Origin of the sequence: Nocardia sp. NPDC059154 (genome assembly GCF_042755705.1) — a bacterium.
In the GTDB taxonomy this organism is placed as follows: Bacteria; Actinomycetota; Actinomycetes; order Mycobacteriales; family Mycobacteriaceae; genus Nocardia.
Window position 1 is genome coordinate 81,281 of sequence record NZ_JBHZCS010000021.1, and the last position, 55,494, is coordinate 136,774.

Genomic DNA, 55,494 nt, shown 5'->3' on the forward strand with positions numbered 1-55,494 from the left:
CCTTTCGATGCGACCGCACCGCGAAAGCGTCCAGTTCGGGCCGGGTGATGCCGTACTCGGCCGCCGTGAGATCGGCCGACACCCCGATGGTGACGAACCCGGTCCGCTCCCCCAGATCGGCGTCCCCGGCGATGGCCGGCCGATCCGCCAGCATCGGCACCCGCGACATCGACTCCACCCCGCCCGCGACGATCACATCCGCGAACCCGGCCGCCACCCGCGCCGCCGCGCCCTCCACCGCGTCCAGACCGGAACAGCAGAGTCGCGAAACCACCGCCCCCGGCACGGAATCCGGCCATCCCGCCCACAACACCGCGGCCCGGGCCACGTTCGCGCCCTGCTCCCCCACCGCGGTACTCACCCCGACCAGCACGTCGTCGACCGCGGCCGGCGGACAGCCCCGTTCCTCCAACGCCGCCAGCAACTGCCCGAACAATTCGTACGGCGGAACCTCTGCCAAGGTGCCCCCACCCTTGCGCACCCGCCCCCGCGGCAACCGCACCGCGTCATAGACGAACGCCTCACTCATCGATATGCCTCCGCTGTTCTGCCGACTCCGGGTCGGACTCTTCTCCGCCAGTCTCCGGCACTCCGGGGCCCGATCCCGTAACGATCCCGGTGAGCGCGTCGAGGGTCCGATATCCGGCCGGGTCGTCGGCCGTCGTCACCGGCACGATGACCACCTCGTCGGCCCCCGCGGCGCCGTACTCGCCCAGGCGCGCCGCCACTGTTCGGGTATCGCCGAACATGCCTACGGCTGCGGGCAATTCGTCTGGAATGGCCGCCAGCACCTCACGCGGATGGGCTCCGCCGTGCGCCAGCCGGACCACGTCTCCGAATCCGGCCTCGGTGAACATGGCGTCATACCCGGGAGCGCGCAGGTATCCGACGACACCCTGCCGGACGGTCGTGTACATGTCGGGGTCGGGATCCGCGGCCGCGATCACCCACACGGAGACCGGCGGCGCCGCGCGCCCGGCCCGCGCGGCGAATTCGCCTATCGCGGTGACACATCGGGCAACCTGGGCCGGGGTCACCAAGTTCAGCACCACCCGATCGGCGCAGCGCGCGGCGACCTCCAGCGCCCGCTCGCCGAAGGCCGCGACAATGATCTCGGCGGACCCATCCGGTCCGTACACGCTGTGGGCCAGGGTCGGGCGCAGGGCGGGCAGGCGGAGGCGGAATCCTCGTATGCGTTCGATCAGGCCGTCGTATTCGACCTTCTCCCCGGCGAGCAGGGCCCGCGCGATGTGGGTCGTTTCCTCCAGATGCCGTGCGGTGCGGTGCCTTCGGCGGCCGTGCCAGTCGCGGACCACCACTGTGCTGGAGGTGCCCAGGGCGATGTCGACCGGGCGGCCGGTGAGGGCGGCGACCGTGGCCGTCCCCATGGCGATGGTCGCGGGGCTGCGGACGCCGACGGCGAGCGGGCCGAGACACAGCGGGATCCGGCCCGGGGCCCGGCCGATGGCGGTGGCCAGGGCGAAAGCGTCGAAGGTCGCCATCTCGCCGACCCAGAGGCGGTGGAAGCCGAGCTTGTCGGCGGCCTCGGCCACCAGCAGGGCGTCCAGGGGTTCGCGGTTCTGCCAGTACGGGAGGCTGACACTCAGATGCGGAAGGGGCACGCGGACAACCTTTTTCAGGAGAGCGGGCGGGCGGCGGCGCGCATGCGGTCCCCGCTGACCCAGGTGGCGTGGAAGCCGAGCGGGACCCGGACCGGCAGGCCGAGGCGGCACACGGGGCCCGCGGTGAGGTCGGCGGCGTCGTAGATCCACACCTCGCCGAGGCCGGTGTGGTTGTTGTGGGCGAACATGGTGAGCCAGGCGTCGTCCTCGGCGGTGCCGCCGGCGCGCGGGACCACGGTGAGCTCGCTGCCGAAGATGCCGTCGCCGAAGGGCGCGGTCTGCTTTGCGCCCGTGCGGATGTCGTACTTGATGACGGCGTCGAAGATCATGGTGCGGTCGACCGACAGCCGCATCTGGTACGAGTAGCGCCCGGCGCGGCCGGCGCGGCCCTGATCGATGGCGGGGAACTCGGTGTTGACGTCGTCCATGACCTCCTCGCTGGTGGCGCCCGTGCGGAGGTTGAAGCGATACCTGTGCAGCTTGGCTTCCGGTCGCAGATAGGCCAGCAGCTGGGCCAGGGGGTGAGCGCGGTCGGACACCGGGCTGGGTTCGGAGACCCGGCAGACCACCAGGACGATCTCCTCGCCCTCCTCCCAGGAATTGACGGTGTGGTAGATGTAGCCGGACTCGGCCTCGAACCACTTCGCCTGCGCCCCTTCGCCATACCGCGGCAGCACCGCGAACCGGCTGGGCAGCGTGCGGTCGAAGAAGATCTTGAAGCGGCCGGCCGCGGCCGCGCGCGGATCGTTGTAGAGCGGCAGATCCATGAGGATCGAATGGTTCTCGGTGATCGCCATGTCGTGCGGCAGGCGCGGGCCGGGTAGTTCCAGCCCGGTGAAATGCGTGACGGTGCCGCCCGGGTCGGCCACCCCGTAGCGCAGATACGGCGAATGGATGCCGTAATCGAAGAACAGCAGTTCCTCGGTGCGCTCGTCCACCTTGGCGTGTGCCGACACCTCGCCGCGCAGGGTGCCCTGGAAGGTGTCGACGCCGCGGGTCTCGAGGCTGACCGGGTCGAGCGCGTAGGGCTTGCCCGCCCGGTACCACAGGGCCAGCAGATTGCCGTGGTGGTAGACGACATCGGTGTTGGCCGCATTGCGTTCGCGGCGATCACCGGGCGGATTGTGGTCCCAGGGTTCGATCACGCCGCGCCACAACGTGGTTCCCGCCGCGTGCTCGGCATCGAACTCGCCCGTGCGGATGAAGCGGTTGCGGTAGGTGGCCCGGCCGTTCTCGAAGTGGACCGCGTGCAGCATGCCGTCGCCGTCGAACCAGTGGTAGCGGCCGATCGGGGCGAACTGCGGATTGGGGCCGTTGCGGACGTAGACGCCGTCGAGGTCGGCCGGCAGTTCCCCGTGCAGCACAGTCGGATTCGTGGCCGTGGTCTCCTGCGCGCAGGGCGCGTACGGACCTTCCAGATACGGGTTGGTGAGCGCCTCGGCGGCGGGAGCGATGAGTTCTTCGTTGAGCGGCATGCGAGGCCTCCAGCGACCGGGAGTCGACGCCCGGCGAGATTCACTACAGTTAATGAAGTGATACGCGTCTCACTGAGGGCTGTCAAGAGCCGGGCGCGCGGCCGGCGGCTCGAAGCGCACGTCCCGCCGGCCGAGCACGGCCGCGCAGCCCCGGCAGCGCAGCGCGGGGACCAGCACCGCGCCGCATTCCTTGTGCCGGAGGCTCAGACCGGGTTCCGGGGTCTCCGGATGTGCACGCTGGGACCAGGCCAGCAGGAAGGCGAAGACCCCGAACAGCGCCCGCCCGCGCGGGGTCAGCCGATAGTCGCGCCCGTCCGGCTCGGGCCGCTGCAGGATGCCCGCGTCCACCAGGCGCGCCAGCCGTTCGGTGAGCGTGGTCGGCGAGATACCCAGTGCCGCACGGAAATCCGAGAACCGCCGCGCCCCGGCCAGGGCCAGCCCGGTGACGGCCGCGCTCCACCGGTCGCCGATGGCCTCCATGATCTCGTCGAAACGCGCGTCGCCGCGGGCGAGCGTGGCCGCCCGCACCGAGCGCCGGCGGCCGGAGGTGAGGCGCCACAGCGCATCCCGATCCAGTTCCACCTCGGTGTCGTGGGCGGTGACATCGCGGCCGCAGCCCCGGCACATGACGACCGGCGGGCCGCGATGCCCGCACAGGGTGTGCGTGAACTCCGGCAGCAGCGCCCACTCGGCCGTCCACTCCCGCTGCCAGGACCAGACGCAGACCAGGATCTCCCAGGTCGCCAAACCCAGGTCGGTGAGCCGGTATTCGTAGCGATCGGCCGAACCCGGCCGGGGCGTGCGCACCAGTACCCCGGCATCGACGAGCGCCGCCAGCCGGGCGGTGAGCACGGCGGGCGGCGCTGCGGTGCGATCGGCCCACTGGGTGAACCGGCGCGCGTGGTCGACGAAGGCGTGCCGCAGGATCGTCAGCGTCAGGCGATCACCGAGCAGATCGAACGTCGCGGCTACCGGATTCGTCACTTCAATAACTGTACTTCATGGGCGGGAACCTGCACGGTTTCCGCCTACTCGGTCATGGTCGCCAGCTCACGCTCCACGGCCACGTCGTGCTCGGCCGCCTCCTCGGCCGCCTTCTTCGGGCTCCAGTGTCCGGCCATGATGAACACGAACGGGATGAAGCAGATCTGCGCGACCAGGCAGATCCACCACCAGCGCTTCCACTGCTTGGGCGAGTCGATCTGGGCCTGCTTCACGTCCTGGCCGTGCGCGGACAGGTAGGCGAGATCGTCGGCGGGTATGGCGCTCACGGCCTTGAGCTTGGCGCTCGCCGCCGTCAGGGCCGGTCCGGTCTGGGACGCGACCGCGAGCTGATCGACCGGAACCTTCTGCGCGGCGGTGATCCGGGCGATGGCCTGATCCGGCGGGATGTTGAACTTCTTCGCGACCTGGCCGACCGCGGTCGCCGCGCTCGCCTGATCGTTCGGGTTCGTCATCAGCTTCACCAGGACCTGCGTGTCGATCGCCTGGAGCGTGGCCAGCTCGTCCGGGTACTTGGCATTGAGTTCGACGGTGGTCTTCACATCCGAGGCGGAGTCGCCGGTCAGCTTCACCAGTGCGGCGACCTGTGCCGCTTCGTCATTCGGATTCTTACCCAGGGCCGTGAGCGTATCCGCGCCGACGGTCTGGATGGTGGCGATCTCCTCGTGGTACTTGGCATTGATGGTCTGCAGCCGCGGACCGTAGTTCACCAGCGTGCCCGCGGCGGTGACCACGAACAGCAGACCCAGCAGCACGAATGTCACCACGGTCCGCAGCACGCCGCCCCACACCGCGAGCCCGACCGCCGTCGCCGCCGGATTCCGCTTCTCCACCGTCTCGGTGAAACTGGCCATCCAGGTGGAGTAGGCGATGCCGGTGCCGACAGCGGTGAAGCTCATGACTGCCGCGAAGGTGTAGTAGTCGGTGCCCGGTTTGTCGGTGTAGCTGAGGAACAGGTAGCACCCGATGATGCTGATGATCGCGCCGAAGACCATGAACGGTTTGCGCACCTTCATCGCGTCGGACACGATGCCGGTCAGCACCAGTGAGATGGCGGAGGCGATCCAGTACCAGTTGCCCAGCGAATTGGCCTGTGCGGCGGTGAAGCCGAAGTTGGTCGCCATGTAGACCGGCAGGAACGAGACGATGGTGTAGAAGAACGCCAGGAAGATCGAGATGGCCAGCGCCGAGCCGACGATGTCGAGATGCATCATCTGCTTCCACTGATTGCGTTCCAGCGCCTCGACATCCAGTCCGCGCGCTCGTGCCTCGATCAGCGCCTTGTCGCGCAGCGACACCATGATCTGGTCGCGCAGTCTCGGACTGAGCTCACGCAACCCGATCAGGCCGAACACCGAGATCACCGTGCAGATCACGCCGGCCAGCCGGTAGTGGAACTGCCAGTCCGGGTGGGCGTCGAGGGTGTGCGTGGAGATCTCGGTGGTGACCAGCGCGCCCAGCACCGGGCCGAGGGTCCAGAACCCCATGGCGGAGGCGCGATCCAGCTGCGGCGAGAAGTCGCGTACCAGCGCGGGCGTGGCCACCAGCACCGCGCCCTCGACGATGCTGATCATGCAGTAGACGGCCAGGTACGCCTCTTTGGTCGTGCACTGCGGTTGCGCGAACAGCGTGAGCAGCGAGGTGATCACCGTGCCGTAGGCGACGATATTGGCCCGCCCCCACCGGTCGAGCAACCCGGTCACCACCGAGGCCACGGCCCCGAAGGCCGCGCCGATGATAAAGATGCCGACGAAGTACCGGAAGCTCAGATTGAAGTAGGCGATCAGCTGATTACCGACCGCGCCCGACACGAACAGCTGGTAGTACAGCGCGACCGACACGACGACAACGAGGAACAGATACCAGGATCGGGCGGGCGTTTCCGGATAGTGCGGCAGCTTGCGCCGCCACAGTCCGGTGACCAGCGTCGGCGGGGGAAAGTCCGCGGCCGGGTGTACCGCGGTCGGTGTGCTACTCATGTTCGAGACGCCTTTCTCTCCACGGCGTTTCGCGCAGCCGAAAAGCCCTTCGCGACGCAGCACGAGCAGCCGGGTGACAACAGGGTAGCGGTCATGAGTGACTTGAATCACTGTTACCGAAATCCGCACTGGACAGTTGTGACAAATTGCGTTTTCCAGACACTCGCAGCGAAGTTGCCGACGGACCCTCCCCAGAAGAGCAGCAGAGTCCGGCAATCCAGCTCCGGTGGCGGCTCACCCAGGACCTCGGGGCGGAGAACAACGACTGAAATTGCCGAGGGCACAGGGATTCCGAGGGCAGGTCGGCCCTCGCGAGCAGGGGTCAGTCGGGTCTCATGACGGCCGTGGATTGGCGAGGGCCCGTGGCGTAGGAGGAGCCGGCGCCGCTGATGATGGCAAGCAGGGTGGAGCGGAGGCGGGAGACCTCGGCGGCGCCGATGATGGCGTCGAGGTGGGCATCGAATTGTTGGACCACGGTGAGGCCCGCGTCGGTGACCGCCCAGCCGCGCGGGGTGAGCCGGACCAGGCGGGCGCGGCGGTCGGCGGGGTCGGGGACGGTTTCGACGTAGCCGTGGCGTTCGAGGTGGCGGATCAGTTCCCCCATGGCCTGTTTGGTCATGCCCGCGCGGTCGGCCAGCACGCTGGAGCGGGTGCCTTCGGGGTCGATGACCTGGAATACCGGCGCATGCGCGGCGCGCAGGTCGGTGAATCCGGCCGCGGCGATGCCCGCGTCGAGTTCGGCGGCCAGCGTGCGCGCCGCCGCCGTCAGCAGATTCCCCAGCGGCGGCGGGCGATCCGACAGCGGATTAGTCAGGCGCTTGACCATTCCCGGGCTCCTCCCTAGGCTTTGGTCAAGCACCTTACTATCAAGGCCGGAGGGGATCATGGCCGCCCGAACCATCGCAATCGTCACCACCGCAACAGCATTGATGGTCGAACTGGGCTGGCTGTTGGTCGCCCACGGCTCGATCGGCTGGATCACCGCGATCGTCGCTGCCGTGGTCACGGCTGTGGTGATCACCGGCGCCCGTATACGGGCCCTGGTGATCGCGGCCCGAATCCTGCTCGGCGCGCTGCTTCTCGGCTCGGTCGCCGATCGCTTCGGCCTACTGGGCGGGCCCGGAACCAGCGGAGTGTCCTGGGGCGACTACAGCGCGTTCGTCGACTACACGCGAAAGCTGTTGCCGCACCCACTCGCAGCGCTGGCACCGGCCGCGGCGGCCACGGCCACCGCGGCGGAATTCACGCTGGGTGTCGCATTGCCCGCCGGCCTCGGCGTCCGGTACGCCGCCGCGACCGCGGCCGCTCTGCTCACCGCGTTCGGCCTGGCCATGGCGACGTCGGTCGGCGTCAGCGACATGCTGTCCTACGCCGTTCCCGTCTTCGCCACCGGCGCCGCAGTGATCGCCACGACGGTGGCACCGGAGCGCCGGAAACGCACCCCCGAAGTCAGCGCCGTAGGTATTTCCCGATGACGTCGGCGGATTCGCTGATCGCGCCGACATAGCCGTCGGGGCGGACCAGGACGTAGGTGCCCGGGGCCACGTCGTAGCCCTCGCCTACCGGCACAGCGATCGCGGGAACGCCGAGGTCGGGTGCGGGGGCGCCAAAGGCCAGCAGGGTGTGATGCGGTCCGCGGAAGGCATCGAAAAGCCTTGTGCCGGAGGAGGTTGAGGCCCTGTCCCCCGGCCGAGGAATGCACGTGGGCGGTGTCGCCCGCCAGCAGCACCCGACCCACCCGATACCGGTCGACCATGCGGACGCTCACCCGGTACAGCGAGATCCATCGCAGATCGTGCAGGTGGATGTCGGTGCGGCCGGAGCGGTCCGCGCACAGTCGGCACACCTCGTCCAGGGTCAGGTCCGGCACCTGGTCAGCGGGCATCGAGGCGACGAACTGGTAGCGGTCGCTGTCCGGCAGGTTCCACAGCGAGAAGCGGTCGCCCACAGCGCCGTTCCCGGTCAGGATGCGACAGAACCGGCCGTCCAGGCCGTCGGCGCGCACGTCGCCCATCAGGGTGCGTTCGGTCTCGAAGGTGTCGCCCGCGAAACCGACGCCGAGCGCCTTCCGTACGGTGCTGTGTCCGCCGTCCGCGGCGACGAGGTAGTCGGCGCGAATCTCACCGTCTGCAGTGTGCGCTGTGACGCCGGTGGAATCCTGTGTGACACCGATGATTTCGGTGTTCCACTCGACCTGCCCGCCGAGCTCGGTCAGGTGGGCGTGCAGGATTTCCTCGGTTCGCCATTGCGGAATGAGCCAGGTGTCGGGATAGGGCACCGCCGGTGAGGCAGTGAGGCCCGGAGCACCCAGCATCTCGGAGACCGTGCGCTCCCACACCACCTCCCGCCCGTGGTGCAGGCGGAATTTCGGGAAGGGCTCGCCGCCGGCCTGGATGGCGTCGAGCACGCCGAGATCCTCGAGCACCTCGAGGGTGCGCGGTTGCAGACCCTTGGCCCGCGAACCCGGGAAGACCCCGGCAGCCTTGTCGACGATGCGGAACGGGACGTGATGGCGGGCCAGGTCGCAGGCCAGGGTGAGCCCGGTCGGGCCGGCGCCGACGATCAGAACGGTCACCGCGTGGTTCCTCGAGGCTGGAGTAGGACGAGTAGGACGTCGTCGACCAGGCGGTCGATGAAGGCGGCATCGAAGGGGGCGCCGATCTGCAACTGGCGCATGATCATTGCCTCGGCCACGTCGTGAATGAGTTCGGTATCGGTGTCCCCGGGTAGCTCGCCACGGGCGATCGCGCGGTGCAGCGCGTCGTGGAACGGGGACAGCTCCTCGTTCTCCGTGTGCTCCCGGAGCGCGGCGGCCAGCTCCGGATCATGACGCATGGCGGCGATCAGGCCTTCGATCATCGCGGCGATCTGGTCGGACGCCTTGTCGCGCAATGTTTCCAGCACCGCCACCAGATCGCCGCGCAGGCTGCCGGTATCCGGGATGTCGGCATTCTGCTGGGCGTCGTGGGCGTCCAGCGCCGCCTTGATCAGCTCGGCCTTGTTGCGCCAGCGGCGATAGATGGTCGCCTTGCTGGCATTGGCACGCGCGGCCACCGCGTCCATGGTCAATGCCGGGTAGCCGCGCTCGGCCACCAGGTCCACGGTTGCCGCCAAGATCGCGTCGACACGCTGTTGTCCTCGAACCACGACTGAAGAGTACGACACGGTTTCGTTCACCCCGCTGATCCCGGCACCCGCGACAGGCCCCGATCGATCCCGCCGACACCGACGAAGGCGGCGATCTCGTCGAGCGCGCGCCGCGCCTCGGGAATCGGGAATAGCGGCCAGACGTGCGGCATCCCCGGATACTCGTGCCAGGTCAGCGGAAAGCCCGACGCTGTCGCCTTCGACCAGAGCCGATGGGCGTCGGCACCGAGGATCTCGCGCGTCCCACTGAAGAGGGCGATCGGCGGCAGCCCGTCCAGACTCCCGAACAGCGGGCTGACCACGGGGTCGCTCAGGTCGAGATCACCGGCGAACATCCGGGTCAGCACTCGTAGCCCGCGGGCGGGGATGATCGGGTCGATCCGGTCGAGTTCGTCGATCACCGGATCACTGACGGTCGCGTCCACCAGCGGCGAGAGCAGGACCAGCCGCGCCGGCGCGGGGAGTCCGCGGTCGCGGGCCTGCATCGCCAGGGACAGCGCGAGGTTGCCGCCCGAGGAATCACCCATCAGCGTCAGCTCGTCGCCGGATGCCCGGTCGGCATAGAGGGATATCAGCCACGCGAAGATCTCCCGGGCGGTGTGCTCGGGTGCCAGCGGATACATCGGAACGGTGACCGAACAGTGCAGCAGCTCCGCCAGTTTCGCGATCGTCTCCCAGTGCGGGTCGGTGATGGGCCGCACCCAGCCGCCCCCGTGCAGGTACAGCACTCGCCGCCGAGGCTGCCCGGATCGCGGACCCAGGACATAGACGACGTGTCCCTCGAACTCCTCCTCCCGTACGTCCAGCCGCGCCCGGAACCCGGCCGATGGCACGGCGGGACCCTTCCGCCGATCCGCCGCGATCGTCTGCCGAATTCGCTCGTCGCCGTCGAGACCACGCCGAACACACAGCACTCGCATCGCGCACATCATCAGATGCGCTCTAACACTGGACATTTCAACCCTCCCCGCACTGCCGATCATCAGGACCTCCAAAGTGTACGAAACCGTTTCGTACACTTCAAGCCCATAGTGCACTTTGCTGCTCAGCAGGTGCTCGGCGCGCATCGAGACTTCCTGACGGAGTGTCCGGACCGCGCCGCATACAGGGGCGCCGGATGGCTTACGCCATCCGACATCTGGGCCTCCCGGTTACAGGGCGCTGTAGGTGGCGGCGACCAGATCGTGGGCGCGGCGATCACCGGAGAGCCAGTCGCGGCGCAGGTTCGGAGTGAAGGCGATCGCGACACGGTTGTCGAGGTCGCCGAGGCCGAGTGCGCCGCCCGCGCCCGGGTGGCCGAACGCCGAGGAGCGGGCGGACTCGGGGAGGATGAAGTTCTCACACGGGAGCATGTATCCGAGCCCGAAGGCGCTCTCCAGCAACAACACCGAGTCGGGACCGCGCACCTGTTCACGCACCGCGTCGCGCAGCACGGCCGTGGGCAGCAGCGCGCCGCTCAGCAGGTCGCTGTAGAAGCGGGCCAGCGCGCGAGCGGTGGCGACCAGGCCGGAGGCAGGCCAGCCGCCCGCCAGGACCTCCGGCTTGTTGTACGAGCCAACGGGATTCGTGGAGGCGCGCATCACGAGTGAGCCGGGGTCGCGGTAGGCGGCGGCCATCCTGGTGACCGTGTCCGCATCGATCGGGCCGGGGTCGGTCCAGGCCATCTCCCGAGCGGGCGGGAAGGCGGTGCGCGCGGACCGCTGCGCGATGTGGGGCGGCGCGCCGATCCACAGCTCCGCGCCGAAGCGGCGGCGCACATAGTCGCCGACCGTGGATTCCGTGTGCCTGCGGACGAATTCGCCGACCAGCCACCCGAAGGTCAGCGCGTGATAGCCGTGTTCGGCGCCGGGCGTCCAGATCGGTTCCTGTGCCGCCAGCAGCGCCGCCATGGCCGCCGGATCCGCGGCCTCCTCGACCGGGACCGGGCGGTCGAAGGCCGGCAGCCCGGCGCGGTGGGCCAGCAGGTCGGCGAGCGTCGTCGATTCCTTGCCCGCCGCACCGTATTCCGGCCACCAGGTCGTCACCGGTTCGTCCCAGCCGATTCCCCGGTCGTGGGCCACGGCGAGGGCGGCCGTGGCGGTGAGGGCCTTGGTGCAGGAGAAGGTCACCACGGGGGTGTCCCGCCCCCAGGGCCGGTTCGCCCGCGCGTCCGCCACGCCGCCCCACAGATCGACGACCGCCCGGCCGTCCACGAAAACGGCGACCGCCGCCCCCGCGTTCTGCCCGTCGGCGAAGCTCGATTCGAACACCTCGCGCACAGCCCGGAAGGCGGGATCGACCTCGCCCTTCACGAATCCGCTCATGACCGAATTATGAACACGTTCTAGTTTTGTAGGCCAGTGCCCAGCACGACATGCACCGGCACCGGATACCTCGTGGAGATATCCGGTGGGCAGCTGACAGCTCGCCGACTACTCGTCGACGCCGCGGAAATACAGAATGTTGGAGCCGTGCGAGGCGAGCGGCCCGGCCTCGGCGGCCTGGCGAATACCACTGCCGGGAAGACAGGTGAGCTTGGTGAACATGGTGGTATTACCGAACGCGGAGCGAACCTGGGTTTCGGAGGCGTAGTCCGCGCCGTAGTCGGACAGGACCTTGAAATCCAAGGGGGCCAGCGGCTTTTCGAGCGGCGTCTGGGCCGCGGGAAGACCGAGGGCCGCGTACTGGGTGGCGGCGCCGCCTTCGTACCAGCACAGCTCGTAGGACATCTGCTCGGTGGTGGTGACGCTGACGACCGGCCACTCCCGCGACAGGCGCAGCGCCAGCGGGTGGCGGCCGACGGGAGCCACCTCCCAGTTCAGGCTCTTCACCGAGACCCAGTGCTCGGAGACCTTCTCGATCAGGACCACGTCCCCGCCGAGTCGTTCGGCGCGGTTGGGCTCGGGTTCGGGTGTGCTCCAGTGCTTTTCGTCGACACCGAGATATGCCGAGCTGGGCACGGGTTGCGCGCCGTCGGCGGTGTAGGCGGCGAGGATGGCCGCGCGCACCAGGGTGACGGCATTGCGCGAGGAGCAGCGCACGCTCAGCGCGCCGAAGGAGGTGCTGATCTCCACCGGCTTGGACGGCTGGTCCGGCAGCGCGCCCGCGGCGATCGGTTTGAGCCCGACCAGGGCCAGCTGCCAGTTGATCTCCTCGATGGTGGCCAGGTCACCGGCCGTCTGATAGAGGATCTGCTGCTGGGTCAGGTAGCCCGCGCGTTCGAGGGTGGCGCACTCCAGCTTGCGCAGGGCGGTGACGGTCTTGCTGGTGAATCCGATGTCCTCGACCCGGATCTCGCGCAGCCGCTGCGTCATGGCCGGGGTGGTGACTCCCGCGTAGCACTCGCGGTACATGGCCAGCGCCTGCTTGCGCTGGCGGCCCACCATGAGGGTGCGCAGCAGGGTGTTCAACGAGGCGAGGTAGCGGTTGGCCTGATCCGGGTCGGCGGCGAAGAGCCCGGCGCGGATGCGCACCGCGTCCTCCCCCGCGGCCACCGCGGCCTTGGGGTCCAGCCGGCACAGCCACACGCTGCACTTGGACAGCGCGTCCGCGGACGCGCCCGCCGCGAGCGGATAGTTCTGTGCCACATGCCGATACGCCTGGCAGGCATTGCGGATGGTGGAGGTGGCCAGCTCCCGGTGCCCGATGGTGCGGGCGGCCTGCTCGAACAACCGCAGCGCCTCGGTCACCTCGGCGGCGAAGGGCGCGGTGACATGCCCGGCGGTGAGCCAGCGCAGCCGGATGAGCACCGCCTCCTGCGCGGGCTCCAAAGCCGAGGCCGACCGATCCCGCTGGGCCGGGTCGTTCTTGGTGGCCATGAGCGCGCGGGCGAGCTCGCACAGCGAGGTGGCCAGTGCCAGCTCGGTTTCGGGCGTCCGGTCCCGCGCGGCTCCGCGATCCGCGGCCACCTGGCGCTCGATGGCGCTGAGATCCATTGCGACCTTCAAATTCCCGTAACCCGTGCACGCGCCTTCCCGATCGGCGACCGTCCGCGTGTTTGCGCCGAGTCTGCCATATATTCGGCGCGCGGGTCGCCCAACCGGCGGGATGCCCGGAGTTCCGGGTACCCGGGCGTGGCGGCGTCGATCATGCGGGACGCGTGTAACGCAGTTGCCCGGGCTTGTTCCGATCGTATTCGGCGCGTCCCGAGAGATGCTGCGGCACACCGACTTCCCACCAGGCGCCGGCCTCGGTCCAGGTCGACGGGCGGGTGCGGACCACCACGACCGCGGGCCGCTGCCCGGTGCGGGCGGCGTCGCGGGCGCCGGCGTAGGCGTCGCGGAACTCGCCGAGTTCGCTCGCGGTGAACACCGCGCAACCCAATGCCCGCGCGTGCGCGGCGAAGTCGACTCGAGGCGGGGTGACGTGATTGGTGCGGCAATCCGCGTAGAAGTTGTTGAAGGGCTCGGCCCCCTGTCCCTGCTGCAGTCGCGCGATGACCGCGTACCCGTCGTTGTCACAGACCACCGCGACCAGCGGATGTCCGGCGAAGGCGGCGGAGAAGAGCTCGGAGTTGAGCATCAGGTAGGAGCCGTCCCCGAGCAGGGTGGTGACCAGACCCTCCGGTTCCGCGGCACCGGATTGCGCCCGGGCCAGCGCCGCGCCCCAGGCTCCGGCGAGCTCGTATCCCATGCAGGAGAAGCCGTATTCGACATCCATGGTCGGTACGCCACCGGCCGCGCGCCAGCCGCCCACCAGTTCGCCGGGCAGCCCGCCGGAGGCGGTCATGACGTAGTCGGAGGCGCCGCTGAGATCGTTCACGGCGCCGACGATCTGCGCATAGCTGGGCGTCCCCGGCGTCGGTGCGCGCAGTTTGTCGATGTGCGCGTCCCAGTCCGCCCGGACCGCGGCGGCCCGTGCCGTCCAGTCCGGGTCGGCGAGCCACTCGCCGACTTCGGGTTCCAGGTCACGCAGGGTGGCGTCGGCATCGCCGACCACGGCCAGCGCGCCGTGCTTCACGGCGTCGAAGCGGGCGGTATTGATGTGGACCAGACGGACTTCCGGCGCGAAGACGGTCCAGGACGCGGTGGTGAAGTCCTGCAGGCGGGTGCCGACCGCCAGCACCACGTCCGCCGCCGCCGCGAGGGTATTGGCCGACGCCGCACCGGTGATGCCCAGCGGTCCCGCGTACAACGGATGGTCGTGTGGGACCAGCGTGCGGCCCGCGGTCGTCTCGGTCACCGGAATCCCGTGGCGCTGAGCGAATTCCAGCGCCTGCCCGCCCGCACCGGAGTACCGGACGCCACCGCCGAGGACGAGCAGGGGACAGTGCGCGTCGCGCAGGACGCGGGCGGCCTCGGTGATGCCGCGCCGATCCGGCCGCGGACGCGGGACGTAATGGACGACCAGCTCGAACAGGGCGTCCGGAAAGTCGTAGGTCTCGGCCTGCACGTCCTGCGGCAGGGCCAGAACCACGGGCCCGGCCTCGGCGGGGTCGGTGAGGATCCGCGCCGCCTGCGGCAGGGTCGCGAGCAGTTGCTCGGGCCGGGTGATCCGGTCGAAATAGCGGCTCACCGGGCGAAACGCGTCGTTGACCGTGACGGTGGGGTCGCCGAAGTGCTCGACCTGCTGCAGCACCGGATCGGGCGCGCGGCTGACGAAGGTGTCCCCGGGGAGCAGCAGCACGGGCAGCCGATTCGCGTGTGCCACACCGGCGGCCGTCACCATGTTCAGCGCGCCCGGCCCGATCGAGGAGGTGGCGATCCCGACCTGCCGCCGCTGCGTGGCCTTGGCCAGCCCGACCGCCGCCAGGGCCATGCCCTCCTCGGTGTGCCCGCGCCAGAGCGGCAGCTCGTCGCGATGCTCGGCCAGCGCGGTCCCGAGGCCGAGCACATTGCCGTGCCCGAAGATGCCGAAAGCCGCGGGGAACAGCGGCACTTCGTCGCCTTCGAGGGTTTCCGAGCGCTGGGCGATCAGCCAGGCCACCAGTGCCTGCGCGGTCGTGAGCCTCATGCGAGCCGTCCTTCGTGGGAGGTGACCGGGCACCGCGGATCCGCCGCCTGGCTCGCCCATGCCGCCCGTATCCAGGCGTGCGCGGGGTCGTCGCAGAAGGCCATGGATCGCTCGGGCGCGGGCCCGGCCAGCACGTTCAGGTAGTACATGGGGTACCCGGGCGCGGCCGTGCACGGACCGTGATAGCCGTGCGGCACCAGGAACACATCGCCGTCCCGGACCGCCACGGTCTCGTCGAGCGCTCCGTCGGCAGTGTAGATGTGGTGCATCCCGAAACCCTCGGGCCCCGTGGTGATTCCGTCACGCCCGGCGATGCGGAAGTAATAGATCTCCTCGTTGACGACCTCGCACTCGGAGGCCTCGTCATGCTTGTGCGGCGGATACGAGGACCAGTTCCCGTCGGGCGTGAGCAGCTCGCACGCGTTCAGCTTGTCGGCGTGCGTCCACGCGCCCGGCGTCCCGAAGTTGGTGACCTGCCGCGTCGCCCGCCCCGCCCCGCGCACCTCGACCGGAACCCGCTCGGCCGGACCGTATTTCGGGTCCAGCCGTTTCGTGCAGCGCGCCATCGGCAGCGCCACCTCGATCCCGTCCACCGTCGCCAGCTCCACCTCCGCGTCGCGCGGCACATAGGCGAAGTCGGTCACGCGGGTGAAAACCGAATCCCGCCCGGCGAGTTCGAGCACCAGCCCGTCCACCCGCACGGTGCACGCCCCGGCCAGCGGCAGCACGAACGCCTCGAACTCCCCGGTGCTCACCACCCGCCGCTCCCCCGCCGCCAGCCGCAGCACCCGCAACCCGGCGTAGGCCCAGCCCGCGTCCTCGGGGGTCAGCAGCACGGGATCGCCCGAATCCGCCAGCGTTCCGGCCGGTCGATGCAGATCCTTCATCGTCGAGCTCATCGTGCCGCCTCCAGCACCTCGGCGGCGGCCTGCACCGCGCCGGCGACATCCCCGTCCGGCGGGTAGAGCAGGCTGCGGCCCACCACCAGGCCGCGCGCGACATCGTGGCGCAGGGCCGCGCCCCAGGAGGCGAGATCGGATTCCGGGTCGCCGGAGGGCGCACCGCCGAGGATGACGACGGGGAGTGTGGTGGCGTCGAGCACCGAGACGTCCTCGGGCGCAGGTATTTTCAGCCAGGTGTAGGCGGAGGTGACCCCGAGGCCGGAGGCGACGGTAATGGCTCGCTGCAGTGAGGCGGAGTCCTTGTGCATGGCCAGCGCGCCGTCGGCATCGCGGGCGTAGGGCAGCGGTTCCACCATGGCCATGAGCCCGTGTTCGGCCAGTTCGGAGACCGCGCGGGCGCAGGCCTCCAGGGTCGGGATGGTGCCGGGATCCGAATCGACCAGGCGCAGCAGCATTTTCCCGCCGTCGAGGCGGTACTTCACCAGCGCTTCGGCGTCGTAGCCGGTGAAGCGGTCGTCGATCTCCCAGTCGGCGCCCGCCAGCCCGCCGCGGTTCATGGAGCCGATGACGATCTTCTCGTGCACGGCGTCCAGCAGCAGCAACTCCTCCACGATGTCGGGCGAGCCGAGCACGCCGTCGACGGCGGGGTTGGCCAGCGCGATGAGCAGCCGTTCCAGCAGGGTGCGGCGGTCGGCCATGGCGGTGCGGTCGGCGCCGACGCCGAGCGCGCCGCGGGCCGGGTGGTCGGCCGCCACCAGGAACAGGGTGCCCCGGTCCGACAGCAGGTTCGCGCGTCGCCGCCGGTCGGCGTAGGCGCGCCGGACGGCCTCGGGGTCCGTGGCTCGGGTGTGCAGCAGTTCGTACCACCGCGCATCGTTCAGGTGCACAGCATCTCCTCGATCTCGGCATCGGTCGGCATGGCATCGGCGCAGGCCAGCCGCGATGCCACCAGTGCGCCGGCGGCATTGGCGTAGGCGGCCAGGCGATGCGGAGCCCAGCCGGACAGCAGCCCGTGGATGAGCGCGCCCCCGAATCCGTCGCCCGCGCCCAGCCCGCACAGCACCTCCACCCGGCAGGGCGGCACCGTCCAGCGCTCGGAGCCGGTGGCGATGAGCACGCCCTCCGCGCCGCGCTTGACCACGGCCAGCCGGACTCCGCGGGCCAGCAGCCGGTCCGCGGCCGCGTCGGGATCGGCGGTGCCGACCGCCACCTCCACCTCGGTCCGGTTGCCCACCACCACGTTCACATGATCGACCATCCAGCCGATCTCGGCGCGTGCCGTCGCCGCATCGGGCCAGAACATGGGCCGGTAGTCCAGATCCAGGACGGTGTGCCCGCGCCGGGCCCGGCGTTCCAGGATGGCCCGCTGGGTGGTGCGGCCGGGTTCGGCGCTCACCCCGGTGCCGGTCACCCACAGCAGCGGCACGGAATCGACCACGTCCCAAGGGATCTCGTCCTCGGTGAGGGTGAGGTCCGGCGCGATGGGCGCGCGATAGAACAGCAGCGGCGGGTCCGCGGGCGGCTTCAGTTCGCAGAACACCACCGGCGTCTGCAGTCCCGCCGCCGTCCCCACGTACCGTGCCGACACCCCGAACCCTTCGAGGGCGTCGCGCACGAAATCCCCGAACCCGTCCGGCCCCACCTTGGTCAGCACCGCGGCGCGGCGGCCCAGCCGCGCCGCCGCCACCGCCACATTGGTGGCCGTGCCGCCGAGGAATTTCGCGAAGGTCGTCACCTCGGCGAGCGGCACCCCGCTCTGCTCGGGGTAGAGGTCGACGCCGACCCGGCCGATCGTCAGCACCTCCAGCTCGGTCACGGCACCACCCTCTCCAATTCGTGTTGCAGCGCCTCGAGTTCGGCGCCGCCGGCCATCTGCCGGGTCAGCTCGGTGAGATCGATCGCGGACTTCTCGTAGCTGCCCAGCGTGGCGCCCCGTTTGAGGAGCAGGAAGCGGTCGCCGACCGGGTAGGCGTGATGCGGGTTGTGGGTGATGAGCACGACGCCCAGTCCGCGATCGCGCGCCTGCACCACATATCGCAGCACCACACCGGCCTGCTTCACGCCCAGGGCCGCGGTCGGCTCGTCGAGGATGAGGACCTTGGCCCCGTAGTGCACCGCCCGCGCGATGGCCACGCACTGGCGCTGACCGCCGGACAGCGTGCCGACCGGCTGCTCCAGATCGGGGATGTCGATCCCCATGTCCGCCAGACCCTTTCGCGCGATGTCCTGTGCCTGCCCGCGGTCCAGCAGCTCGAGCGGGCCATAGCGCTTGACCGGCTCGGAGCCGAGCACGAAGTTGCGCCACACGCTCATCAGCGGCACCACCGCCAGATCCTGGTAGACGGTGGCGATGCCGAGGTCCAGCGCCGCACGCGGCGAGGACAGCCGCATCGATTGCCCCTCGATGCGCAGCTCCCCGGTGTCGTGCTGGTGCACGCCCGCCAGGATCTTGATCAGCGTCGATTTGCCCGCGCCGTTGTCGCCCAGCACGCAGGTGACCTCACCGGCTTTCACCACCGTCGACACGTCGCGCAGCGCCACCACGCCGCCGTAACTCTTTCCGATGCCGACCGTTTCGATGAGCGGCATCGCGGTCCCGGCGCTGTCGTTATACGTCGCGGTCATCGGCGTACCCTTTCCGCCCGCTTCTTGAATGCGTTGTTGACCAGCACGGCCGAGAACAGCAGCACGCCGAGGAACAGCATGAACCAATCGCTGTTCCAGCCCGCCAGCACGATGCCCTGCCGCGCCATGCCGAAGATGAGCGCCCCGATGGCCGCGCCCACCACCGAACCGAACCCGCCGGTGAGCAGGCAGCCGCCGATCACCGCGGCGATGATGTACTGGAATTCCAGTCCCACACCCTGATTGGCCTGCACACCGGCGAACCGCAGGAGGTTGCACGCGCCCACGATCCAGCCCGCGAACGCGGTGGTCATGAACAGCAGGATCTTGGTGCGGGTGGCCGGCACGCCCACCGCGCGGGCGGTGGGCAGCGAGCCGCCGACCGCGAAGATCCAGTTGCCGAACCGGGTGCGCGCCAGCACGATCGCCGCGATGGCGGTGACCACGATCCACCACACCACCGACGCCTGGATGCTGGCATTGCCGATCTTGGTGGTGGAGGCGAAAACCCAACCGGCGGACTGATATCCGTCCGCGCCGCGCACGCCCGAGACCTGCACGGTGCCGGTGGCCCAGCGCGTCACACCGAGATTCAGGCCCTGCAATGCCAGGAAGGTGCCCAGCGTGACGATGAAGCTCGGCAATCCGGTGCGCATCACCACCCACCCGTTGAGCGCACCCACCGTGAGCGCGAACGCGAGCGAAACCACCAGCGCGAGCCACACATTCCAGCCCGCGTGCACCGCCAGCAGCCCGGTGATCAGCGCGGTGGAGGCGGTCATCACGCCGGTGGACAGGTCGAATTCGCCGCCGATCATGAGCATGGCCACCGCCACCGCCATGATGCCGAGCGTGGAGGCGTCGTCCAGCCAGGTCGAAATGCCCAGTGGCTTCAGGAATTTCGTGGTGACGAGACCGAAGAACACGAAGACCGCCACCGCGCCCAGCAGCGCGCCCACCTCGGGGCGGGCCACCAGCCGGTTGAGGATGGCCAGCCGATCCGGCGGCGGCGCGACCGTGGTGGTCTCGGATGTCGTTGTCGTCGTTGTCATCTCATCGTCTCCCGCCGGTTCACCGCGTGCCCTGGCCGACCAGCGCGGCGACGGCATCGACATTGCTCTTGTCCACGAACGCGGGGCCGGTCTGCACCGGATGGCCGCCGCCCACGGTGTTCAGGTTCGATTTGTAGAGCTTCAGCATCACCACCGGCAGATAGCCCTGCTCGTACTGCTGCTGATCCACCGCGAACAACAGCGTCCCGGCCCGGATCGCGCTCACCACATCGGAATTCAGGTCGAAGGTCGCCACCGTCGCCTTCGAGGCGGATTCCCGCACCGCGTCCACCGCGCGGGCGGCGATCTGCGAATTCAGCGTCAGCACCGCGTCGATGGAGCGATCGGCCTCCAGCGCGCCCTTGATGCGCGACTGCACATCGGTCGGGTTGTTGATGTCCACCTGCAGTGTGGTCGCGGCCCCGAAGCCCTGGGTGGCGCCGGCACAGCGTTCGTTCGCGCCGACATTCCCGGCCTCGTGGATCACGCACAGCATCTTGTGTTTTCCGGCGTCGGCCAGCCGCTTCCCGGCGGATTCACCGGCCAGGCGCTCGCTCTGGCCGACGTGGCCGATGGCCCCGAACTGGACGCTCTCGGCCTCGCCGGAGTTGATGGTCACCACGGGAATCCCGGCGGCGACGGCCTTCTCGACCGACGGCTTCAGCGCGTCCGGGTTGGCCATGGACACCACCAGCCCGTCCACGCCCTGGGCCACGGCATTGTCGATGAGCTTGGCCTGCTGGGTCGGATCGCCCGAGGAGTTGTACTCGACCCGGACGCCGAGGTCCTTCCCGGCGGCTTCCGCACCGTTCTTGACCACGTTCCAGAAGGCGTCACCGGGCGAGCCGTGGGTCACCACGGCCACCGACTTCAGGGTGCCCACCGCGGCCGGGGCCTGGGCGGGTCCGGTGACATCGGCGCCGGGGCCGCTGCAGGCGGCGAGCACGGCCGCCGCCGCGAGCCAGGGCGACAGGCGCAGCCAGCGGGGGCGGCGCGATCGGGAGATTGCGGACATCGTCGTCGTCACCTCCCACTAGATCCGAGCCGAGGCGAGACCAGCGCCGATCTCGGCCAGGTGTCGCAGACTTCGCCGAGCGTCACCCGTCGGGCCCTCGGCGGTAGCGCCGGGACGCAATGCGGTGTCCTGCTCGATCACGTACCAGCCCCGGTATCCCCCGGCATGCGCCGCGCGGACCAGGGCCGCGATATCGACATCTCCGGTACCCAGCGGAACGTAGAGCCCCTGCCGGACAGCCGCGCTGTATTCGATACTGCCGCTGCGTACTTCGGCGGCCACGGCCTCGCGGACATCCTTGAGGTGGATGTGCCCGAGGCGATCCGCGTGACGGCGGACCAGATCGACCGGGTCGGTGCCGCCGATGAGCAGGTGCCCGGTGTCGACACACAGGTCCAGCCCGGAGTCGGCGAGAAAGCGATCGACCTCGGCGGCCGTCTCGACGTGGGTGCCCACATGCGGGTGCAGGGCGACATGCAGGCCGTGCGCGGCGGCGATCTCGCCGACCGCGGCCGCGGTGTCGATGAGGGTCCGCCATTCACGATCGCCGAGGGGTGTCCGGGTGTCGTACCCGTCCTGCCCGGTGGCGGCGGCCAGCACCAGGATCTCGGCGCCGGCGGCCGCGAACCGCTCGGCCGCGGCGCGGGCGGCGGTGACGGCCCGGCCGGGTTCGCGGTGCAGCGCCAGGGCGAGGAAGCCGCCGATCGGCGCAATACCGTAGGTGCTCAGGGTCTTCCGTAGCTCGACGGGGTCGTCGGGTAGGTAGCCGGGCGGGCCGAACTCGGTGGCGGTGATGCCGAGGTCGGCCATCTCGGCCAGGACGATGTCCGGTTCCAGGACATGCCCCCAGCCGGGGACCTCGCAGACTCCCCAGGAGATCGGCGCGGCGGCGATGCGCAAGGGGGTGATACGCAGTGGATGGAGCGGTTCGGTCATCGGCACTTCCCAGACCCGTCGTTGGCCATCGGTGAGGCTCGTTGGAGCGCTCCAACAATGTAACCTGGCTCACTCCGGTGTCAAGGGTTCGACATGTGCCGAAAAGTAGTGCGTACGCACGGAAAATGCTGTCTTCCAGGCGAAATGGCGCTGGATACCGATGTCCAGAATATCCGATTAGAGCGCTCCATTGCCTCGGGCCACGGCAACGCTGTAGCGTGCGACACACATCGATACCGACGGGAGGCGACCATGACCAGACCGACCATGGAGGACGTCGCCGCCCGTGCCGGTGTCTCCCGGGCGCTGGTCTCGCTGGTCATGCGGAACTCCCCCAAGGTCAGCGAGCACCGCCGCCGCGCGGTGCTCACCGCGGCCGCCGAACTCGGCTACCAGCCGCACGCCATGGCGCGGTCGCTGGCCAGCCGCACCTCCAATATTGTCGGGGTCATGGTGTCCGACCTGCGCAATCCCTTCTTCGCCGATGTGGTCGAGGGCATGGACGAGGCGGCGCGACAGGCCGGGCTGGAGCTCATCCTCAATACCGGCCGCCGCAGCGCGACGCGGGAAAGGACCGCACTGGAGAGCCTGCTGGGCTTCCGCCCGGGCGGGGTCATCCTGCTCTCCCCGGTGCTGCCGGCCTCCGCCATTCGCGATGCGGCAGCGCGCTGCCCGGTCGTCCTGGTCTCGCGCACCTCCACCAGCCCGGCCGTGGACACCGTCAACGACGACGGCGAGCTCGGTGCCGCACTGGCCGTGAATCACCTTGTCGCCCTGGGTCATCGGCGCATCGTGCACCTCGACGGCGGCGCGGCCTTCGCGGCGCCGCCGCGGCGCAAGGGCTACACCGCCGCCATGGCCCGCTACCACCTCGAACCCATGGTGATCCCCAGTGAGCACACCGACGAGGCGGGCGCGGCCGCCGTCCGCACTCTGCTGAACATCTTCTCCCCCAGCACTTTTCCCACCGCACTGGTGTGCGGCAACGATTTCAACGCCGTGGGCGCGATGGCCGCGCTCGAACAGGCGGGACTGCGTGTGCCCGAGGACGTTTCGGTCGTCGGGTACGACAACACCTCGCTGGCGGCGCTGCGGCACGTCGCGCTCACCACCATCGACCAGCCGCGCACCCGCATCGGCGGGCTGGCCGTGGAGGCCCTCACCGAGCGACTGCGCGCCGACCGCACCGATCCGGTGCGCAAACGCCTGGAGCCGTCACTGGTCGTCCGCTCGACCACCGCCCCACCCCGCGACTGACAGGAGCCATCGCCATGTCCCCGATCACAGTGGGCCTCGCCGGCACCGGCCGCATCGGCACCTCCCACGCCGAAACCCTCAGGGCCCTACCGGGTGTGGGCGCGGTCGTCGTCACCGACACCGATGCCGAACGCGCCCGCGCCACCGCCGGCAAGCTCGAGGTGGAGTACGCGCCCGATATCGAGGCGCTCTTCGCCGCCGGTATCGACGGCCTGGTCATCACCACCGCCACCGATTCCCATCCGGCCCTCATCACCGCTGCCGTCGACCGCGGCATCCCGGTCTTCTGCGAAAAGCCCATCGCCGCCGACATTCTGGGCACGCTGCAGGTGGTCGAACGTGTGGAGCGCTCGACCGTCCCGGTCCAGATCGGCTTCCAGCGCCGCTTCGACGCCGGGTACCGGGCCGCCCGCGCCGCCGTCGCCGCCGGGGACCTGGGCTGGATCCACACCCTGCGCGCCACCACCCTCGACCCCGCGCCACCGCCCGCCGAGTACATTCCGCGCTCGGGCGGCCTGTTCCGCGATTGCGGCGTCCACGATTTCGACATCATCCGCTGGGTCAGCGGCCGCGAGGTAGTGGAGGTCTACGCCACCGGATCCAATCGCGGGGACCGGTTCTTCGCCGACGCGGGCGATGTCGACACCGCCGCGGTGGTGCTGCGCCTCGACGACGGCTCGCTGGCCAATGTCGCGCTCAGCCGCTACAACGGCGCGGGCTACGACGTGCGGCTGGAAGTGCTGGGCTCCAAGGGCAATGCCATCGTCGGGCTCGACGAACGGGCCCCGTTGCACTCGGTCGAACCCGGCCAATCGCCCTCGGGCCTGCCCGCCTATCCGGGCTTCATGGACCGCTTCCACGGCGCCTACACCGAGGAGCTGGCCACCTTCCTGGGCGTGATCACCGGCCGCCTGACCAATCCGTGCCCGCCCGCCGACGCCCTGGAGGCCTTCTACATCGCCGAGGCCTGCGAGCTGTCCCGGCATCAGCGCAAGCCGGTGCGGCTGGCCGACATCCGCCGCTGAAACTTCGGCTACCGCAGCGCGGCCTCCCCGTTTACCCTTCGGTGTGCCCGGTGATCACAGCGGGACCACCGAGACGAGAGCTATTGGAATGAGCGGCAATTCGATACCACCGGGCTATCATCCGCAGGACGAGCTGTGGACGCAGGACACCGTCGTGTTCGACGCGGTGCGCGACGACCACGACGGACGGCAGGCCGGGCCCGGAGGCGGCCGGCCGCGGAATTCGCAGGCCAGCCGGTACGTGATCATCGGTCTCACGGCCACGATCGTCGTAGCGTTGCTGGCCATCGGCGGCCTGCTCCTGTCCGGCCACGGCAGCTGGGACGCGGCCCCGAACGCCACGAAGGGCCCCACGCCGACGCGAATCGTGCTCACGACCACCACATCCGCGTCACCCACCACGACCGCGCAGGCGGCCGAGGTGACCACGGCGCCCGACACGGCCACTGCCACGACGACCACCACAACCACGACCGCCACGACGACCAGCGCGGCCGCGGTCAGCGGGACCTGCACCCAGGCCGGCCAGACCGCTGTCGCCGGCGACGGCTCGGTCCTGACCTGCACCGCGGCCGGAGACGGCACGCTCCGCTGGCTGTCGGTCAGCACGCCCTCGCTCGGATTCCCGTGCAACGCGACCGAGGCCGGGACCTTCGGCTACGCCCCGAACGGCACCCAGCTGCTGTGCTCCCGCCGCGCGGGATCGACCACGCCGACCTATGTGTGGGACAGCCCGGGCCCCGTGACCAGCGGAACGCACGAGCCCGGAACGATCTGCAATCTCAAGAAGGACGTGGTGGCCAAGTCCTCCAGCGGCCGGGCGGTCACCTGCCTGCCCACCAACGGAAACAACAACGGCAACTACGTCGGCGCGTGGAAACCCGTGTCCTGAGACCGATTTCCTACAGGGTGACGACACCCAGCTGGATCAGCTGGGTGAGGGTGTCGGCCACGCCCCACACCTCGGCGATCCGGCCGTCGGTGAAACGCATGATGAAGATCTCGTTGTACCGCACGGCTTTCCCGGTCGCCGGGCGGCCCAGGAACGCGCCGTCGTTGGTGCCGGTGACGACGGTCCGGCCGACCACCTTGTCGCCCTCGGCGATCATGTCCACGACGTCCAGCTTGATGTCGGGATAGCCGGTCACGAAGGCGCGCATGATCTGCTCGAGCCCCGCCGCGCCCGGATGGTCCACCGGGAACGGAACATTGAGAATGGCGTCCGGCTGGGTGATCTCGTGGATGGTCTTCGAGATCAGTTCGGTGTCACCGGTACCCACCACGTCGTGCAGGAGTTTGAAGGTCGCCTTGTTCTGTTCTTGCTGCATGCCCCATGAGACACCGGCCGACGTCGGCGCGTGACAGTTCCTACTGTGACCGCCGTCGTCGGTCAGGGTGTCAGCTCACCAGCAAACCGACAGCGAGACCCGTCATGACGAGGGCGATCACCGAATCCAGCACCCGCCACGCGCGCGGCTTCGCGAAGACCGGGGCCAGCAGCCGTGCGCCGAAACCGAGCGAGACGAACCAGATCAGACTGCCCGCAATGGCTCCCGCGGTAAGAAACCAGCGATCTGGGGTGGCATAGGTATTGGCGAAGGATCCCAGCAGCACAACCGTGTCCAGATAGGCGTGCGGGTTGAGCCAGGTGACAGCCAGGCAGGTGGCCACGGCCGCGCCCAGCGCGATGGGCGCGCCGCCGCCCGCGGACAGGGCCGAGGCGGAGAACGCGCGCTTGGCGGCGAGGGCGGCGTAGCCGAGCAGGAAGGCCGCCCCCGCGTACCTGGCAATGGTCATGATCATCGGGGCCGAGTTCACGATCGCCCCGAAGCCCGCGACACCCAGGGTCATGAGGATCACGTCGGAGCCGATGCACACCGCGACCACCGGCAGGACATGCTCGCGCCGGATCCCCTGACGCAGCACGAAGGCGTTCTGCGCGCCGATCGCCACGATGAGCGACAGGCCGAATCCGAGTCCCGAGATGGCCGCCAGGGCCGCCGATGATGCGTTCACACGCTCGAAAGTAGGGCAGGCGTCCAGCACCAGGCCAGCTAAAGATTCTGAGGCGCCATTACGATTTCTTACTATGGATCTGCAGCTCGACCAACTGCGCGCGCTCGACGCCGTCATCAGCGAGGGCACCTTCGACGCCGCCGCCCGCAGGCTCAGCGTGACACCGTCGGCAATCAGCCAGCGCATCAAGGCGCTGGAGGACGCCGCGGGCCGCATCCTGGTGCAGCGCACCAAACCGGTGCAGCCCACCGAATCCGGGCTGACGGTGCTGCGGCTGGCCCGCCAGATCCAGCTGCTGACCGGCGATACCGCGCGCGAACTCGGCGACGTGCACCAGCCCGGCGCCGCCCGGGTGGTCATTCCCATTGCCGTCAATGCCGATTCGCTGCAGACCTGGGTCATTCCGGCGCTCGGCCGCGCCGCCGCCGGGGTGTCGTTCGACATCCATCGCGAGGACGAGGAACACACCACCCGCCTGCTGCGCGACGGCACCGTCATGGCGGCCATCACCTCCACCGCTGCGCCGGTGCAGGGCTGCACGGTGCGGCGGCTGGGAGCCATGCGCTATCGGCCCATGGCGCAGCCCGCCTTCGCCCGCACCTGGTTTCCCGACGGCGCGAATGCGAAATCGTTCGCACACGCTCCTGTGGTGCTGTTCGACCGCAAGGACGATCTGCAGTTCCGGCTCATGCGCCATTACACCCGCAAGCCCGTGGATCCGCCCCGGCATTACATCCCGTCCTCGGCCGGATTCAATGACGCGGTATGCGCCGGTATGGGCTGGGGGATGATCCCCGACCTCATGATCCGCCCCGAGGACGAGCTGATTCCGCTGGATGAGAAGGTATTCGTAGATGTCCCGCTCTACTGGCAGCAATGGCGGCTCGATTCCCCGGCACTGACCCTCGTGGCCGCTACGATCGCCGAAGCCGCCGCGGAATCCCTGTTGTGAAAGGCCACAGGTTGCGATCGGCCACAAGGAGATTCATTTTCCGTCACCCGGGGTAATAGATGACGTGGGCGGGGTCGGATGCGATAGTCGAAGGCATTGCGGTTAGCCAGGAAGGAATTTCGTTGTCCCAAACTGTGCGCGGCGTCATTGCACGCTCGAAGAACACCCCGGTGGAAGTCACCGACATCGTCATCCCGGACCCGGGTCCGGGTGAGGCCGTGGTGCGGGTGCAGGCCTGCGGGGTGTGCCACACCGACCTGCACTACCGCGAGGGCGGCATCAACGACGAATTCCCGTTCCTGCTCGGGCACGAGGCCGCCGGCATCGTCGAATCGGTGGGCGAGGGCGTCACCGATGTGCAGCCCGGGGATTTCGTCATCCTGAACTGGCGGGCGGTGTGCGGCTCGTGTCGCGCCTGCCGCAAGGGCAAGCCCTGGTACTGCTTCTCGACCTTCAACGCCTCCCAGCCCATGACACTCACCGACGGGACCCCGCTCACCCCCGCACTGGGCATCGGCGCCTTCGCCGAGAAGACCCTGGTCCACGCCGGGCAGTGCACCAAGGTCGACCCGAGCGTGTCCCCCGCCGCGGTCGGGCTGCTGGGCTGCGGTGTCATGGCCGGGCTGGGCGCGGCCATCAATACCGGCGGGGTCGGCCGCGGTGACTCGGTCGCGGTCATCGGCTGCGGCGGGGTCGGCAACGCGGCCATCGCGGGCGCGAAGCTGGCGGGCGCGACCACCGTGATCGCGGTCGACATCGACGAGCGGAAGCTGGAGTGGGCCACCGGATTCGGGGCCACCCACACCGTCAATGCCGCCAAAGAGGATGCGGTGGAACGGGTTCAGGAACTCACCGATGGCTTCGGCGCCGACGTGGTGATCGATGCGGTGGGCCGCCCGGAAACCTGGAAACAGGCGTTCTACGCACGCGATCTGGCGGGCACCGTGGTGCTGGTGGGCGTGCCGACACCGGACATGACCCTCGAGATGCCGCTCATCGATTTCTTCTCCCGCGGTGGATCGTTGAAGTCCTCGTGGTACGGCGACTGCCTGCCCTCACGCGACTTCCCCTACCTCGTCGAACTCTACAAACAGGGCCGCCTGGACCTGGATGCCTTTGTGACGGAGACTATTTCACTGACCGATATCGAAGCCGCCTTCACCAAGATGCATCACGGCGACGTACTGCGCTCGGTGGTGGTGCTCTGATGGCGCACATCGACCACGCCGTCACCATCGGCACCTTCAGCCTCGACAACGAGACCTTCGACGTCGACAACAATGTCTGGGTGGTGGGCGACGACCTGGAGTGCGTCGTCATCGACGCGCCCCACAATGTCGAGGCGATCCTGGATGTCATCGGCACCCGCAAGGTCAAGGCCATCCTGGTCACCCACGCGCACGACGACCACATTCGCGTCGCGCCCGAATTGTCCAGGGCCACGGGCGCTCCCGTGCTCATGCATCCCGACGACCTGGTGCTGTGGCAGCACACGCATCCGGAGACCAGCCCCGACGGCGAGCTGTCCGACGAGCAGGTGATCGAGGTCGGCGGGACCGAACTGCACGTGCTGCACACCCCCGGGCACGCCCCGGGCGCGGTCTGCTTCCACTCCCCCGACCTGGGCGTGGTGTTCACCGGCGACACCCTGTTCCACGGCGGGCCGGGGGCGACCGGGCGGTCCTACTCGGACTTCGGCACCATCGTCGAGTCGATCGCCGACCGCCTGCTCACCCTGCCGCCGGAGACCCTGGTGCACACCGGGCACGGCGAATCCACCACCATCGGCGCGGAATCCCCACAGCTCGAGGAGTGGCGCGCCCGCGTGAACTGACCCATCGCCGCAGCAGGACCGGTCCAGCGCAGGTCGCCGGACCGGTCCTCTGTCAAGTTCCCTAATCCGCCCCGCACTGCGGCGCGCCAGCCCCGGACACGCCGGATTCGCCGGTTTCGCAAGCTCATTTTCAAGATTTTCCCGGTAAACCCGCGCCTAAAGTTGTCCATGAGAAAACTGACAGCCGCTCTGGCCTTGACGTTCGTGCCGCTTCTCGCCGTGGGGTGCTCGTCATCGGGTGCGGACTCGGTGAGCAACAGTGACGTGCGGACGAAGGTCACCAGCTTCTACAAGGACAAGTCGCACGAGGACGCGAAAACCGTGACCTGCGACGGCAATCTGCCCGCCAAGGTGGACGCCACCCAGACCTGCACCGCCACCTCCGCCGACGGGCAGACCTGGGCGATCAATGCGAAGGTCACCAAGGTCGACGGCAAGGACGTCTACTACGACCTGACCCTGACCGACGCCTTCGTGGCGCCGGATGAGGTGGCTTCCAGCGTCTCGAACTTCTATCAGTCGAAGGTGGGCGCCGCCCCGCAGTCCTCCACCTGCAACGGTCTGCTGCGCGGTGCCACCGGCTCGACCATCCGATGCGTCGTGACCGAATCCGACGGCACCCGCTGGGGTGTCACCGCCAAGACCACGAACGTGGAGGGCTCGAAGGTCAACTACGACATGATCGTCGACGACCAGCCGATGCCCTGACACCGGGGATTATCGGCACGTATAGAGCGTGGCCTCGGCCAGTTCACCCACCACGTCCGAGAGCCGGCCGCGGGTTCGGAAGGCATTGAGCTGACGCCGCGCCCCGTTGCCGCGCGCCAGCAGCGCGGCCACGGTGTCGGTGACGAAGGCGAGGTCGTCCAGCTGGTCCAGGGCCGGCCGGATGCGGTCGATGAGCCGGGTCAGCAGGTCCTCCACCGGGACCGTGCGCCCGTCGAGCGGATCGATGGCGGTCCCGTCGATGCCCTCGTGCGCCGCCTTCCAATATGCCGCGCGCAGTGTGTCTTCCGCGACGACGGGCACGGAATCGGTTGCGCGGGCAGTCATTGCGCAGGCGCGCACCAGGCTGGCCAGCAGCGCCGACTCCTCCACGGTGGCGGGCACATCGCTGACCCGCACCTCCACCGTCGGAAAGGTGCTGGAGGGCCGCACATCCCAGTAGACCATCTTGCGATCCAGGATGACCCCCAGCGACAGCATGGACTCCACGGCCCCCTCGAACTCGGCGACCGAGCCGAAGTGCGGCGGCGGCCCGGCGCTGGGCCAGCGCCGCCACAGGATGTGGCGCCAGCTGTGGTAGCCGGTTTCGGCGCCGCGGTAGATCGCCGAGTTGGCGGTCAGCGCCAGCAGCAGGGGCAGCCAGGGCCGCAGGAAGTTGCTCACCTGCAGCGCGGCGGCCCGGTCCGGCACCGCGACGTGCACGTGACAGCCGCACAGGCCCTGTTCGTGGGCCAGCCGGCCGAAGCTCGCGGCGATCCGGCTGTAGCGCGGGGTGGCGGTGATGGCGAGTTCGTCGGGAATGGTCGGCGGTACCGCCACGGCGAGCAGCAGCGCGTCGTTCTTCTCCGCGCACGCCGCGGCGCCGCGCCGCAATTCCCGCAGTTCCCGAAGCAGCTCACCGGTATTCGTGTGCACGCGGGTGCTGGTCTCCACCTGGCACCGCATGATTTCCAATTGCAGGTCCATGCCGAAATCCGCGGCGGTCCGGGCGACGTCGGCATTTCTGCCGACCGGCGCGCCACTGCGCGGATCCACGAGGAGGAACTCCTCTTCGACACCCACTGTCGGCGGGGCTTCCACGAATCAGGTGTACCTCACCGGGGACGTGCCGACACCTGCCGGAATGGTCTCTCCGGTCCGCGGCCGGCCGGGCTCCGAGCGCGCCGCGACCCAGAACTGTCGGTCGGGTGGGTCACAATGCCGGGTATGGCATACGACGAGGAGCTGGCCGACCGGATTCGGGACGCGCTCGGGCCCGAACTGGTCAATGTGGTCGAGAAGAAGATGTTCGGCGGCCTGGCGTTTCTGGTGGGCGGCAATATGGCCGTCGCGGCCAGCGGCAAGGGCGGGCTGATGGTGCGCACCGATCCGGACACCTCCGCGGCGCTGCTGCGGGCGGGGTCGGTCGAGCCGATGGAGATGGGCGGGAAGAAGATGCACGGGTGGCTGCGCGTCACCACCGCGACCGTCGCCGACGACGATGTGCTCGACGAGTGGGTGCGGCGCGGGGTCGACTTCGCCAAGTCGCTACCGCCCAAATAGGGGCAATCAATGTGTGCCGGGGCACAGCTCCGGCGCGACTGTGTCCCGCTTCACCGAATGACCAATTGCCGCAAGAGGTTTGCCGGGTTCCGTCACCCCTTCTTTACACCGCACCACAGTCGGGGAAACCTGCTTCCAGCACTGTGGTGAACATGAGGCAAACCGAGATTCATACGCTGGCCTGCGAAGTCTGCGGTCGTCTGCCCCATCCGAAACGAACCCGCATGGCGCTGGCCAAACTCGCTGCGGTCTTCCCGGTCGAGCTCGCCCTGCACGCCCTGGTCGTCCACCTCGAACTGCCCTATCTGGCAACGGTTTCCGTGCTCGCCGTCGCCGCCACCATCCTCGTCATCTGGGTGGTCGAACCCGGCGCCATGCGCTATCTCGGCCGCTGGCTGCACGCCCCGGAACTGCGCCACCGCCGCCGCCTCGACAGCGCCGAGCGGCTCTGGCGCATCCGGGTGCACCTGGACAACGAGCCCGGGCGGCTGGAACTGCTGGCCAAGCAGCTCGCCGACCGGCGGGCCAACATCCTGGCCGTGCACGTGCATCACCTGGAGAACGGCGTGCTCGACGAGCTGGTGGTCTCCACACCGGCCGAGATCGGCCCGCAGCGGCTGACCCAGGCCATCGCCCGCGCAGGCGGGGTCGCCGCCGGCATCTGGCCCGCGTCGGCGCTCACCCTGGTCGACGGCCAGACGCGCGCACTGGGACTGGCCGCGCGGGTGGCCGCCGACCCCGCGGAACTGCCGCTGGTGATCGCCGAACTGCTGGGCGCGCAATACGTTCCGGATCCGGACCCGGGCCGCGTGCCCGGCAGCACCCTGCTCGAGATCGGCCCGCACGACGATCTCGCGGCCATGACCTTCCTGCGTACCGGGGAGCCGTTCACGCCCGCCGAGGTCGCCCGCGCACACCGGCTCACCGATCTGGCCCTGGTCACCGCCCGGCCCTGACCCGTCACCAGCGGATTCCCTTCGCGCATCCCACCATTCAGGACGCGGTTCCGGGGCGTACAGATTTTCGTACCGCATAGTTTCACTTCGTGGCAGACTCCCTGATGCGCATTCGATCGAAACGCGCGCTAGGGGTTGGTTGATCGATGAGTTTGCGGCGAAGCGGTGCGCGACGGGGGGATGCGGACATCGGCGGGAATCCGCCTGCCCGCACAGTGATTCGCACCGCGAAACTGGCCGCGGTGCCGCTGGCCTACGCCGGGCGGCAGGCGGCCGGGGCCGGCAAACGGGCACTGGGCCGGCCGGCGGGTGAGATCGATCGGGAGATCCAGCTGCGCACCGCCGAGCACATGGCAGAAGTGCTGGGCGAATTGAAGGGCTGCGCCGCCAAACTGGGCCAGGTCCTGGGCATCTACGAGCTGGCCCTGCCGCCGGAGCTGGCCGAGCCCTATCGGATCGCGCTGGCCCGGCTGCAGGACGCCGCGCCGCCCATGCTGCCGCGCACCGTGCACACCGTGCTGGCGGCGTCCTTCGGCCCGGATTGGCGGGACAACTTCCGGGAGTTCGACGATCGCCGGGCCGCCTCGGCCACCATCGGCCAGGTGCATCGCGCGGTCTGGCACGACGGCCGGGCGGTGGCGGTGAAGGTCATGTACCCCGGCGCCCGCGCGGCGGTGGACAGCGATCTGCAGCGGCTGCGCGGATTGGCCTGGCTGACACCGGTTTTCGCGCCGCATGCCGACGGTCGCGCGGTGGTGAACGAGCTGGCCGAATGCCTGCGCATGGAACTGGATTTCGCGGCCGAGGCACAGAGCCAGCGCCGCTTCGCGGAAGCCTACGCCGGGGACCCGGATTTCCGGGTGCCGCAGGTGGTGGCGCAGTGCGGCGATGTGATCGTCAGCGAGTGGCTGGACGGAATTCCGCTGTCCCGCTTGATCACCACGGGCACGCAGGCGGAGCGCGACCGGGTGGGCATGCTGGCGGTCCGGTTCTTCTGGTCGTCCGCGCCGCGCTCGGGGCTGCTCTACGGCGATCCGCATCCGGGCAATTTCCGGGTGCTGCCCGACGGCCGCCTGGGCGTGGTGGACTTCGGGGCCTGCCCGCCGTGGCCGCCGGCCCAGTTCCCGGCGCTGGTGCACGACCTGGCCGACGCGCTCATCAATGGCGGGCCGGCCGAGCTGGACCTGGCCACGCGCAGCCACGGGTTCACCGACGAGCAGCGCGGTCTGGACAGCGCGGGGCTGGCCGAGAAGCTGCTGCCGTTCACCGAACTGCTGCGGCACGAGACGTCCCGGGTCGATACCGAGTGGCTGCGCGGCCGCACCCGCGACGCCATGAGCCCCAGGCTGGACAATGTGTACCGCCAGCTCGGGATACCCGCGTATCTGATGCCGTTCCAGCGCGGGCTGGTCACCCTGCTGGGGCTGGTCGCGCAGCTCGGGACGACCGGGCCGATGCGCGCCGAGATCCTGCGCTGGTCACCGGAATTGAGCGCGGTCATGGACCGGCATCGGGCGCGCGGCGGGCAGCCGGCCGATCTCGAGGCCGTGCGGCTGCGCCGGGCGGGCGCGGCGGCGACCGGGTTCGCGGCGGGGTGAGCCGCACCGGACCGGCTTGCCGGCTCACCGTCACCCCGAGGTCTTGATCACTGTCCCAGACAGAACTACCCTGGGGTGACAGGCGCAACGTAGCGCCGGAGTCTGTCCGGAAGGTCCCCGTCGTGACCACTGCATCCAAAGACATCCGCCCTCCTGAGCTTTCGGCTCCGGACCACGAGGTCGCCGTCATCGGCGCGGGGCCCGGCGGCATTGCCGCGGGGGTCAAGCTGAAGCGGGCCGGGGTGTGCGACTTCGTCCTGCTGGAACGGGCCGACGAGGTCGGCGGTAGCTGGCACGAAAACCATTACCCGGGGCTGGAAGTCGATATCCCGTCCCTGGCCTACCAGTACTCTTTCGCGCGAAACCCCAACTGGAGCAGGCTGTTCGCCTCCGGCGCGGAGGTGAAGCGGTATCACATGGCGGTGGCGCGGCGGTTCGGGCTGTATCCGCACATCCGGTTCGGGACCACCGTGGTCAGCGAGGAGTGGGACGAGGACCGGCACCGCTGGACGCTGCACCTTGACAATGGCGAGGTGACGACCGCACGGTTCGTCATCAGCGCGGTCGGCGCGTTCATCAGTCCGAAGACCGATCCCGGAATTCCCGGATTGACGCTGTACCAGGGCACGATTCAGCGCCCCCCGGACTGGAACGACGACTACGACCTCACCGGCAAGCGGGTCGCGATCATCGGCACCGGCGCGAGCTCGGTGCAGATCACGCCGTCGATCGCGGACGCGGTGGGCAGCCTCGCCGTCTTCCAGCGCACGCCGGTGTGGTGCCTGCCCAAACCCAATCCGCGGATTCCGCGCGCGGTGCAGCTGGCCCTGCAGGTCCCCGGGCTGCAGGCGACGCTGCACGGCGCGGTGCTGGTGGTGGTCGACGCCGCCCTGCGCGGTATGTCGAACGTACCGCTGCCGGTGGTGCGGCCAGCCATGCGGGCCTTCGACGCGACCGCCATTCGCGGCTATCGCGGTCTGCTGCGACTCCTGGTGCGCGATCCCGGGATTCGGGCGGGCCTCACCCCGGACTACGGGCCGATCGCCAAGCGGCCGACCTTGAACACCGGGTATCTGCTGGCGTTCAACCGGGACAATGTCGACCTGGTGACCACGCCCATCGAACGATTCACCGCGCACGGTATCCGCACCACCGACGGCGTCGAGCACGAATTCGACATGATCGTGCTGGCCACCGGCTATCACGTGTTCTCCGACCCGGAGACCTACACGCCCGGGATGGTGGTCGGCCGCGACGGTGTCGATCTCGGAAAGTATTTCACCGAGCAGGGATTGCAGGCCTACGAGAGCGTCTCGCTGCCCGCACTGCCCAATCGGTGGACGCTGGTCGGCCCGTATTCGTGGACCGGCAGCGGCTGGCACGCCTTCGTGGAGATGACCGCCGACCATGCGGTGCGCGCCATTTCGGAGGCGCGGCGACGCGAGGCGACGTTCGTGGCCATCCGCCAGGATGTGCACGACGCCTATCACCGCCGCATCTACCGGCAGGGCGCGGCCATGCGCTACTACCTGGCCGAATTGAACGCGCACGTGCCCACCTACTACCGCAATTCGCAGGGCGACAGCACCTATATCCGGCCCACCGGATTCTTCTCGGCGCAGCGGGCGCATCGTCACTTCCCGTTCGCCGACTACGAATTCGAGCGGTTGCCCGCCTGACCCCGCCGTTCGACAAGGAAGTCGAGCCATGATGGAACTGCCGAAATCGGTCCGGATCGCACTGGGCGCGACCGGATACGGCATCAGCGACCGCCGCCTGGCACCGGCCGTGACGGGCCGGGTGATCCTGGTGACGGGTGCGTCCTCGGGCGTCGGGCGGGCCACCGCGCGCCGCCTGGCCGCCAATGGCGCGACCGTGCTCGCGGTCGCCCGTCGCGAGTCCCTGCTGGCGGAATTACGTTCGGAGACCGCGGAATTCCCGGGAACCGTCCACCCCTACCCGGCGGACCTCTCCGATACCGAGGCCTGCGCGGCACTCATCACGCGTGTGCTGGCCGAGCACGGGCACGTGGATGTCTTCGTCAACAATGCCGGTCGATCGATCCGCCGCTGGCTGTCGGATTCGCTGGACCGCTGGGACAATTTCGACGACACCGCGCGTATCAACTTCCTCGGCCCCATGCGCCTGGTGCTGAGCCTGCTGCCGTCCATGCGGGCGCGCCGGCAGGGGCACATCGTCAATATCAGTACCGCCGGTGTGCACGGCCCGGGTGTCGGCTGGACGGCCTATATCGCCTCCAAGTCCGCGTTCAATTCCTGGATGCGCGGCGCCGCACCGGAATTGCGGGCGGACGGCATCGACGTCACGACTATTCACCTGCAGCTGGTGCGCTCGGAGATGCTGGGTCCGTACCGGATCTATCGCTACACCCCGAGCATGTCGACCGAGGAGGCGGCGAGCATGGTGTGCCGGGCGATCGTGGACCGCCCGCTGGCGATCCGGCCGTGGTGGGAGCGGGCGAGCGCACCCCTGTCCTATGCACTGGACAATTCCCGTGCGGCGCAACGGCTGCTGACCACATACGCGAAGGCCGGGAACTGGAACAATCGGCCGGTCGACTGGGCCGGGCCGATCGGGCGGGTCGAGCGGGCCGCCGATCTGCTCGACGACGCGGTGACAGTGGCCGGGCGGATTCCGGCCAGCGGCGCGCTGAACCTGGTGCCGCCCACCCGGATTCCCCAGCTGGCCCGGGCATTACGCGGTGGGATCGGACTGGCCACGGCGCTGTCGGTGTGCGCCGCGCGGTTCCCGGATCGGCCCGCCATGATCGACGACGAGGGCTCGATCACTGCGGCCGAGCTGGATCGGCAGGTGCAGCGGCTGGCGGCGGCGCTGCGGGCGCGCTGGGATGTGCGGCGCGGGCAGCGGGTGGGGGTGCTGTGCCGCAATCATCGGGGATTCGTGATCGCGGCCTATGCGGCGGCGCGGCTCTCGGCGGATCTGGTGCCGTTGAACTACGGCTTCGCCGGGCCGCAGATCGGTGAGGTGCTCGACCGCGAACGCGTGGAATTGCTGCTGTACGACGGCGAATTCCATACCGCGATCGACAAATCCGGCTATCGGGGTCGGCGAGTGGTGGTGCGAGGCGCCGCGGACGGCTTGCCGACCGTCGCGGACCTGGTCGCCGCGGGTGGGCCGCCGGTGCGCGAACCCGCGGGCGGAGGCTCGATCATTCTGCTCACCGGCGGCACCACCGGAGTGCCCAAGGGCGTACCCCGCACACTCGGCGCGCGGTCCGCGCTGGCCCGGCTGAGCCCGCGCATGGTGCTCGCGCTCGGCGACCTGGCCCGGATCGAAACGATTCCGCGGCTCGGACGGCCCATGGTGATCGCCCCGCCGCTGCATCACACCTACGGGATCCTGGCGCTCGCCGCGGCGTTCCTACTCGGGTCGACCGCCATCGTGCACGACCGGTTCGACGCCGAAACCGTGCTCACCGATATCGAGCGGCACGGTGTGCAGATCGCCTGCCTGGTGCCGACCATGATCAAGCGGATCATGGATCTTCCGGCGGCGGACCGCCGCGGCCATCACCTCGAGAGCCTGCGGATGGTGGTGTGCGGCGCCGCTCCCCTGCCGGCCTGGCTGGCCACCGCCTTCATGGACGAGTTCGGCGAGGTGCTGTTCAACGCGTACGCCTCCACCGAGACCGGCGCGGGGACCTTCGCCACGCCCGCGGATCTGCGGGCCGCGCCCGGGACCGTGGGCCGGCCGCTGACCGGGATCGTGGACATCCGCATCGTCGACGGCGACGGCCGCGAGGTGCCCGCCGGTGTCACCGGCCGCATCGTCAACAAGAACCCGAGCGTGTTCGCCGGCTACAGCGACGGCCGGACCAAGACGATGGTCGGACAGCACATGGACTCCGGTGACCTCGGGCATGTCGATGCCGAGGGCAGGCTGTTCGTGGACGGCCGCTCCGACGACATGATCGTCTCCGGCGGCGAGAATGTCTTCCCGCAGGAGGTCGAGGAGGCACTGCTGGCGCATCCGGCGGTGGCCGACGCCGGAGCCGTCGGGGTGCCCGACGACGATTTCGGGCAGCGGCTGGCGGCGGCCGTGGTGCTCCGGGCCGGGGCGCGGGCCGGGGCACGCACCCTGCAACGGCACATCAAGGCCACGCTGGCCGGCTACAAGGTGCCGCGCGACATCGTGTTCGTGCCCGAACTGCCGCGCACGACCGCGGGCAAGCTACGGCGGCAACAGCTTCCGGAGGTCATCGCACGGGCGCGCGCGGCGGCCGAGTCCGGCGTCGCTCTCGAATCCGATCCATCCAGGACGTGAGGTCTCAGTCATGAGCGCTACCAATGGTTCCCAGCCCCGGCCCACCCATGAGGTCGTGATCGTCGGCGCTGGCCTGGGCGGGATCGGCGCGGGTGTCGCACTGCGCCGCATCGGAGTCGAGAACTTCGTCCTGGTCGACAAGTGGGCGAAGGTCGGCGGCACCTGGCTGGCCAATACCTATCCCGGTGTGGCCGTGGATATTCCGTCGCCGGTGTACAACTTCTCGTTTCAGCCGCGGTCGCACTGGTCGCGATTCTTCGCGCCCGGCGCGGAATTGCAGCGATACGCGGAGGAGGTCGTCGATCGGCAGGGGCTGCGCGGCAAGCTGCGGCTCGGATCGGGCGTCGTGCTCGGGGTTTTCGACGAGGAGCAGGATCTGTGGCGGATCGCCCTCGAGGACGGCACGGAGATCACATCACGCTATGTGATCGGCGCGGTCGGCGGGCTGGAGCAGCCGCACAATCCGGATATTCCGGGGATCGGCGACTACACCGGCAAGATCATGCACAGTTCCCGGTGGGATCACGACTACGACTACCGGGGTAAGCGGGTGGCGGTGATCGGCACCGGAGCCACGGCGCTGCAGGTGATTCCCGAACTGGCCAAGGAGGTCGCGCAGCTGACCGTGTATCAGCGGCGGGCCATCTGGATCGGGCCCAAGGTCGACTTCCCCATGGGGCCGGTCGCGAACGCGGTGCTGAATTTCGCGCCGCTACAGCGGACGGTGCGCTTTCTCGGCAATGTGGGCGTGAACGCGGGGCTGGGGGCAGGGCTGGCCATCGCCAACTATCCGCGGCTGACCTCGATGGGTATGACGGCGGCCGAAACCGCCATGAAGGCCTTTCTTTTCAGTCAGGTGCGCGATCCCGAGCTGCGCCGCAAGCTGACGCCGGACTACCGGTTCGGGTGCAAGCGGCCGTCGATCTCGAACTCGTATTTCAAGACGTTCACCCTCCCGCATGTCGATCTGGTCACCGAGGCCATCGAGCATTTCACGCCGACCGGCGTCGTCAGCGCCGACGGGCGGGAGCGGGAATTCGATATGGTGCTGTGTGCCACCGGATTCAAGGTGATGGAGAAGGGGTACACGCCGCCCTATCCGATCTACGGTCGCGACGGGCTCGAACTGGGCGAGTTCTGGGACGAGCACCGCTTCCAGGCCTATCAGGGTGTTTCGGTGCCCAGGTTCCCCAATGCCTTCCTGATCGTCGGGCCCTACGCTTATGCGCCCGGTTCGTATATTCCGCTGATCGAATCGACCTCGGCGCATGCGGCCCGGGTCATCGGGGAGGCTCGTCGGCGCGGCGCGACCCGGGTGGAGGTGCGGCAGCAACCGCACGACGAGTACTTCGCGCGGATGGACAGGCGGGCCAAGCGGACCCACCTGTTCACCCAGGGCTGTATCACCTCGAACACCTACTACATCAACTATCAGGGTGACGGCGCGGCGTTCCGGCCTTCGACGCAGTTGGAAATGTATTGGGAGAACCGGCATTTCCCGCTGGACGACTACCGTTACACCACCGCCGCGGTGCGCGAGCTCCAGGATGCGGCCTCCTGAGAACCCCGGGCGCGCAGCCGGCCGATCACTCCTCTTCGGCCAGCGCCGCCAGCCGATCCACCGATCCGCGCAGCTTCTCCGAGGTGGTGGCGCGCGCCCGGGCCAGTCGCTTCTCATCGGCCAGATCGGTCCAGTCGTAGGTGTGGGTCACGCGGGTCCGGTTGTCGCCCAGCGGCTCCAGCTCCCACCGCCACAGGTGGCCGGGCGGCTGCGCACCGCGTTCCGAAGGCAGCCAGGCGATTCGGCGCGCCTCCTCGAATTCGACGATCCGGTTCTCCCGGACCCCTCCATGGGTGAGCGTCATCTCGAAGACGTCACCGACCGACCGCACCCGCTGCCCGGGCTCCGCGTGTGCGAGATTGTCGTTCGCATCCCAGCGGGGCTGCTGCGCCGGATCGGCGATCAATTCGAATATCCGTGCGGCCCCGGCGGCTACCTCACGCTCTGCGGAAACAACTCGCCTGGCTTCTCCACCGTCGCTCATACTCCGATCGAACCACCCCTCGGGCCGTCCACCGCGATCGGGGAGGCCGGACCGGCCGGCACGACAGTTGTATTTAGTTGTTCTGCAGCAGAGTTGCTTCCGCGGTAGGTTGCCGTGGGTGCTGGATAATGTTGGGGGCGAGGATGTTTCGTAAGTGATCGGAGAAGGGCGTTGGGGCCTGGTCCGGAAATCTGAACCAGGCCCCCAATGCATTCATGTGATGATCGAGCACATACGGGCGGAGCCGGTTCAGCCGACCCAGGTGACGGTCTCCTCGACCGCCGCGCGCCGAGTGCGGAAGCCATTGGCGGGATGGTCGTGATCAGGCCAGCCGAACGAGACGCCACAGATGATCAACCGGTTGTCGGGTAGGCCGAAATGCTGGCGGATAAACGGCGCGTAGGCTGCCAGCGCAGCCTGCGGGATCGCGCCAAGGCCCAGACCCTGCGCGGCCAACAGGAAGGTCTGCACGTACAGGCCGCAGTCGACCGCGCCGTAGACGCCGAGATCCGCTTCGGTGGTGATGATCGCGGCATGTGGCGCGCCGAAGAGCTCGAAGTTCTTGGCGGCCTGTTGCGCCGAAGCCTGCCGGTCGCCTTTCGCGATCCCGACACTCTCGTACAGCTGAAAGCCGCATTCACGCCTGCGCTCGCGATACTCACCGACATATTGCGCCGGAAACGGAAAGTCTGGCGTGAGCTCCGCGGAGGCGGCGTGGGCCGAAAGCGCGGCGCGGAACTTCTCGGTGCCCTCACCCTCGGTGACGAGCACGTGCCAGGGCTGGGTATTGCACCATGACGGCGACCTGCGAGCGAGCTCGAGCACCCGGGTGATGGTTTCGCGGGAAACCGGATCGGGCAGGAATCCGCGGCAGCTCCGCCTTCCTTCGAGCAGCCTGGCAAGGTCCGTCGCGCCATCGGAGACGAGCGCGCGGGTATCCGTCGTGGTCATTGGTCGGTTCCTTAGGTTCGTAGAAGTACGTTGTGCTACAACCCGGGTGGGTTGAGTGTGGCGGTGGGGGTGGTTTGCTCGGCTGCTTGTCGTGCGGACTTGAAAGGATTGGCCGCTCGACCCGCCTGGACTTTCCAGAGCCGTTGATTGAGATCTGCGAATTTGTCAGTGCTTCAAGGAACTGACGGTGGGGTTGAAGGACGGGCGGTGACGTGACTGATCGAGCGTGGGTCGGGATCGACGTCGGCAAGGAACACCACTGGGTGGCGGTCCTCGATAAGACGGACCGAATACTGTTGTTCCGCAAGGTCGGTAACGAATCGGAGATCGCGGCAGTGATCAGCGATGCCCGCATGCTTCCCGACCTGGTCCACGTCCCCCAGGACACGAGCGCGTCGGCGTGGCTGCGCAGCACCGCCGGATACAGTTCCGGCTTTCCCGAGAAGTGTTGGTATAGAACGGGTTTGCTGATATCGGCGTGGTCCGCGATCTCGCCCATCCCCGCGGTGTGATAGCCCCCCAGCACGAATATCTCGCTTGCCGCGGACTGTAAATTGCGCTCGGCGCGCCGCTCGGGCTGCAGGCACGGCGCGCCGCCGTGGTGGCAGGTTCGCTGCCATCTGATGGATCGTTGGCCCTTCGATTAGGTCAGTCATTTGGGCCCTCCAATCACTTCAGCGAAAGACTGCACCGAGCACCCCATTAAAGAGATATTATATCTCAATATAAGCAGGTTTCGGGTCGAAGTCGAGGGATGCCACACGCAACGAATCCGCAGATTCCCCAGCCGTGCGGCCACGAAATCGCCGATAGGGTCCACGGCTGCGTCGCCGATGTCCGCGACGAACCGGCGCTGGCCAAAGCCGAACGGCTGCTCAGCCTCGGCTCTCTGCCTCGGTCTCGTACCGTGCCGCCGCAAACGCAGTGTCGACCACCGCCAGTGCGCGGATCCTGAAGGCGTCGTCGCTGAGCAGACCGGCAATCCACTGGTGGATGGTGCCGAGCAGGCCCGCTGCGATGACATCGCCATATCGGCGAACGTTCACCTGGGGGCCGATGAAGCCGGCTTCGACCGCATCCTCGAGGCAGCCGATGAGGGCATGGGTCGGATCATGGTCGAGGACACGCCCGCTCATGCTCCACCCGGACAGCAACACACGGAAAACCGGGCCGTCGGCGCACAGGATGCGCACCACCGCGTCGACGATTCGATGCGCGCGCTCCTGGGGTTCATCGGCAGTAATGGATTGAACGTCCAGGCCGGCGAGCGCTCGGTCGGCAAGCGCGCTCCACAGTTGATCGCGGTTGCCGATGAGGTTGAAAACGGTCATCGGCGCCACCGCCGCACGCGCTGCGATGCGCTCGACGGTGAGGCCCTTGTCGGGATCCTCCCGGAGCAATTCCAGGGCGCCGTCGAGAATCCGCTCCGCACGGCGTCTCTTCCCCAGCTCCCGCAGGCCCAACGACGCTGTGTCGCCGGTGACCTCATCCGACGAGACGGAGCGCGCCATTGGTCGCCCTCCTCTCGATCATTCGTGCGCCACTGTCGCGACAATCTCCGTATGCCCGCCCCGATGGTAATCCACGAAACGGACAGCCCCCGGTATAGGCGGTGGGCCGGACAGCGGCCGCGAAATGGCTCACCCGGAAACGCCGGATAGGTCAGTAAGACCGCGGCAACCCCAGCGAATGCTCCGCAACGAAATTCAGGATCATCTCTTTCGAGACGGGTCCCATATTGAGCATGCGCACCACCCAGTAGTAGGGCGCCAGCTGATACTCGTAGGTCACGCCGTTGCCGCCGTGGATCGCAACAGCGGTGTCGAGTGCCTCCAGCCCTGCCGACGCACCGAGGAACTTCGCCATGTTCGCCAGCTCACCGACCTCTACGCCGGTGTCATACAGCTGACATGCTCGCTGGGTCAGCAGAATAGCGGACTGCAAGTGGATGTGGGCGGCCGCCAGGGGATGAGCCACGCCCTGATGCGCACCGATGGGCCGGTCCCACACCTGCCGCTGATTCGCGTAGTCGACGGCTTTACGCAATGCATACTGCCCGATCCCGGTGCAGAGCGAGCTCGTCAGAATGCGTTCGGTGTTCAGGCCCGTGAAGGCGACCGCAAGTCCGTGACCTTCCGCGCCGATCATATTGTCGGCCGGCACCTCCACATTGTCGAAGAACACCTGGTGACTCCTGTCAGGCTGGTTCATGACGGTGCGGATGGGCGTCCAGGTCAGCCCCGGGGAATCGGCCTTCACCATGAACACCGACAGCCTGGAACGACCGCTGCGCTCGCTGGTACTGCTGCGGGCGACAACCATCACCCACTCGGCCGACTCCATCCCGGTGATGAACACCTTCTGGCCACTGAGAACCCAGTTGTCACCAACACGCCGCGCGGTGGTGGTAATGCGGTGGGCATTGGATCCAGCGTCGGGCTCGGTTATGGCGAACGACAGCCGCGTCTCACCAGAGGCAACGCCCGGCAACCACCGCGCCTTTTGCTCCTCGCTGGCGCTGCGGTCGAGAACCGTTCCGGTCACACCCGAGGAGAACAGCATCGACTGCAGTGGAGTTCCAGCGATCGCGGTTTCCTCCACAACAACGGCGAGCTCGCTCAGCCCCAGGCCGCCCCCACCGTGCTGTTCGGGTAGGTGCACACCCAGATATCCTTTGGCGCCCAACGTCTTCCACAGCTCAGCACAGTTGCCGCCTTCGTCGACCTGCCGTTGGTAGTAGTCGGGCCCGAACGAGCGCGCGATACCACCGACCGCGTCACGAATCGCACGTTCCTCGTCGGACATCACGACGGTGGTGCCGGTTTGGACTGCCATCAACTCCCTTTCCATCCCAGCCAGGTCGCCACGCAAGCCCCGGACTGCAACTTATATTGTTATATAATTTTAGAGTGCAGCATAAGAATTCCGCAACCTTGCAGCGGCCGCCCACGTGGGCGGCCGCCATTCACCACGAGGTGCCGGATCGTGGAATCGTTCGCCCCGCCTACTCGCCCCGTCTACTCGCATCGGTCCCATACAGGGCCTCGATGACATCGGAATACTTCTGAAGGATGGGCTTGCGCTTGAGCTTCATCGTCGGGCTGAGCTCGTCGCCGCCAGGCAACCACTCGTCGGGGAGCACACTGAATTTCTTGATCTGTTCGACACGTGACAGCCGCTCGTTGGCCGCTACGACGGCAGACTCGACCGCTGCCCGCACTCTCGGATGGGTGGACAGCGTCTCGGTATCTTCAACGTTGCTTACCAGCGCCGAGGCGACTTCGACATCGATCACGATCAGGGCGACGTTGTAGGGGCGGGCATCGCCGACAGCGATCACCGAGCCGATGACCGGATCGGCTTCCTTGATCTTGGCTTCGATATTGGCCGGTGACATGTTCTTGCCGAAAGCGCTGATGATCAGCTCTTTCTTCCGGTCGATGATCTTCAGCCGACCGTCAGGGTCATACTCGCCGATATCGCCGGTGTGCAACCATCCCTGCGCGTCGATGGTTTCGGCGGTCAACTCCGGGCGGTTCAGGTACTCGGTCATCAGCCAGGGACTGCGCAGAATGATCTCGCCATCGTCGAGGAGTTCGAGTTCCAGACCGGGAAGGGCTCGCCCCACCGTACCGAGCCGTACGTCGTCGAGACGGTTGATGGACCCGAACGCGGTGCACTCCGACATACCCCATGCTTCGAGCGCGTTCACGCCCAGCGCCAGGAAATAACGCACAAGACCGGGCGGCACGGGCGCAGACCCAGTGAGCGCTACAACCACCTGGTCCAGGCCGAGGGTCGCCAGCAGCGGATTCAGCACATCCCGCTTGGCCTGGGCATACTGCTCGGCGAGGTCGCCGGGAACCGGCTCACCGGCCTGCTGTGCGTCGACGACACGAAGCCCGAGGTCGATCGCCTCACGCAGGGCCGGACCGGTGGAGTCGGTGTTGCGCTCGATCTGGGCCTCAATCGCCGCTCGCAGCTTCTCGAACAGCCGCGGCGGCGAGAAGACGTAATGCGGATGCGAATCAGCGAGATGCTGCGCAATCAGGCGAGGATCGGAACACGTGGTCACGGTCAAGCCGAATCTGATTCCCCGGTAGTGGGAGAACATCCGCTCGGCCACATGCGCCATCGGCAGAAAAGACACGGTACGGCCACCGTCGACAGTGTCCATCACCTCGTCGAGGGCGGACAGACTACCCAGGATGGCACGGTGACTCAACACCACACCCTTGGGATGTCCAGTGGTGCCCGAGGTGTAGCTCACCGTGGCAGCGGAGGTGGGGTCGACCGCGCGCCAGGTCGACTCGAAATCGAACCCGGCGGGCGCATTCTTGATCAACTGCGCCAGCGGGACGGTCCCATCGGCCTCGCCGCTAATGGAGATGATGCTCGCCAGTTCCGGGTTGTGCCGCTGGACTTCCCGCATCACCTCGACGAACTCCGGCTCGACGATCGCGAGCCGCACCCTCGCGTTGTCCAGGATCCATGCGATGTCTGCGGCGGGCAGCGTGTTGTAGATCGAGATCGGAATCGCGCCCAGATGGGTCAGCGCGGTATCGAGGTAGTGGAACGCGGGCACATTGCGGGTCATCAGCGCAACCGTGTTGCCTCCGCCAACGCCGAATCCGTACAGCGCTGCAGCATGTTTGCGCACCTCCTCGCCGTACTGGGCCCAGGTGACCTCGCTCTCGCCACCCAAGGTGCGCAGAGCGACTCGGTCGGCAACCCTGGCAACGGTCGCCTGGAAAGCGGCTGGGATGGTAACGAGGCCGAGGGGGTCGGCCTGGGCGGTTTTCCTTTCGGAAACGGTCGTCACGAAATTTCTCCTACCTGGACTGGTGTCGGGTGGATGACACGCGAAAAAGCCGGCGTGTCCACGGTTTTCAGCGCCCGGCCGACCTGCCGAGCCGACGCCGCCAATCTCGGGCCTCGATGAAACGCGAGCCTTTGGCGATGAGACCACCCTTGAAAGGGGTGAAGGGGTACCAGTGTGCCTCGGACTTGGCCTCGACACGCTCCGACACCCGAGCCTGGGCGCGGGTGTACTTGCGGATGCCGCCCGCAGCCCCGAAACGCGCGCCGATACCGGAGTCCTTCCAGCCTCCCGACGGCAACGGAAGCTGAAAGTTGGTCATGCACACGTTGTTGACGCAGACTCCCCCGACCTCGAGTCGTTCAGCGAGCGCCTCGCCCTTGCGGCGGTCCTTGGTCCAGACGCTGCCCGAGAGCCCGAACGCACTGTCGTTCGCTAACGCCAGCGCGCTCTCGGCATCGGGAACTTTCATGATGGGAAGGACAGGACCGAAGGTCTCCTCGCGCATGATGTCCATCGTGTGGTCCACATCCACCAGCACCGTCGGCAAGTAGTAGAAACCAGGACCGGGCCGACGTTTCCCACCGGCCAGTACCTTGGCGCCCTTGGCAACCGCGTCGTCGACGTGGCGTTCCACGATGGCCAGCTGTGCTTCGCTGGACATGGCGCCGATGTCCGCCGTAAACGGCGCGTCGATGTCCGTGCCGACCCGCAGTGCGGCGGTCTTCGAGACGACCTCGCGCACGAAGTCGTCGTAGATGCCCGCCTCGACGTAGGCCCGCTCGATGGCGATACAGCCCTGGCCAGCGTTCACGAACGCCCCCCAGACCGCGCCGGCACTTGTCCTCTCGATGTCGGCGTCGTTCAATACGATCATCGGATCCTTGCCACCGAGTTCCAGGCTGCAGGGGATGAGCCGCTCGCCAGCGCGGGCAGCCACCGCCCGGCCGGTGCGCACCGAACCGGTGAACTGGACCATATCGACCGCGTCGACGACCGCTCGGCCGGTCGCACCCGCCCCGGTCGCGCACCCGAGCACATCGGGTGCTTCGATGTCCTCCCTCCAGCCGCGAACAACCTCGAGCCAGGTCAGCGGGGTTAGCTCGGACGGTTTGGAGAGCACCGCACAGCCCGCCATGAGCGCGGCGGGGATGTCCAGTAGCGGCATCACAAGCGGCCAGTTCCACGGCGAGATAACTCCCACCAGCGGGAACGGCCGGTAGCTGACGGTAAGCTGCTTGGTCAGCTGAGTCGGACTGGCGGGTTTGGGACGGCCGTCGCGCAGAAACTCTTCGGCGTTCTTGATCCAATAGTTGAGGACCATCAATCCGTAGGATGGTTCGATCGACGCGTCGCCATACACCTTGCCGGTCTCCTGCTGGATCAGCGACATCAGGTGGGTCTCATTGTCGAGGATCCAATCCCGGAGCTGACCGAGCCACTTACCCCGGCCCCGGGTACCGAGGGCCTCCCACTCCGGCTGGGCCGCGCGCAGCCGCGCCGCCAGGACCGCGACATCGGCATCGGTCATATTCGGGACCGCTGCTATCACCGTGCCGTCGACCGGGCTCATCACGGTCAACTCGCCGGAGATAGGGGGGACAACCGCACGACTCGGCAGTTGGATTTCGGCCATGGCCATTTTCCTGTTCTGACAACGAAACTCGGTAGATTTCACCAGTACCCCGCCCCAATAATTATGAGACGAATCGTCGCTAAAGATCAAGGGTCAATCTCTTTCCCGCCGAGCGGGAGACGCAGACCATCATCAAGTCCTGTGCGGCGCACTCCGCATCGCTGAGCACAGAGCAGCGGTGGTCGGCGAGCCCGAAGGATCCCTCAGCTCCAGGGAGACAACGTCATCGGCCGTCACGTGACGGCCGGAGACGACCAGGTTGAAGGGGTTTTCGGTCATGCTACTGAACTCCCTACGAGACCCATCCCGGTCAGGCAGGTGTGATAGTGATGGGGAGCTCGTAGACGCCACGAGCGAAAACGTCACGCACGTAACTGATCTCACCAGCCGGGCGGATGTCCTTGGTGCGCTGGAGAAGCTCTTCGAGCAGGATCTTCATCTCCAAAACCGCCACGTGCTTGCCCAAGCAGGAATGCGGACCACGACCGAAACTCAGGTGCGGGGGGTCGGTATCCCGAGAAAGATCAAAGACGTCGGCGTCGCGGAACACCTCGGGGTCGAAGTTGCCCGCACCCAAAAGGATGCACACTCGCTCGCCCTCGGAGATGGGATGGCCGTGCAGTTCGATGTCCTTCGTGACAGTGCGAACAAAGTGCAGGAACGGGGTGGAGATACGGACGAACTCCTGCAGCGCCGTAACGGGGATATCGTCCGCATGTGCCCGCAGCCAAGCCATCTGATCCGGATCACGCATCAACTGGTGCATACCGTGGCTCAACGCCGTGCGGGTGCTCTCGGCGGCTCCACTGGCAAGAAGAACGATATTGCCCAGCATCTCGTCCTCGGACAGAGGATCGTCCGCATCGGCCTGCACCATTTTGGAGATCACGTCATTCTCGGGCGACAGTCGCTTGCGTGCGGCGAGATCGGTGGAATAGTCGATCAGGTTGCCGATCGCTTCCAGGACCGCTTCCAACGATGGAGTGATTCGCGTATCGAACGGCGCGGCGAACCGGTCGACCCAGTTGAAGAACTGAGCCCGCTCGGCCGGAGGCACCCCGAGCACGTCACCCAACGCCTCCATCGGCATCGCATGCGCGACATCGGTCACGAAGTTCAACGTGCCCTTCGCCAGCGCCTCGTCGACAACCGTGCGTGCATAGTCGCGAAACTTCTCCTCAAGTCGCCGAACCACATTGGGGGTAAAACCGCGGCTGATCACCCGACGTTGACGCTTGTGATTCTCGATGTCGGCGGTCAGCATCGCGGGCTGTCCGCCGGATCTGGGGTCGATCGGGTTGATGGTCCAGATGTTCAGGTGGCCGCGATCGAAGGCGAACGTCTGCGGGTCCCGGTCGATGGCGGAGATGTCTTCGTAGCGTGAGATCACCCGCACCCTGTCGATCAGTAGCGGATCATTGAATTCCTGGAGGTAGACGGGCTCGTTTTCCCTCAGGTAGGCGTACTGATCCAACGGCAATCCGTAAGTTGCAGGATTGCCGTTGGCGTACACATCCGGATCCAGAACGCCGATGTCGAGGCGCCGGTTAGCGAGAGGGGGCATGAAATGAATCTCCGTTTCATGTAACCGATCGGGTCGTCGGCCAAGGACCTAGCCGGATATCGGATGGGAGGTCAGAGGTCAACGATCCACATAGGTCGGATCCGCCGCTTTGATGCTGCTGCGCATAGTGACTCCACGCGCATCATTGATTCCTTTCGGCATCAGTACCAACTGCTTGCGCCGGTACCTGCGATATGCCTCGCCGGCCACCAGGATCGCGGCAAAAGGTATAGCGACCAAGAGAACGAACCGGGCCATCACGCCTCACCCTCGGTTGATCCGCCGGCAACTGCGGCTTTCGTCGGATCGTCGGGCCATGTGCAGCCCGCCCTGGCCCCGGCGCTGTGCACGTTGTCACCTGCCCACAGGCTGCGGTCGATCAGTCGGCTGTCCCAGAACTTGCGGAATCGCACCAGGCCGCGGTCGAACCGGTTGTAGGCGGGGTGCTCGGGCTCCTGGCGGTACATCATCAATGAGTTGTCCTGCATAATGGCAAACCAGTTGCGCCGCACCAGCAGTGACCGCACGACCGGTCTTCCGATCAAGCGCAGCACGGGGTTCTTGATCTTCGGCACGATCATCGTGAGGTAGACGATGTGACTGTCGACGTCCACGGGAGTGAAACTCAAGATCAGCCGCGCGCTGTCGCTCATGTCGTTGACCTTCTCGGTGAGAGCGATCATCGCCCGAGGTAGCGGCGCAGTCACTTTGGCGCGGCTTTCGATCAATTCCGGCGGTGAGGCGGTGAGGTGGATCAGGTGCAGTCCGCCGCCATACGTCGTGGCGTGGAAGTCGCCGCCGGCCGCATCGGACACTCCCCACATCTCACCGCGGCGGTAGCTGCGCTTGAGATCCTCCCAGCTCACATACGGTGCACGACCGTAGAAGTGGGCGATGTACTCGAGTCGCGTGTCCGACTCGGAAATGATCTCAGTGTCGCCCCAGGAGCCCAGTCGATGAAGTCCGGCGAAATGCGCCGCGTCGGGCAGATTCTCGACAAACCACTTGGCGGCGAAGGGAAGCTTGTAACGAACGTGCTCAAAGACGATGTCCGCTTCGGCAATGCCCTCATCAGCGAGAAAATCGGGCAGTTCATGGTCGGGCACCCCGGGACCGTTCCACAGAAAGATGGCACCGTAGCGCTCGATCACGCGATAGGTCGGCAGACATTGCCTCACCTTCGGAGTCCCCGCTACCCCGGGAACATGGGAGACATTACCTTCGGCGTCGTAGCGCCACGCGTGAAACGGGCAGCGGATGGTGTCGCCGACGACCTCGCCGCCGTAGCCGAGGTTGGCACCGAGGTGGGCGCAATGTGCCGCCGTGCAGTGCACAATCCCCTGTGAATCCCGCCACAGCACAACGTCGCGTTCGAGTACCCGCAGGGGAATAACCGACTCCGGCCCGAGGTCACGCGAGAAAGCGATCTGCCAATACGACGTCGGGTACTGCGGATTCAGAACCCCCTTGGTAATCAACCCTTTTCGGGCTCGGATCGCCGTTGTGGAAACCCCCATTGTCGGCTCATCGTTCGCGACCGGACCAACGCCCCTTGCCATGCGATGCCCTTCATTCAGCTAACTGCCCACTCCGTTGTGACGAGTGAAACACTTGCAACAACCGACCGTCAAGAGACACATCCGTCTCTTATCGAACCACCGCTCCGGTTGACGAATACTCGCTGGTAGATGGGCCGACCGCGCCCTGCGGGCCCAAGCGGCGGTATCGCCAACCCTCGGCCTGGTGGCATCATTGCCGCCGTGACCAACGGAGATGATGGTGCGACTTGCCAGCCCGATAGCGATCCAGCCTCCCGGGCATCGACCGAGACACCGCCTCAGGCCGGCAGCACGGCCTCGCGCCGTCGACCGGCAGAGGTGCGTCGGCTTCTGCTCGAGGCCGCCGAACGAGTGGTAGTCCGCAAGGGCATGTCAGCCAACGCGCAGGAAATCGCGCGCGAAGCAGGAGTGCATCGTTCAGTCCTCTATCGGCATTTCGCCAGCGCGGAAGAAATTGTGCAGGTGGCGACGCTTAGACCTTTCAGCGAATTCCTCTCCATGTTTCAATCGATGGCAGATAGCTCCGGTCCCGACAATCCAATACCCCTGTGGGATCTCATATACGGCTTCTTGGACAACCTACTGAGCGATTTGACGGCACACCGCGACTTTCTGACAATGGTCCTGTCAGGACTATCACCGATGGATAACAACGATTTATGGCGCAAGCTTGACGAGGTCCTCGATGAGATCGCGGTGCTCGCCGGGCGCGAAGGACAGATTCGCGGAGTCGACGTTTCATCCATAGGAGTGAACACCCGGTTGGTTGTCGCGATGACCGCTGGACTGGTGGCATTCGGCGACTGGCTTCTTCCGCACGGCGATCATGGACTGGACCGCCACACTCTCATCGAGCATATGTCAAATCTAATTCTCTATGGCGTGCAGATAGTCGCCGATGAGCACAGACACGCCGATCGTACTTAGCTAAGGGATGTCCCGTAAGTGTGGGTCGGTGACGGCGATCGGTCCGCCGACCGGATAATCAGTAGCCATGGGCGAGGTTGGCCAGTGTCGCCACCCCTGCCATCGCGACACCCACCCCGTCGCCGCGTAAGCGGCAGTCGCGCAGGATCTTCCAGGTCTTCATCCGGGCAAAAGCGTGTTCGATACGGGCACGGACCCTGCGGTGGGATTTGTTGTGAGCCTGTTTCCATTCCGGTAGCTCGGCACCGGGCACCCGGCGGTGCGGGATGATCAGACCGGTGCCCTGGTAACCGCCATCAGCGATCACCACCGCGTTGCGACAGGCGTGGGCGGCACCGGATTCGGTCCAGGCGCGAGGGTCGTTGCGGTTGCCCGGTAACGGCTTTGCGAGCGCGACGACGAGTTCGGTGTCGGCGTCGATCACGACTTGATGGTTGGTGGAGTACCGGTAGTTCTTACTCTGGGCGGCGACCTTGTGATCCCGGGTCGGGACCAGGGTCCCGTCCACGATCAACACCGCGCCACGAGGGAACCGGGCCCGAGGCCGCAGCGCCAACGCCGGTCCGAGGTCGTCGATCACTCGGGCCGCGGCCGACTTCGAGACCCCGAACACCGCCGCGAGTTGACGCATCGTCAGGTTCGTCCGTCAGTAGGTGGCCACCAGTAACACCCGGTCTTCGAAACACAACCCCCACGGTCGGCCCCGCAACGGCCGGTCGATGCCCTCGCGCCGCAACCCGGTGATCAGGCGAGCGAACGTGCGTGGCCACAGCCCAGAGAACAACTCCACCATCACCGGATCTGTCGCCGAGATCACCACCCGAGAAACGATACCCGTTGCCGCTCAACGACTTACGGGACATCCCTTAGCATCCGATGCCGGTGAATACTGCCGGAGTTATTCTTGCGAAGGATTGGGTTCTGTCTCCCAATGCGGTGATTCGGTCAGCCCCGCGTTCGGGGTCGATTGTGCGTCACGGCCACCGTGGCGTCCGCGATCGGTGATCGATACCGGGTTCTGACCGACAAGCAGTGGGAACTGCTGGAATTACTGCTGCCGAAATCCGAAGGCCGCATGGGCCGCAATTTTTCCAACAACCTGGTGGTCGAAGGCATGCTGTATCGGCTGCGCACCAGCCTGCCGTGGCGTGCTCTGCCCGAGGAGTTCGGGCGTGGCAAACGGTGTGGAAACGCCACCGCCGCTACGCCACTGACCGTACCTGGGACCGGGTGCTGACCGCGTTGGCCGATACCACTGGTGACCTGGACTGGGTGGTCTCGATCGATTCGACGATTGTGCGGGCTCACCAGCACGCTGCCGACGCGGCGGGCGATTCGGTGTCCGGGGTATGAAACCTGCCGACCATGCGATCGGACGCTCCCGCGGTGGGTTAGCCACCAAAGTGGTGGCCGTACCACGTTTCGGGGGTGGGCCGCCGTGCCAAAATCCGGACGTAGTGATAGCCCACCGCGCTTACTCTGCCGCGTCGAGCCGAACCCTGTTGCGGCGCAAACGTATCCAGACCATCATCCCGGAACGCTCTGATCAAGTCGCCAACCGCAAACGCAAGGGCCGACACGGCGGTCGGGCACTGCGCTTCGATCCCGAGCTCCACAAGCGCCGCAACGTCATCGAACGTGCCTTCAACACTCATCTCGCTGGCAGTACAGCCATCGAACGGCAATCATCGTGATACCCCGCCGAAAGGATAGTCTGCACCTCGGCTTTCGATCGGGTTCGCGGATATCGAACTAGAACTACCCTCCAAGAGAATCATGCACGCGACCGCATGACTCGACTGATAGATGGCTATGGAGGAATCGCAGTTATGTCCCAGCTGGTTCGTGGAGTCGTTGCCCGCAAGCGCGGAGCCCCTGTCGAGTTGATCGACATCATCGTTCCCGACCCAGGCCCGTATGAGGTTGTTGTCTCCATCGCCGCGTGCGGCGTTTGCCACACCGACCTGACCTATCGTGAGGGCGGTATCAACGACGAGTTCCCCTTCCTTCTCGGCCATGAGGCGGCAGGCACGGTCGAAAGCGTCGGTGCAGGGGTCGATTCCGTTGCGGTTGGCGACTTTGTCGTTTTGAACTGGCGGGCCGTGTGCGGCCGATGCCGCGCCTGCAAGCGAGGGCGTCCGCAGTACTGCTTCGACACGTTCAACGCCACTCAAAAGATGACTCTTACCGACGGAACCGAACTGACGCCGGCGCTCGGAATCGGTGCGTTCGCTGACAAAACCCTCGTCCATGCCGGTCAATGCACCAAGGTGGACCCCACCGCCGATCCCGCAGTCGTGGGCTTGCTGGGCTGTGGGGTGATGGCAGGACTCGGTGCTGCCGTCAACACCGGCGGTATTGGACGAGGCGATTCGGTCGCTGTTATCGGCTGCGGCGGAGTCGGCGATGCCGCCATCGTCGGTGCACGCCTGGCGGGCGCCTCCACGATTATCGCCGTGGACCGCGACGACCGTAAGCTGCGCTGGGCAAAGGGCCTCGGCGCTACCCATACTGTCAACGCCATCGCCACTGACGTGGTCACCGCGGTTCAGGACTTCACCAACGGTTTCGGGGCGGACGTCGTCATCGATGCGGTCGGAAGGCCGGAAACATGGAAGCAAGCTTTCTACGCGCGTGACCTTGCTGGAACCGTCGTCCTAGTCGGCGTTCCCACGCCCGACATGTCGCTGGAAATGCCGTTGGTGGACTTCTTCTCGCGCGGTGGCTCGCTCAAGTCGTCCTGGTACGGCGACTGCTTGCCCGAGCGCGATTTTCCCGTTTTGGTTGACCTCTACCAGCAGGGTCGGCTCCCTTTGGACAAATTCGTCAGCGAGCGCATCTCCCTCGAAGGAGTCGAGCAAGCATTCCGTACGATGCACCAGGGTGAAGTACTGCGATCGGTGGTCGTGCTGTGAGCGGCAATCTGCGCATCGACCGTGTAGTCACCTCGGGTGTTTTCGAACTCGACGGCGGCGCGTGGGAAGTCGACAACAACGTGTGGGTCGTAGGCGACGACGACCAGGTGATCGTCGTCGACGCAGCCCACGACCCCGCACCCATCATCGAGGCCGTCGGCGAGCGCACGGTCGTCGCGGTTATCTGTACGCATGGACACAACGATCATGTCAACTTCGCGCCAGAGTTGGCCGAGGGCCTGTTCGCGCCGATGCTGCTCCACTCCGGCGACGACCCGCTCTGGCAGTTGACACACCCCGGACAGTCCTACTGGGCGCTTACCGACAAGCAGCGAATCGGGCTGGCCGGCACAGAAATCGAGGTCATTCATGCGCCCGGCCATTCTCCCGGTTCCGTATGCCTCTATCTTCCGGAAGCAGACATCCTATTCTCCGGCGACACGTTGTTCTCCGGCGGGCCTGGCGCCACAGGACGGTCGTTTTCCGATTTCCCGACTATCGTCGGCTCGATCCGCGAGCGACTGCTCACCCTTCCCGAACACACCCGTGTGTACACCGGCCACGGCAACGAAACGACGATCGGCACCGAGGCGCCCCACCTTTCGGAGTGGATTGCACGCGGCTTCTAAACCTCGATCCGTGGACGCAATCCGAGGTTGGGGGTGTGTTGAAATAAAGAAAGTGCCTTCTGAGCTGGGATGATTGATGTTCTCACGCAACAATCAAGACCAGGACAGGCAGACACTTTCAGTGCGATTGTTCCACACGTTCGCCGACGGCTCGGCAATGTTCGATGACGACAACCTCGTGTCGGCGGCGGGGCTGGTCCCGGTGATGACATTGGCCGAACAGACCGGCCTGGACAGCATGTTCGACGAGAAGATCACCATCGATTCGCCGCGGATCAAGTCCGCAACGGCGAATCTGGCACCGAAGCTGGCCACGCTGGTCGCGGGAATGTGCGCGGGCGCGGACAGCATCGACGACATCGACCTGCTGCGCAGCGGCGGAATGACCGAACTGTTCGGCGGCGTGTACGCGCCGTCGACAGTGGGAATTTTGTTGCGGGAGTTCACCTTCGGACACACCAAACAGTTGGAGTCGGTGATGCGCGAGCACCTGCTCGCGCTCATCGCGCGGGCCGACCTGCTCCCCCGGCGCCCAGACGAGGACGTTCGTGG

Annotated in this window: 48 protein-coding genes and 5 pseudogenes; 20 read left to right on the plus strand and 33 right to left on the minus strand. The window is 67.4% G+C overall.

Annotated elements, in window-relative coordinates; translation table 11 throughout:
• The 6 genes and pseudogenes from ACFXN1_RS19770 to ACFXN1_RS19795 form a co-directional block, all read right to left on the minus strand.
• Positions 1 to 529 (minus strand): annotated as a pseudogene (locus ACFXN1_RS19770) (acetyl-CoA C-acyltransferase); the annotation flags it as partial.
• Entirely contained in the window at positions 522 to 1,622 is a 1,101-nt protein-coding gene (locus ACFXN1_RS19775) for an LLM class F420-dependent oxidoreductase (RefSeq protein WP_379439640.1), read from the minus strand. The pseudogene ACFXN1_RS19770 and the gene ACFXN1_RS19775, both read right to left, overlap by 8 nt.
• A gap of 14 nt (positions 1,623 to 1,636) precedes the next feature.
• Positions 1,637 to 3,097 carry a carotenoid oxygenase family protein gene (locus ACFXN1_RS19780; RefSeq protein ID WP_379439639.1) on the minus strand — a complete coding sequence of 487 codons (1,461 nt, stop codon included), beginning with the start codon at positions 3,095 to 3,097 and terminating at the stop codon, positions 1,637 to 1,639.
• 69 nt (positions 3,098 to 3,166) lie between these two features.
• On the minus strand, positions 3,167 to 4,081 hold the full coding sequence (locus ACFXN1_RS19785) for a winged helix-turn-helix transcriptional regulator (protein ID WP_379439638.1): 915 nt from the start codon (positions 4,079 to 4,081) through the stop codon (positions 3,167 to 3,169).
• Between the two features lie 44 nt (positions 4,082 to 4,125).
• The gene (locus ACFXN1_RS19790; RefSeq protein WP_379401371.1) at positions 4,126 to 6,078 is read right to left on the minus strand and encodes an MFS transporter; all 1,953 of its coding nucleotides are present in this window, start codon (positions 6,076 to 6,078) and stop codon (positions 4,126 to 4,128) included.
• 322 nt (positions 6,079 to 6,400) lie between these two features.
• On the minus strand, positions 6,401 to 6,904 hold the full coding sequence (locus tag ACFXN1_RS19795; RefSeq protein ID WP_379439637.1) for a MarR family winged helix-turn-helix transcriptional regulator: 504 nt from the start codon (positions 6,902 to 6,904) through the stop codon (positions 6,401 to 6,403).
• Positions 6,905 to 6,962: 58 nt separating this feature from the next.
• On the opposite strand from ACFXN1_RS19795, the gene ACFXN1_RS19800 reads away from it, so the two are divergent.
• A complete protein-coding gene (locus ACFXN1_RS19800) occupies positions 6,963 to 7,553 on the plus strand; it encodes a hypothetical protein (protein WP_379439636.1) in 591 nt (196 codons plus the stop codon).
• Here the strand turns inward: ACFXN1_RS19800 and ACFXN1_RS19805 are convergent.
• The 13 genes and pseudogenes from ACFXN1_RS19805 to ACFXN1_RS19865 all read right to left on the minus strand — a co-directional run bounded on the left by ACFXN1_RS19805 (position 7,528) and on the right by ACFXN1_RS19865 (position 21,686).
• Positions 7,528 to 8,653, minus strand: a pseudogene (locus tag ACFXN1_RS19805) (FAD-dependent monooxygenase). The gene ACFXN1_RS19800 and the pseudogene ACFXN1_RS19805 sit on opposite strands and share 26 nt — an antisense overlap.
• Positions 8,650 to 9,225, minus strand: a complete 576-nt coding sequence (locus ACFXN1_RS19810; RefSeq protein WP_379439635.1) for a TetR/AcrR family transcriptional regulator — start codon at positions 9,223 to 9,225, stop codon at positions 8,650 to 8,652. Before ACFXN1_RS19810 ends, ACFXN1_RS19805 begins: the two are co-directional and overlap by 4 nt.
• Positions 9,226 to 9,251: 26 nt before the next feature.
• Positions 9,252 to 10,181 carry an alpha/beta hydrolase fold domain-containing protein gene (locus tag ACFXN1_RS19815; RefSeq protein ID WP_379439634.1) on the minus strand — a complete coding sequence of 310 codons (930 nt, stop codon included), beginning with the start codon at positions 10,179 to 10,181 and terminating at the stop codon, positions 9,252 to 9,254.
• A 195-nt stretch (positions 10,182 to 10,376) separates the two neighbouring features.
• Entirely contained in the window at positions 10,377 to 11,528 is a 1,152-nt protein-coding gene (locus tag ACFXN1_RS19820) for a serine hydrolase domain-containing protein (RefSeq protein ID WP_379439633.1), read from the minus strand.
• 108 nt (positions 11,529 to 11,636) lie between these two features.
• On the minus strand, positions 11,637 to 13,139 hold the full coding sequence (locus ACFXN1_RS19825; RefSeq protein WP_379401367.1) for a hypothetical protein: 1,503 nt from the start codon (positions 13,137 to 13,139) through the stop codon (positions 11,637 to 11,639).
• Positions 13,140 to 13,290: 151 nt separating this feature from the next.
• Complete coding sequence (gene iolD, locus ACFXN1_RS19830) at positions 13,291 to 15,156, minus strand: 3D-(3,5/4)-trihydroxycyclohexane-1,2-dione acylhydrolase (decyclizing) (RefSeq protein ID WP_379439632.1); 1,866 nt, start codon at positions 15,154 to 15,156, stop codon at positions 13,291 to 13,293.
• Positions 15,153 to 16,055, minus strand: coding sequence for a 5-deoxy-glucuronate isomerase (iolB, locus tag ACFXN1_RS19835; protein ID WP_379439631.1), 903 nt, complete (start codon positions 16,053 to 16,055; stop codon positions 15,153 to 15,155). Before iolB ends, iolD begins: the two co-directional genes overlap by 4 nt.
• Entirely contained in the window at positions 16,052 to 16,945 is an 894-nt protein-coding gene (locus tag ACFXN1_RS19840; RefSeq protein WP_379439630.1) for an aldolase, read from the minus strand. Before ACFXN1_RS19840 ends, iolB begins: the two co-directional genes overlap by 4 nt.
• The gene (gene iolC, locus ACFXN1_RS19845) at positions 16,936 to 17,874 is read right to left on the minus strand and encodes a 5-dehydro-2-deoxygluconokinase (RefSeq protein WP_379439629.1); all 939 of its coding nucleotides are present in this window, start codon (positions 17,872 to 17,874) and stop codon (positions 16,936 to 16,938) included. Before iolC ends, ACFXN1_RS19840 begins: the two co-directional genes overlap by 10 nt.
• Positions 17,871 to 18,683, minus strand: a complete 813-nt coding sequence (locus ACFXN1_RS19850) for an ATP-binding cassette domain-containing protein (protein ID WP_379439628.1) — start codon at positions 18,681 to 18,683, stop codon at positions 17,871 to 17,873. The genes iolC and ACFXN1_RS19850 overlap by 4 nt, the downstream gene beginning before the upstream one ends.
• Complete coding sequence (locus ACFXN1_RS19855; RefSeq protein ID WP_379439627.1) at positions 18,680 to 19,735, minus strand: ABC transporter permease; 1,056 nt, start codon at positions 19,733 to 19,735, stop codon at positions 18,680 to 18,682. The genes ACFXN1_RS19850 and ACFXN1_RS19855 overlap by 4 nt, the downstream gene beginning before the upstream one ends.
• A 19-nt stretch (positions 19,736 to 19,754) precedes the next feature.
• Positions 19,755 to 20,750 (minus strand): sugar ABC transporter substrate-binding protein, encoded by a 996-nt coding sequence (locus ACFXN1_RS19860; RefSeq protein WP_379439626.1) that lies wholly within the window; start codon positions 20,748 to 20,750, stop codon positions 19,755 to 19,757.
• 18 nt (positions 20,751 to 20,768) lie between these two features.
• Positions 20,769 to 21,686 (minus strand): TIM barrel protein, encoded by a 918-nt coding sequence (locus ACFXN1_RS19865; protein ID WP_379439625.1) that lies wholly within the window; start codon positions 21,684 to 21,686, stop codon positions 20,769 to 20,771.
• A 252-nt stretch (positions 21,687 to 21,938) separates the two neighbouring features.
• On the opposite strand from ACFXN1_RS19865, the gene ACFXN1_RS19870 reads away from it, so the two are divergent.
• The 3 genes from ACFXN1_RS19870 to ACFXN1_RS19880 all read left to right on the plus strand — a co-directional run bounded on the left by ACFXN1_RS19870 (position 21,939) and on the right by ACFXN1_RS19880 (position 24,860).
• The gene (locus tag ACFXN1_RS19870; protein WP_354846398.1) at positions 21,939 to 22,943 is read left to right on the plus strand and encodes a LacI family DNA-binding transcriptional regulator; all 1,005 of its coding nucleotides are present in this window, start codon (positions 21,939 to 21,941) and stop codon (positions 22,941 to 22,943) included.
• 14 nt (positions 22,944 to 22,957) lie between these two features.
• Positions 22,958 to 23,968 (plus strand): Gfo/Idh/MocA family oxidoreductase, encoded by a 1,011-nt coding sequence (locus tag ACFXN1_RS19875; RefSeq protein ID WP_379401356.1) that lies wholly within the window; start codon positions 22,958 to 22,960, stop codon positions 23,966 to 23,968.
• A gap of 88 nt (positions 23,969 to 24,056) precedes the next feature.
• A complete protein-coding gene (locus tag ACFXN1_RS19880) occupies positions 24,057 to 24,860 on the plus strand; it encodes a hypothetical protein (RefSeq protein ID WP_379439624.1) in 804 nt (267 codons plus the stop codon).
• A 10-nt stretch (positions 24,861 to 24,870) separates the two neighbouring features.
• Here ACFXN1_RS19880 and ACFXN1_RS19885 read toward each other — a convergent pair whose 3' ends face one another.
• Both ACFXN1_RS19885 and ACFXN1_RS19890 read right to left on the minus strand, forming a co-directional pair.
• Positions 24,871 to 25,296 (minus strand): ester cyclase, encoded by a 426-nt coding sequence (locus ACFXN1_RS19885; protein WP_379439623.1) that lies wholly within the window; start codon positions 25,294 to 25,296, stop codon positions 24,871 to 24,873.
• 70 nt (positions 25,297 to 25,366) lie between these two features.
• Entirely contained in the window at positions 25,367 to 25,984 is a 618-nt protein-coding gene (locus tag ACFXN1_RS19890; RefSeq protein WP_364616841.1) for a LysE/ArgO family amino acid transporter, read from the minus strand.
• A gap of 73 nt (positions 25,985 to 26,057) precedes the next feature.
• On the opposite strand from ACFXN1_RS19890, the gene ACFXN1_RS19895 reads away from it, so the two are divergent.
• From ACFXN1_RS19895 to ACFXN1_RS19910, 4 genes are all read left to right on the plus strand, one after another.
• Positions 26,058 to 26,936: a LysR family transcriptional regulator ArgP gene (locus ACFXN1_RS19895; protein ID WP_364616843.1), complete on the plus strand. Its 879-nt coding sequence runs from the start codon at positions 26,058 to 26,060 to the stop codon at positions 26,934 to 26,936.
• A 122-nt stretch (positions 26,937 to 27,058) separates the two neighbouring features.
• A complete protein-coding gene (locus tag ACFXN1_RS19900) occupies positions 27,059 to 28,144 on the plus strand; it encodes an S-(hydroxymethyl)mycothiol dehydrogenase (RefSeq protein WP_379439622.1) in 1,086 nt (361 codons plus the stop codon).
• Entirely contained in the window at positions 28,144 to 28,770 is a 627-nt protein-coding gene (locus ACFXN1_RS19905) for an MBL fold metallo-hydrolase (protein ID WP_379439621.1), read from the plus strand. The genes ACFXN1_RS19900 and ACFXN1_RS19905 overlap by 1 nt, the downstream gene beginning before the upstream one ends.
• Positions 28,771 to 28,938: 168 nt before the next feature.
• The gene (locus ACFXN1_RS19910) at positions 28,939 to 29,478 is read left to right on the plus strand and encodes a DUF4333 domain-containing protein (protein ID WP_379439620.1); all 540 of its coding nucleotides are present in this window, start codon (positions 28,939 to 28,941) and stop codon (positions 29,476 to 29,478) included.
• A gap of 9 nt (positions 29,479 to 29,487) precedes the next feature.
• Here ACFXN1_RS19910 and ACFXN1_RS19915 read toward each other — a convergent pair whose 3' ends face one another.
• Positions 29,488 to 30,576 (minus strand): glutamate--cysteine ligase, encoded by a 1,089-nt coding sequence (locus ACFXN1_RS19915; RefSeq protein ID WP_379439619.1) that lies wholly within the window; start codon positions 30,574 to 30,576, stop codon positions 29,488 to 29,490.
• 126 nt (positions 30,577 to 30,702) lie between these two features.
• On the opposite strand from ACFXN1_RS19915, the gene ACFXN1_RS19920 reads away from it, so the two are divergent.
• The 6 genes from ACFXN1_RS19920 to ACFXN1_RS19945 all read left to right on the plus strand — a co-directional run bounded on the left by ACFXN1_RS19920 (position 30,703) and on the right by ACFXN1_RS19945 (position 39,458).
• Entirely contained in the window at positions 30,703 to 31,038 is a 336-nt protein-coding gene (locus ACFXN1_RS19920) for a TfoX/Sxy family protein (RefSeq protein WP_379401348.1), read from the plus strand.
• A gap of 152 nt (positions 31,039 to 31,190) precedes the next feature.
• Entirely contained in the window at positions 31,191 to 31,994 is an 804-nt protein-coding gene (locus ACFXN1_RS19925) for an amino acid-binding protein (protein WP_379401347.1), read from the plus strand.
• Between the two features lie 146 nt (positions 31,995 to 32,140).
• Positions 32,141 to 33,592 carry an ABC1 kinase family protein gene (locus tag ACFXN1_RS19930; RefSeq protein ID WP_379439618.1) on the plus strand — a complete coding sequence of 484 codons (1,452 nt, stop codon included), beginning with the start codon at positions 32,141 to 32,143 and terminating at the stop codon, positions 33,590 to 33,592.
• A 122-nt stretch (positions 33,593 to 33,714) separates the two neighbouring features.
• Positions 33,715 to 35,271 carry a flavin-containing monooxygenase gene (locus ACFXN1_RS19935; protein ID WP_379439617.1) on the plus strand — a complete coding sequence of 519 codons (1,557 nt, stop codon included), beginning with the start codon at positions 33,715 to 33,717 and terminating at the stop codon, positions 35,269 to 35,271.
• Positions 35,272 to 35,299: 28 nt separating this feature from the next.
• Positions 35,300 to 37,897, plus strand: coding sequence for an SDR family NAD(P)-dependent oxidoreductase (locus ACFXN1_RS19940; RefSeq protein WP_379439616.1), 2,598 nt, complete (start codon positions 35,300 to 35,302; stop codon positions 37,895 to 37,897).
• Positions 37,898 to 37,907: 10 nt separating this feature from the next.
• Entirely contained in the window at positions 37,908 to 39,458 is a 1,551-nt protein-coding gene (locus tag ACFXN1_RS19945) for a flavin-containing monooxygenase (RefSeq protein ID WP_379439615.1), read from the plus strand.
• A 25-nt stretch (positions 39,459 to 39,483) separates the two neighbouring features.
• Here the strand turns inward: ACFXN1_RS19945 and ACFXN1_RS19950 are convergent, their stop codons facing one another.
• The 10 genes and pseudogenes from ACFXN1_RS19950 to ACFXN1_RS19995 form a co-directional block, all read right to left on the minus strand.
• Positions 39,484 to 39,942 carry an SRPBCC family protein gene (locus ACFXN1_RS19950; RefSeq protein WP_379439614.1) on the minus strand — a complete coding sequence of 153 codons (459 nt, stop codon included), beginning with the start codon at positions 39,940 to 39,942 and terminating at the stop codon, positions 39,484 to 39,486.
• Positions 39,943 to 40,191: 249 nt separating this feature from the next.
• A complete protein-coding gene (locus tag ACFXN1_RS19955; RefSeq protein WP_379439613.1) occupies positions 40,192 to 40,893 on the minus strand; it encodes a nitroreductase in 702 nt (233 codons plus the stop codon).
• Positions 40,894 to 41,275: 382 nt separating this feature from the next.
• Positions 41,276 to 41,518 (minus strand): annotated as a pseudogene (locus ACFXN1_RS19960) (TetR/AcrR family transcriptional regulator); the annotation flags it as partial.
• A gap of 250 nt (positions 41,519 to 41,768) precedes the next feature.
• Positions 41,769 to 42,404 carry a TetR/AcrR family transcriptional regulator gene (locus ACFXN1_RS19965; RefSeq protein ID WP_379439611.1) on the minus strand — a complete coding sequence of 212 codons (636 nt, stop codon included), beginning with the start codon at positions 42,402 to 42,404 and terminating at the stop codon, positions 41,769 to 41,771.
• Positions 42,405 to 42,555: 151 nt separating this feature from the next.
• On the minus strand, positions 42,556 to 43,764 hold the full coding sequence (locus ACFXN1_RS19970; protein ID WP_379439610.1) for an acyl-CoA dehydrogenase family protein: 1,209 nt from the start codon (positions 43,762 to 43,764) through the stop codon (positions 42,556 to 42,558).
• A gap of 133 nt (positions 43,765 to 43,897) precedes the next feature.
• The gene (locus ACFXN1_RS19975) at positions 43,898 to 45,715 is read right to left on the minus strand and encodes an AMP-dependent synthetase/ligase (RefSeq protein ID WP_379439608.1); all 1,818 of its coding nucleotides are present in this window, start codon (positions 45,713 to 45,715) and stop codon (positions 43,898 to 43,900) included.
• Between the two features lie 67 nt (positions 45,716 to 45,782).
• On the minus strand, positions 45,783 to 47,354 hold the full coding sequence (locus tag ACFXN1_RS19980; protein WP_379463644.1) for an aldehyde dehydrogenase family protein: 1,572 nt from the start codon (positions 47,352 to 47,354) through the stop codon (positions 45,783 to 45,785).
• Positions 47,355 to 47,658: 304 nt separating this feature from the next.
• A complete protein-coding gene (locus tag ACFXN1_RS19985) occupies positions 47,659 to 48,912 on the minus strand; it encodes a cytochrome P450 (protein WP_379439607.1) in 1,254 nt (417 codons plus the stop codon).
• A gap of 78 nt (positions 48,913 to 48,990) precedes the next feature.
• Positions 48,991 to 49,170 carry a hypothetical protein gene (locus tag ACFXN1_RS19990; protein WP_379439605.1) on the minus strand — a complete coding sequence of 60 codons (180 nt, stop codon included), beginning with the start codon at positions 49,168 to 49,170 and terminating at the stop codon, positions 48,991 to 48,993.
• Positions 49,170 to 50,429 (minus strand): Rieske 2Fe-2S domain-containing protein, encoded by a 1,260-nt coding sequence (locus ACFXN1_RS19995; protein WP_379439604.1) that lies wholly within the window; start codon positions 50,427 to 50,429, stop codon positions 49,170 to 49,172. Before ACFXN1_RS19995 ends, ACFXN1_RS19990 begins: the two co-directional genes overlap by 1 nt.
• A gap of 243 nt (positions 50,430 to 50,672) precedes the next feature.
• On the opposite strand from ACFXN1_RS19995, the gene ACFXN1_RS20000 reads away from it, so the two are divergent.
• Complete coding sequence (locus ACFXN1_RS20000; RefSeq protein WP_379439602.1) at positions 50,673 to 51,398, plus strand: TetR/AcrR family transcriptional regulator; 726 nt, start codon at positions 50,673 to 50,675, stop codon at positions 51,396 to 51,398.
• A gap of 58 nt (positions 51,399 to 51,456) precedes the next feature.
• Here ACFXN1_RS20000 and ACFXN1_RS20005 read toward each other — a convergent pair.
• Positions 51,457 to 52,191 (minus strand): annotated as a pseudogene (locus ACFXN1_RS20005) (transposase).
• A gap of 192 nt (positions 52,192 to 52,383) precedes the next feature.
• On the opposite strand from ACFXN1_RS20005, the gene ACFXN1_RS20010 reads away from it, so the two are divergent.
• The 5 genes and pseudogenes from ACFXN1_RS20010 to ACFXN1_RS20030 form a co-directional block, all read left to right on the plus strand.
• Positions 52,384 to 52,635, plus strand: coding sequence for a transposase (locus ACFXN1_RS20010; protein WP_379446680.1), 252 nt, complete (start codon positions 52,384 to 52,386; stop codon positions 52,633 to 52,635).
• Positions 52,636 to 52,747: 112 nt separating this feature from the next.
• The gene (locus ACFXN1_RS20015) at positions 52,748 to 53,092 is read left to right on the plus strand and encodes a hypothetical protein (RefSeq protein WP_379446681.1); all 345 of its coding nucleotides are present in this window, start codon (positions 52,748 to 52,750) and stop codon (positions 53,090 to 53,092) included.
• A 135-nt stretch (positions 53,093 to 53,227) separates the two neighbouring features.
• Entirely contained in the window at positions 53,228 to 54,313 is a 1,086-nt protein-coding gene (locus tag ACFXN1_RS20020; RefSeq protein WP_379446682.1) for an S-(hydroxymethyl)mycothiol dehydrogenase, read from the plus strand.
• Positions 54,310 to 54,942, plus strand: a complete 633-nt coding sequence (locus ACFXN1_RS20025; RefSeq protein WP_379446683.1) for an MBL fold metallo-hydrolase — start codon at positions 54,310 to 54,312, stop codon at positions 54,940 to 54,942. Before ACFXN1_RS20020 ends, ACFXN1_RS20025 begins: the two co-directional genes overlap by 4 nt.
• A 76-nt stretch (positions 54,943 to 55,018) precedes the next feature.
• Positions 55,019 to 55,494 (plus strand): annotated as a pseudogene (locus ACFXN1_RS20030) (IS1380 family transposase); the annotation flags it as partial.

What these genes read in the sequence shown, in the direction of transcription:
- ACFXN1_RS19865 (WP_379439625.1), bottom strand. Translation starts at nt 21,686, where the DNA reads ATGACCGAACCGCTCCATCCACTGCGTATCACCCCCTTGCGCATCGCC.
- ACFXN1_RS19905 (WP_379439621.1), top strand. Translation starts at nt 28,144, where the DNA reads ATGGCGCACATCGACCACGCCGTCACCATCGGCACCTTCAGCCTCGAC.
- ACFXN1_RS19815 (WP_379439634.1), bottom strand. Translation starts at nt 10,181, where the DNA reads ATGTCCAGTGTTAGAGCGCATCTGATGATGTGCGCGATGCGAGTGCTG.
- ACFXN1_RS19870 (WP_354846398.1), top strand. Translation starts at nt 21,939, where the DNA reads ATGACCAGACCGACCATGGAGGACGTCGCCGCCCGTGCCGGTGTCTCC.
- ACFXN1_RS19790 (WP_379401371.1), bottom strand. Translation starts at nt 6,078, where the DNA reads ATGAGTAGCACACCGACCGCGGTACACCCGGCCGCGGACTTTCCCCCG.
- ACFXN1_RS19920 (WP_379401348.1), top strand. Translation starts at nt 30,703, where the DNA reads ATGGCATACGACGAGGAGCTGGCCGACCGGATTCGGGACGCGCTCGGG.
- ACFXN1_RS19875 (WP_379401356.1), top strand. Translation starts at nt 22,958, where the DNA reads ATGTCCCCGATCACAGTGGGCCTCGCCGGCACCGGCCGCATCGGCACC.
- ACFXN1_RS19995 (WP_379439604.1), bottom strand. Translation starts at nt 50,429, where the DNA reads ATGGGGGTTTCCACAACGGCGATCCGAGCCCGAAAAGGGTTGATTACC.
- ACFXN1_RS19940 (WP_379439616.1), top strand. Translation starts at nt 35,300, where the DNA reads ATGATGGAACTGCCGAAATCGGTCCGGATCGCACTGGGCGCGACCGGA.
- ACFXN1_RS19930 (WP_379439618.1), top strand. Translation starts at nt 32,141, where the DNA reads ATGAGTTTGCGGCGAAGCGGTGCGCGACGGGGGGATGCGGACATCGGC.
- ACFXN1_RS20015 (WP_379446681.1), top strand. Translation starts at nt 52,748, where the DNA reads ATGAAACCTGCCGACCATGCGATCGGACGCTCCCGCGGTGGGTTAGCC.
- ACFXN1_RS19965 (WP_379439611.1), bottom strand. Translation starts at nt 42,404, where the DNA reads ATGGCGCGCTCCGTCTCGTCGGATGAGGTCACCGGCGACACAGCGTCG.
- ACFXN1_RS19945 (WP_379439615.1), top strand. Translation starts at nt 37,908, where the DNA reads ATGAGCGCTACCAATGGTTCCCAGCCCCGGCCCACCCATGAGGTCGTG.
- ACFXN1_RS20020 (WP_379446682.1), top strand. Translation starts at nt 53,228, where the DNA reads ATGTCCCAGCTGGTTCGTGGAGTCGTTGCCCGCAAGCGCGGAGCCCCT.
- ACFXN1_RS19800 (WP_379439636.1), top strand. Translation starts at nt 6,963, where the DNA reads ATGGCCGCCCGAACCATCGCAATCGTCACCACCGCAACAGCATTGATG.
- ACFXN1_RS19860 (WP_379439626.1), bottom strand. Translation starts at nt 20,750, where the DNA reads ATGTCCGCAATCTCCCGATCGCGCCGCCCCCGCTGGCTGCGCCTGTCG.
- ACFXN1_RS19820 (WP_379439633.1), bottom strand. Translation starts at nt 11,528, where the DNA reads ATGAGCGGATTCGTGAAGGGCGAGGTCGATCCCGCCTTCCGGGCTGTG.
- iolD (WP_379439632.1), bottom strand. Translation starts at nt 15,156, where the DNA reads ATGAGGCTCACGACCGCGCAGGCACTGGTGGCCTGGCTGATCGCCCAG.
- ACFXN1_RS19955 (WP_379439613.1), bottom strand. Translation starts at nt 40,893, where the DNA reads ATGACCACGACGGATACCCGCGCGCTCGTCTCCGATGGCGCGACGGAC.
- ACFXN1_RS19925 (WP_379401347.1), top strand. Translation starts at nt 31,191, where the DNA reads ATGAGGCAAACCGAGATTCATACGCTGGCCTGCGAAGTCTGCGGTCGT.
- ACFXN1_RS19880 (WP_379439624.1), top strand. Translation starts at nt 24,057, where the DNA reads ATGAGCGGCAATTCGATACCACCGGGCTATCATCCGCAGGACGAGCTG.
- ACFXN1_RS19825 (WP_379401367.1), bottom strand. Translation starts at nt 13,139, where the DNA reads ATGGATCTCAGCGCCATCGAGCGCCAGGTGGCCGCGGATCGCGGAGCC.
- ACFXN1_RS19885 (WP_379439623.1), bottom strand. Translation starts at nt 25,296, where the DNA reads ATGCAGCAAGAACAGAACAAGGCGACCTTCAAACTCCTGCACGACGTG.
- ACFXN1_RS19855 (WP_379439627.1), bottom strand. Translation starts at nt 19,735, where the DNA reads ATGACAACGACGACAACGACATCCGAGACCACCACGGTCGCGCCGCCG.
- iolB (WP_379439631.1), bottom strand. Translation starts at nt 16,055, where the DNA reads ATGAGCTCGACGATGAAGGATCTGCATCGACCGGCCGGAACGCTGGCG.
- ACFXN1_RS19910 (WP_379439620.1), top strand. Translation starts at nt 28,939, where the DNA reads ATGAGAAAACTGACAGCCGCTCTGGCCTTGACGTTCGTGCCGCTTCTC.
- ACFXN1_RS19990 (WP_379439605.1), bottom strand. Translation starts at nt 49,170, where the DNA reads ATGGCCCGGTTCGTTCTCTTGGTCGCTATACCTTTTGCCGCGATCCTG.
- ACFXN1_RS19780 (WP_379439639.1), bottom strand. Translation starts at nt 3,097, where the DNA reads ATGCCGCTCAACGAAGAACTCATCGCTCCCGCCGCCGAGGCGCTCACC.
- ACFXN1_RS19850 (WP_379439628.1), bottom strand. Translation starts at nt 18,683, where the DNA reads ATGACCGCGACGTATAACGACAGCGCCGGGACCGCGATGCCGCTCATC.
- ACFXN1_RS19795 (WP_379439637.1), bottom strand. Translation starts at nt 6,904, where the DNA reads ATGGTCAAGCGCCTGACTAATCCGCTGTCGGATCGCCCGCCGCCGCTG.
- ACFXN1_RS19895 (WP_364616843.1), top strand. Translation starts at nt 26,058, where the DNA reads ATGGATCTGCAGCTCGACCAACTGCGCGCGCTCGACGCCGTCATCAGC.
- ACFXN1_RS19980 (WP_379463644.1), bottom strand. Translation starts at nt 47,354, where the DNA reads ATGGCCATGGCCGAAATCCAACTGCCGAGTCGTGCGGTTGTCCCCCCT.
- ACFXN1_RS19950 (WP_379439614.1), bottom strand. Translation starts at nt 39,942, where the DNA reads ATGAGCGACGGTGGAGAAGCCAGGCGAGTTGTTTCCGCAGAGCGTGAG.
- ACFXN1_RS19985 (WP_379439607.1), bottom strand. Translation starts at nt 48,912, where the DNA reads ATGCCCCCTCTCGCTAACCGGCGCCTCGACATCGGCGTTCTGGATCCG.